The following is a 57671-nucleotide window of genomic DNA, read 5'->3' as shown; positions in this document are numbered from 1 at the left end:
ATAGTGACGTTGACCACTCCTTGGCCGAAAATGACATATTACCTCAATACTTTGCTTAAATCAAATATTAAGTCTTTCGGTGTTGCCGTTTTAGCAGCTTTCTTGTTTTTTATTATGATTGCCTGGTTTGGGGTATTTCTTGATACTTTACTCATTATTTCGGCAACTATATTAGTCAAAATAGACTTTCAAAAAGCAGGTCTTAGGCAAAAGCTAGCTTTTTTGACTACATCTATCTTTTCGTTGTCAGGTTTAGCTTTGGGTGCGCTAATCTACAATTTAGTATATTCCCAAATGCCGCTAAGATGATGAAGTATACTAAAAAAGCTAGTGATGCCTGCGGCAGGTTGCGCCAACATTTCATAACTGAATCTTGCTTACCTAAATATTTATTTTTACTTAAGATTCCCAACTTTTTCACGAGGTTGAGAATCTTGTTTTATACTTACTTAGATTTAAAATGCAGGCTGTTCAAATAGCAATAGAGAAAGGAAAAAATCCATAATAAAAATGGATACCCAACTAGTAACAACTGCTTTTGTTGCCGATTCTCCTACTTCCTTAGCTCCACCCTTAGTAGTTAAACCCCAACTACAACCAATCACAGCAACCAGCACTCCAAAAATAAATCCTTTTAGCAAAATAATAAACAAATCTGATGGTTGTAAAAAATTTCTGACTGATTCTAAAAATGTTTCCGGAATAATTTTGTAAAACTGGAATGCAGCAAAAATTCCGCCGAAGATACCAGTTACTAAAGCCAAAATCGTCATCAAAGGCACCATCAAACTACAAGCAATTACTCTAGGAAGTACTAGATAATCAATTGGATCGGTTTTCAGCATATAAAGTGCATCGATTTGCTCTGTCACCCGCATTGCACCTATTTCTGCTGCAAAAGCAGAACCGACTTGTCCCGCCATAATACTAGCGGTTAAAATTGGAGCCAATTCTCTACAAAAAGCTAAAGCAAAAGCGCCTCCCACAGCATTTTCAGCCCCAAATCGGACTAATTCTCTCGCTGTCTGAATAGTAAAAATCATTCCTGCAAAACCGCTAACAAGGAGAACTGGAGAGATAGAACCGGGCCCAGCAGTCACCAGATGTTGCAGAATTTTGCGGTAGTAAGTTTTTCCCTGGAGTAAATGTAGCCACACTTGACCGAAAAGCAGCACTGCTGCACAACAGCGTGCAATCTCAGATTGCTCAAAATTTGTTTTTAGTCGCAATTTTATCGTCCTTAAGACTGGCTTTTTTTTTGCAAATATTGTTATTTATATCAATTCTCCAAAATAAGACTACAGATACAAATGGTGGAAACCCAGCCAGATGTAATCTGACTTTCTCAATTACGTAGACGCACGAAGTGCGGCTTCCCGCAGGATATTACGAATTGGTATTAGGGTATGGTACATGAACACAATCAAGTTTGAGACTTTTCTGCTAAATACAAAGTGTCTAACTAGTATTTTATTTTTACGTGAGTCTCGAAATTTTGTTAAATAATTTTTTATGAACAGGATAAAAACAGTAGCATTAGTGTTATTTTTAATACTTAACTTATCCGCAGCATATCCAGCTTTTGCATCTGTATGCCGCAATTACGATGTTGATGACAGACTACACCAACGCCACCAGATTTGCATTATCAGTATAAACCGAAGTGCTAAAAATTATTGGGAATACAGAGCAGCCGTTAGTGTCGATGGGGTAAAAAGACCGACTGAGGTTTACAATTGTCGCGAACGAGTTAAGGTTCTAGATAATGGGACTATTTTGCCCTTTGAGCAAAAAGATCCTGGTGAGATGATATGTAGCTTTTTTAATTCTTCTCGACGGTAAACACGCGCCAGATAATAAAGACGGTGAAACCTAGATAGGCGAATACTGTTAGCCATTCTTGCCAGCTACCAAATGCATTATTCATCAGCAAAAGCCAGAAAATTAATATTTTTCAATCCTATACCTGAAGGTACAGAGAAATAATAGTTTGAGATAGTTTTGCGTAATTTATCAGTTGTAGTTGAGCAATTTAGCAGCACTTGCTCGGACTGTCTGCGTATTAAATAAAACTATTGTTCAGAAACTTTTAAGAGATTTTATCGGTCTGGTTGTGCAAATTCTGCAAAAATCAGCCAATGTCATCTTCTGCTCAAGGTATTCCCGGATTACCCGATTTGACGCATCCGATTGAGCTTGTTCAATTTGGAACCCAGGCGCTCAAAGCTTCACTGTTATTGGTATTTTTGATCGTAGCTTTGGGAATTGCGATCGCACTAATAAGTTTTTCTCTCCGTCGCAGCCAGCCGGAACAACTTATATTCATTGGTGAATGGGCTGTTGGTTATTCCCAACTGTTGCGGGGATTACAGCATTTAACTCTAGTATTAGTTTTGTTAGTACCAGGATTTTTTCTCTGTTCAACTTTGAGCAATCGCTATCACTACTGGGAACAAGCAAGGGTAGCTCAAGTGACTGAAAGTGTTGCAGGTGAAAAGCTCGAACAACTTGCCCCGCAAGTGCGCTACACTATCCAGGAGCCATACTCATATAACACTCAAGTCGGTAACAAAATAGTCAAGGTAAATGAGACACGAAACATTAACCGCTTCTTGACCTTGGCTGGTTCGCAAATTCAAGTCAAGCTTGACCAAAGTGTAGATGTTCCAGGTCGTAGCTCAATTTATCGGGCAGATTATACTGCCGATTATAAAGTAATTAACCAACTCAAGGATATTAATAATTTTTTCTTTGAAGCACCGCCACCCAATGGCTACACATTGCTTTCTAGCTACAAAATCGAGCGTGACGGGACAAGGTTGCAACAAACCAATCCAGGAGACTATGGTTTTCCCTTCCGGCTGCAACCAGGGGAAGAAACTACCTTTCGAGTCACCTATCAGGCTAGAGGTGGGCCTCGCTGGGTTTATAGTGCAGCAGGACAGATACTATCTAACTTCCGTCTCATAGCAAATGCTAACTTTGCTCCGGCTAATTTTGCCAGTGGTATTGAACCTGATGAGATTAAATCTGACGGACGCAGTACGCGATTTACTTGGAAATTTGACGAGAATGTTTCAGTCAAAAATCCATTTGGAGTCTTTACCAACACCGAACCGATTCGGAATACGGGGGTAATTCCGCGTCTTTTATTACTAGCACCAGCAATATTTTTGTGGTGGATATTGTTGTTGTATTTATCACTACCAATGAGTTTCAAAAATGTTGCGATCGCTGCTAGTATTTTCTTTGCTTGTCTATTGATTTTGACCTATCTGGCTCGTGTCATCAATGCTCAGTTGGCTTGGACTTTAATTTCCATCATCTTACTAATTTTGACATGGGGATTGGGAGCTAGTCGCAGTGCTTCCCTGGCTGCAATTATCTGCACTATTGCTGGAGCAGTATTACCCGTATTTGGATTGTTAGTACCCTACAGCGGCCTCACCCTTAGCCTAGCGGGTTTACTTTCAGCCGTTTGGCTAGCAGTTCGTCACTGGTATGGGTGGTACACTTTGCATCCAGAAGACCGAAGATTGCAGACTCAAAAAAATGCTCAAGATTAGTTGATTTCGCTATGATTAGCAAAGTTTTAGCAAATAGCATTTATGGATAACGATTTACTGGCTTTCTTGACGGGTGCTGGATTACTTGTCCTCTATCTCATCTTTTCTGCATTGACTGAAATGGGAACTAAATTGCCTTGGAAGAAATAAGCTCATGGGGCGATGAAGTTGGTAAAGGTAGCACTTTTACCTTACTCTGCTGTTATTTGAGACTTTCCAAAATCCTAATTTAGAAATTGCTCATTACGTAAGTATGACTTTAGTCATGCTTAAATTATGACTTTATTACCATTTATCTTTCTATTTAGTGTTTTAAACTCAAAGTGACACATCAATCTTAATTGAGTCGTAAGACAAATAAGATTTCCTCCAAATTTAGGTTCACTTTTCTTAATGGGAAATTCCTGATGACAAAGGGATTTTTAAATATCATTTGTTTAGGTAAAAAGTAGAACCTAAATCATTTAGGAATGTTGTAGTCAACTAAACCAAAAATGACTGATAGGAGATTAAATAATGAAGCGGATTTTTGTTGGCACTTTACTTGCTTTACCACTTATAATTGGTTCCTTGCCATCACAGGCATCGGCAGCAGAGATAATTGTCAGACCTGGGGTTCAGAGACATAATGTGGTTAGCCGTTATGTTGTTCACAAAAAGTTAATTCGTGGTCATTGGGAAAGAACAAGATCCGGTCGTCGTTGGGTTCCTGCTCACTACGTAAGAGTTTAATATATCTGCTGCATTTAGCAGTGATGTTGTAATCGACTTCTTGCAAAATACCAATTCTCTAAGAAGCTGCATTTAACTCCCCTTGGTCAAACTTGGGGCAAAATTACCTTGTTCGATGCAGCCTCACAAATAATCGGTATAAGCCTGATTACTTTTAGCTGATTAGCATGATTAAAACTAACACTTTAGAAAGAGTGTTAGTTTTAATTTTATCCTACTTCAGATAATAGACAAAATACACTAATTATAGTAAAAATATTCTTATCAAATTATTGAACGAACATGAATATATATCATAGCTATCAATACTTTAAGAAAATTATTACTTCCTTACTTGTAATTAGTTTAGTAACAGCCTGCAATTCAATCAAAGCGGATGAAATACATACCTCTCAACCAAAAATATTGAGTGGTGATAGTTATGGACAGATAAATAATCAAGGACGATTACGCACTTACTATCTTTATACTCCAAAATCTTACGATCCAAACCACCCAATGCCATTAGTTTTAGTATTTCATGGAGATGCTGGTAGTGGTCATTCGATTAGTGATGTTACGCGCTTTAATAATTTAGCAGAGCAAAAAGGATTTATTGTTGTTTATCCAGATGGAATTAATCAAAAATGGAGCCTTAGAGGTAATTCTCAAGGAAAGATAGATGATGTTTTATTTGTCAGTGCTTTAATCGATAATCTGAAGCAAGAAAGAAATATTGATAGTCATAAAATCTATGCCACTGGTTTTTCTAGAGGCGGAATACTTACCCAAGCTTTAGCATGTAAGCTATCTGATAAAATTGCCGCTTTTGCATCAGTAGCTGGCTCTCTTCCAGTTCGGCTCAAACCTAATTGCCAACCTCAGACTCCGATCTCAATGATGATCGTTAACGGTACAAACGATCGAGATGTTCGTTATGAAGGTGATGACCACACTCAACGAGGAGCGCTTGTTTCTATTTCAGACATGGTAAGCTTTTGGCGATCGCACGATCGATGTATTTCACCCAGCCCATCGCCACTGCTTTCTGACACGAACTCTAGCAAAAGCTCAAAAGTGAAAGCTACTCAGTACTTAAATTGTAGTGGCAACTCAGAGGTCTTACAGTTAGCTGTAGTAGATGGGGGACATTTTTGGCCTGGTGGTGCTTCAACCGATCCGAACCTAAATAAATTCAATGCTAAACTTGGCTTGAATGCCAGTCAGACAATTTGGGACTTTTTTCAACGCCACAGTTTATCTTAAGCTGATGAAAGAAAATTCCCCATCGAAGCTTTTGCCTGATTGGACTAATCGTGTAACTTGTCAAATAGCCATGCCAAAACACCATCAACATCAGCAACCTGCTCTCCTGGCGGTATGGCTGGACGGTTTATCATAACGACCTTCACACCCAGTTCTCGCGCTGCAACAATTTTGGGCTTTGTGGCATCGCCGCCGCTATTTTTGCTCGCGATGGTATCAATATTATTATCAATCAGGATTTGCCTTTCATTATTGAGGGTAAAGGGCCCGCGATCGCACAATATCCTTCCTGCGGGTACTAAAGCATCATCAGTGGGAGGGTCAATCATCCGCATCAGAAACCAAATTTTCTCTAGGTGAGCAAAGGCGGCTAGTTCTTGCCTCCCAACTGTCAAAAATACTCGCTGTGCCTGGTTTTGCAGAGATGTGGCGGCGGCTTCAACGCTGTCAACTTCAATCCAGCGATCGCCACTTTCTTTTTCCCAAGGCGGGCGAATTAACATTAGATGGGGTACTCCAACTTCAGTTGCAGCATCTGCCGCATTGAAGGAAATCTGACTTGCAAAAGGATGGGTTGCATCAATTAATAAGTCGATTTGCATTTGACGCAAATAGCTAGCCAATCCCACCACACCACCAAAGCCTCCAACCCGGAAATCGCCCAACGGAATTGATGGTTCACGGGTACGACCAGCTAGAGACGTGATTGCTTCTAAGCCTTTAATAGTCGCCACTTTAGCAGCTAGTTCTGCGGCATCTCCCGTCCCACCCAGAATCAAAACGCGCATCATTGAGATAAAGGTGGAATCTTTGCCAAAATGCCCTTTTTCAGCGCTTCTGGGCGTTCTGACCAAGGTAGTAAACCATCTGCTTTGCCATAGTATTGACTAGCGCATTCTAGTACCGCAGATGCACTACCATCAACGGCTAAATCGCCAAACAAATATGTTAATTTACCTTTGGCAGCAAAGGCAACTACACAAGAACGATTGCAAGCACTCATGCATTCAACTTCTTGAATTGGGAATTCATCTCGTAAGTTCCAATCTTGTGCAAGCTGCTGAAGTTGGTTTAGAAGTTTTTGACCGCCACTTTCACCTAAGCGTTTTCCCTCTTGCCAAACGCTAGCACAAGTTTTGCAAACAAATAAAGTATGGTCAGCAACACCCAAGGGATTCGTTGGGGAAATATTTACAGTAGTAGTCATCTGTACCTCGCAGAGATGTGGAACTGTTAAATCTATTTCGGTGGGCATCCTGACTCACTGAATTTGGAATTTTAGATTACATCTCAAATTGGTTCACAGTTGCTCCCAAGCGCCGGATTTGCACCGAACTTTCCCCGTTACCTCTGGTAGCTGCTCCCCACCAGAACCGAATGACCTTATCGATCATACACTAGGGTCATCTGAGAAAATTTTAATCAATTGCGATCGACTCGGTTTTTGCTACAGATGAGAAATGACTCCTGAACTCTGTTTGATAATAAACTTCGCCTGATTTGGGTCTTTTTCTTGCTCGATTCAAGAAGTATATGCTAATATTGATAATCGTGTGGTTAAGGACGTATAGCTCAGTTGGTTAGAGCGCTACGTTGACATCGTAGAGGTCACTGGTTCGAATCCAGTTACGTCCATTCTAAATTTGTACAGTGACTAATTATTTGTCGTAGGTGACAAATAAGTGTCGTTATGACTAATTATCTGTCTTTGTGACAAGTTAATGTTATTTAAGCGCATTATAAAAAGTTGAGTCCATTTGTTGCCTGCCACCAAAAGACTTTAGATGACTTTTTAGAAAAATTCTGGATATATTACCGAAAATTATTAGCTTACCGAGATTCCCCTAGTCCAGATAAAGCCTAAGAGCTTCTAGCGCCGCTTCTCGATCGAATTTTGCTAATGTTAAATATTAAGCTCTTGTTCAAAGAGGTAGTCCGGGAATTAGAAAACTTGCTAGAGTGAACAGAGTTAGCCTTAATGTCTAATCGCCAAAACCTATACATATCATGGATTTTGCTAATATTGCATCCCAGTTGAACGCTGGAACGATTTTACCAGAGGGGATTGTTATTCTCACCCTCTTGGGGGTTTTGATTGTTGATTTGATTTTGGGGCGTACATCCGCACGCTGGATTGGATATCTAGCGATCGCAGGTTTATTTGCTTCCATTGTCGCCCTATATTTTCAATGGGACAATCCTAATCCCATCTCTTTTACCGGTGGCTTTAATGGTGATGACCTGAGTATCGTCTTTCGCGGCATCATTGCCTTGTCTGCGGCTATTACCATACTGATGTCAATTCGCTACGTCGAGCAGAGCGGCACCCCATTAGCAGAGTTCATCGCTATTTTGCTGAGTGCTACTCTTGGAGGGATGTTTTTATCCGGGGCTAGTGAGTTGGTGATGATTTTCATCTCCCTAGAAACCCTGAGTATTTCCTCTTACTTGTTGACAGGTTATACCAAGCGTGACCCACGCTCCAATGAAGCGGCGCTGAAATACTTGTTAATTGGAGCTTCCAGTACAGCAATATTCTTGTACGGTGTATCACTGCTGTATGGGCTATCTGGAGGACAAACTGAACTAAGTGCGATCGCAAATGGCATTGCCACAGCAAAAGTGGGACAATCTTTAGGTTTAGTGATTGCCTTAGTTTTTGCGATCGCAGGTATTGGCTTTAAAATCTCTGCCGCACCTTTCCACCAGTGGACACCAGATGTTTACGAAGGCGCTCCCACCCCAGTCATCGCCTTTTTATCTGTCGGTTCCAAAGCAGCTGGGTTTGCCCTAGCCATCCGCTTACTGACAACAGCCTTCCCCCTTGTTGCTGATGAGTGGAGGTTTGTCTTCACTGCTCTAGCCGTTCTGAGCATGATTTTGGGTAACGTAGTCGCCCTAGCTCAAACCAGCATGAAACGAATGCTAGCTTATTCATCCATTGCCCAAGCTGGGTTTGTGATGATTGGCTTGATTGCTGGGACACAAGCAGGGTATGCCAGTATGATATTTTACCTACTGGTTTACTTGTTCATGAACCTGTGTGGCTTTACCTGCATCATCCTGTTCTCACTGCGGACAGGAACCGACCAGATTGCCGAATACTCTGGTTTATATCAAAAAGACCCACTCCTAACACTGGCGTTGAGTATTGCCCTGCTTTCCTTGGGTGGTATTCCACCATTGGCTGGGTTTTTCGGCAAGATTTACCTATTCTGGGCTGGTTGGCAAGCAGGACTTTATTGGTTAGTCTTGCTGGGCTTAGTTACCAGCGTCGTTTCCATCTACTACTATATTCGCGTAGTTAAGATGATGGTAGTCAAAGAACCCCATGAAATGTCCGACGCGGTGAAGAATTATCCACAAGTGCGTTGGGATTTGCCTGGGCTAAGACCCTTGCAAGTCGGGTTGGTGGTAACATTAATTGCTACTTCCATAGCAGGAATTTTGTCGAATCCACTGTTTACATTGGCGAACAATTCCATCTCCCATACCCCATTTTTGCAAGCAACAATCAACAGTAATGTCAAAGCACAAAATCTACTGCTTTTGCCAAAGTTAGATTCGGTTAGTCAGTCTCAACCTTCAGTTGATTCTACCGCTAAGATTTAACCGAGTCTCAGTACAACTTTGTTATCAAAGACACGCCTGTTTGCTAATTAGCAGACAGGCGTTTGTCATACAGCAGTTTTTTTGCCTGAAGTACAAAGCTACAGGTTGGGAGACAGGAGATAGAAATTATTTATATCTGATTTTGAGTCCTACGTTTTGTAACTCAGTTAATCACAAGCCATTGTATTTTTTTAATCTTCTTACTGGATGAAGATGTGCCTATAGAACTCTACCCAAATAAAGCGCAAGATGATATAAGATTGCCATAATTTAAACTTTATGAGGCTGAGTTAATAGGTATCTTGATAACAAATTCTGCGCCTTTGCCTGGAACAGAAAAACAGCTAAGTTGTCCGCCATGTTTTTCAACTATAATCTGATAGCTTACAGATAGCCCTAGTCCCGTGCCTTTACCCACGGGTTTAGTAGTGAAAAACGGATCGAATACTTTTGAGTGAACTTGTTCATTTATTCCCAAACCATTATCAGCAATACTAATCGCTATCCATTTTTCATCGATTACCTCAGTTTTGATTTTAATTTGGGGATGATTATTTATCTGCTTTTGATTGTCAGTTATTTGTGAATTGGCTGCCAACGCCTCCAGTGCATCAATAGCATTAGCAAGAATATTCAGAAATACTTGGTTAAGTTGACCAGGATAGCAAATTACATTGGGTAATTGACTATATTTTTTGATGACTTGAATTTCTGGATACTCATGCCTAGCTTGCAGTCGATGCTCCAAAATCATTAAAGCACTATCAATTCCTTCATGAATATTAACTTTCTTAAGTTCGGCTTCATCTAGTCTGGAAAAGTTACGTAGTGATTTAACAATTTCCTGAATTCGCTCTGTTCCCACTGTCATTGACTGGAAGAGTTTAGCAATATCTTGAATCAGAAACTCTAAGTCTATTTCTTCTAGCTCCTGTTGAATTTCGGGAGTATTTGGACAAACTTGTTGATAAATTTCCACCAATTTCAGTAAATCATGAGTGTATTTCTGGGCGTGGTGAAGGTTCCCATGAATAAAACTCACGGGGTTATTAATTTCATGAGCAATACCAGCGATCATCTGTCCTAAACTAGACATTTTCTCGGCTTGGATAAGCTGAGTTTGGGTAAGTTGTAGTTCCTTTAGTGTTTCTTGTAAAGCATTTGTACGCTCCTCAACCCGAATTTCTAGCTCTTGATTAGCTTCCTTGAGTGCTTCCTCTGCTTCTTTACGTCTTTGCACTTCCTTTGCTAACTCATCAATTTTCTGGTTTAGAAGAAGAAAATTATTGCTGGCTAAAGTTCTATTTTCTAAGCGTAAGAGAATTAAAGCTGAAGATTCAGGAGACCAAGGTTGAATAACGGCTCCTTGGCTACGACATATTAACGTTTGTCCATCATTATTTCGTAAAGTCAAAGAGCCAATAACCATTGCTCTACTACTTGAACAGGCTTGCAGGTACTTGACAACATCCTCAGTAGACTGAGTTACAAGTTCAAAGAGCATTCTTCCTGGCAGTTCTTGACGGCGTAACCCCAGGATCTCTGCTACTGGTTGATTGGTAGCTAACAACTGACCGTCTCCACTCACCAGGAGTAAAGGTTCTGGTAAAACTCTGGCAAATTCAAGAAATTGTTCAGGAGTCATAAGGCTTCCAATTTCATGGTTCGATTCTAATTTACATATCTGCACTCAAGCTTGTATATTGGGGTTGTTTTAGCGATGAAGAGTTTACACAGATTCTAGTCCTCTAAAGTATTCTCTACCTTCTGCATCCTCTGCCTCTTCTGTAAATTTTAAGTAAACAATAACTCTACATCCAGAAGCACCCTGTGCTATGGTCTCTTGCAATTCTACTTTCGCATATCCCAGATTATTAGCTGCGATCGTCCCAAAAACGTTTGAAGTCATCATACACATGGCAGGGCGATCTAGCACTTTTTCCCCAAAAGGGCAGACGCGGTTGCCAAAGACAATTTTTTCATCATCCTGCTCGATAATATAAAAATCGCCTTGAATTCGTTTTTTTAAATCAATCAAGACATCAGCGACCTGCTTACGGGAAAGTTTAGAGACTTCCAGGGCGGATTTGTAATCTTGGTTGATCTGCCTAGCCATCCTTTCACCAACTACGCTAATAAATCCAGCAGCTTCTTCTAAGCCAACTACATCCTGCAAAGTACCAGATAATTCTCTGATTAATGTACGTAAAAATATATCGCGTTCTAAAGAAAGATTAAGCGTAGCTATCGAATGATTAAGTGCATTAGTCATGAATTTTGAGGACACTATTTTGTAACTACAGTTATAGAGTTCCCCAAAAAGTCTATAAAATAACTGCTGGATATCTTTCTTTAGAGTATTTGGTGCTTGCTTTTGTTTCTAATGAATTGTGATGACGATCGCAAATTCGGAATCTTGTCGTTGCGATAGTTCCCGATTTTGCAAAGTCTCTTCTAGGTTAAATCCCATTGTCACCATGAAAATAAATCAGCTTGCTTACAATCAGGGGAAAAGTTTTCTGTTTTTCATAAATTAATTTTGGTTCTTTTAAAGCATAATAAATTATTATGTATGAACTGTAAAATCTTAATTTTCACTAAAATTAAATTTACTATTTTAATAAATGGGAATGCTAATGATAAATTCAGAACCTTTTCCTAGCACAGATTCTACTTCTAGAGTTCCTCTATGTTTTTGGACGATTATTTGATAGGCAATTGATAATCCTAATCCTGTTCCTTTTCCCACAGGTTTAGTTGTGAATAAATGGTCAAACATTTTTTGCTGAATATCAGGCGATATTCCTACACCATTATCTTTAATTCTAATCAATGCATGATTTTTATCTTGAATTTGGACAGTAGCAGTATGAATTGTAATTTGATTGGGATTTTTCTCAATTTCATCAAAACTCAATCCAGAAATAGATTCTTCTAAAGCATCAATAGCGTTTGCCAACAGATTCATAAATACCTGATTAAGTTGTCCTGGGAAGCATGTTAAAGGAGGAAGCTTACCGTAATTTTTAATTACTTGAATAGCTGGACGAATCTTACTATATTTCAATCGGTGTTTGAGAATTAAGAGAGTGTTATCAATACCTTCATGTAGGTTAAACATGACTTTTTTTTCTGTATCTGCTCTAGAGAAAGTTCGCAAGCTTTTGCTAATATTATAAATGCGATCGGTGCCTTCCTTCATTGATGAAATAAGCTTAGGTAAATCCTCACGTATATATTCTAGATCCATCAACTTGATTGTTTCTTGAATTTGTTGAGATGTTTGAGGATAGGTTTCCTGATAAAGATCGATCAGAGATAACAAATTTTGAATATACTCTTGAGCCGGAGTCAGATTACCTGCTATAAAACCAACTGGGTTGTTAATTTCATGAGCTACGTCGGCAACAAGACTTCCTAAACTAGACATTTTATTCTGCATTATCTGAAGATTAAAAAGCATCATTTCTAGTTCGTGACTTCTTTCTTGTAAATTGTTTTGATATTCTTTTAATTCAGCAATTACTTTCCTGAGCAAATATTCTTTTTTTTCATTTGTTTCTTCTAGTTTTACCCGATCTGCCTCAGAACGTTCTAATTGCTTTTGGATAATTCTATTCGCTTTTTTGAGTTCCTTAATTTCTTTTTGATAATCTACAATTTCCATCACCTTTTACCGAGTTCCCAAAATTAAAGTTACAAAAGTTTCATTGTGAAATTGTGTCTGACTATTTCGATCTATAGGAGCGATTTCTCCATAAGAATAAAATCCACAACCAGGTAAATGGTAAGTCAGACAGAGTTTTGTATTCTGATATTCTTCTTTTGCTCTCGTACCAAGTATTTGCCGACGAGCTACACATGAAAAAAATAAAGCAGCACTTGGTTCTATACCTGGATAATTATCTAAGGCATTCATAAATGATGCTTTGGAAGCTGCCAAAATATCTTCATAACCTGCTTCTGCAATTTGAATAACAGCTCGATCGGGAATATCTGCAAAAAATGTGATGCTACCAGATTCCTGATTGTAAGCAATAGGCGCTCTTATATAAAAATTTTCTCTATTCCGATCAAATACTGCTAGAGGATATTCCATTGAAGGAGGAAGTAACCCTAGATAATGATGATAAAAATCTAAAGCTGGCTTACCATCTATTTCATAGAGTATGTTCTTATCTACTTTAGTCACTTGGCTTATTTGACCGATGGGATGCCAACCACTTGCAACACCATGAGAAAACAATATTGTGCCCGAAAAAAGTAGAATTGGTACAGAATCACTTAATACTTCTGTTTGAAAGAATTGATATGTATTTTGATATCTGGACTGATCGCCTGCTAAACCACCGAATATTGGCACATGCTGGTCAAGGGCTAACTTTAAACCATTCAATATAGATACACCGCTAATTGTAAGACTCTCTGGATGAGTTAAACATAGCTTGGGAGTTGCAGTACTTTTTGCTTTGGCTTGCTCCACAGCTTGTTTAGTTACAGCAATTGGATCGCCTGAAACTTTGCGTCCAACTCCTGCATAAATTTCAACTTCGTCTGAGCAAAACAACATCAAGGTGATTGAGTCTTGCTGAAACTCTAAGACTGAAGAAATTTCTCCATCTGTTGTTCCACCAATCAACTCAATCCCCGGAAAAACCTGATGAATTTGCTGTAAAATAAGAGAATGTTCAAAGTCAATTGCAGAAAAAAGAATCCCAGCTTTTGGTATATCTGCTCCAAGGGAACTGATACATTGTTGAAGAACTTCTTCAACTGCTGATAGAGAATCGGGATCGTTACTGTGACCTACTACTGTTTTAAACATAAATTTATCTATATGGAGTGCTAATGATTTTTCTACAAGGTTATAGTTTTGAAATGACCAGAAATATTTTAATTATGTATTAGTTTTTGATGAAAATACTAGGATAGCTTACTGCTAATTTTAAGCAAGCTATGGACAAAAATAATTTCTAATATTTCCATAATACTACTTAGTATAATGATGTAATAGGAAGTTTAATGATAAACTCTGAACCTTCTCCTAGTGCTGAATTTACCTCCAGAGTTCCTTCATGTTTTTCAACAACAATTTGACGAGCAATTGATAATCCTAATCCTGTACCTTGACCCACAGGCTTGGTGGTGAATAAATATTCAAAGATTTTTTGCTGGACATCAGCCGACATTCCCACCCCATTATCTTTAATTCTAATTAAAATATGATTATTGTTTTCAGCGAGAGTGGTCTGAATCAAAATTTGATTAGGATTTGCTTCAATTTCAATATAAGTCCGTCCTATATTAGACTCCTCTAAAGCATCAATAGCATTTGCTAATAAATTCATAAATACCTGATTTAGTTGTCCAATAAAGCATTCTAAATCTGGCAAATTATCGTAATCTCTAATGATTTGAATTTCGGGTCGTTCCTCAGATGCTTTTAAGCGGTGTTTAAGAATCATGATTGTGCTATCGATGCCATCATGAATGTTGCAATAAACTTTGCGATCGCTATCTGCGCGAGAAAAGGTTCTCAGACTGGTACTAATATTACGAATGCGCTGAACACCCTCTTTCATTGAGGAAATTAAGTTAGGTAGATCGGAAAGCATATACTTCAAATCTATCGCTGCAATTTCCTCTTGAATTTCTGGAACTGGATTAGGATAGTGCTGCTGATAGAGATCGATGAGGTTAATCATGTCTTGGAAATATACTGAAGCGTGTCCGAGATTGCCATGAATAAAACCAACTGGATTATTAATTTCATGAGCAACTCCTGCTACTAATTGACCAAGGGCAGACATTTTTTCTGTCTGTACAAGCTGAAGTTGAGACTCTTGTAGGTCTTTTAATACCCTAGACAACGCTGCTGTCCTTTCTGCGACTCGTTTCTCTAAAGTTTTTGTGAGATTTCGTAATTGCAAATGGGTTTTAATTCTAGCTAATAATTCTTCTTCATGAAAGGGTTTAGTGATGTAATCAACTGCTCCTATATTTAGACCCTTTACTTTACTATCAGTATCCGAATTTGCTGTCATAAAAATTACTGGAATATCACAAGTAGCTAAGTTCTCTTTCAACCTTTGACAAGTTTCAAATCCATCTAATCCTGGCATCATTACATCTAATAAAATTAAGTCGGGCAATCTATTTTCAGCCTGCTTTATTGCCCTCGCTCCATCATTTTCTGTAGCAACTTTAAAGCCAAAATTCGTTAATATGTTAAAGACAATTTCTAAATTTGTAGTAGTATCATCAACTACTAAAATCAAACTATCTTCTGGGAGATTAAGTATTTGTAAGGATGACTTGTAATTCATATATTTAAATTAAGTTAATTCCTTATTTATTGTTTACTATTGCCCTGCGATCGCAGCTAAGTCACCTCTACTTTTTTTCGCAGACGGACTGACAATTTTATTCTCTGACAATCCTATAGTTCCCAAAAAGTCTGATAACAGCAACATTCTCACACCAAATTGCTCTATACGACCATAGGAGCGATCGCTACATCATCGACATCAATCCCAAATCTGCACTTTCACTAGAGTTGAAGATCCTCTTGAATGAAGGCGATCGCTCTAAGATTAGTTGTTATTACCCTTGTCTTTCGATAAAAATTGTGCTAATTAGAACAATATTATTGATGCCATAAGTGAACTTATTCAGTTAGTCAACAGTATGTATTATGTTCTTAATAAAACTATATCTATTTTTAAAAAAAATTTATAATTCAGGATAATCTCGGTTATTTTTAGCTAAAAAATATTGAACAATAAGCAGTAATCTTTGAAATATTCATATTAAGTTTACGTATCAGTTATAGAGATGTAAATTATATTTACACATTATAGAAAACGTGTAGTTATAGTGAATTTTTCAAAAATCTCCGTTAGAGACACTTAAAAAATATATCGCTTTTGTTCTCTTGTAATTCATCTTCTTTACTGCAAACTAATATATTTCTATGAAGGAACTACTTTCCTCTGATTTATATTGTCCATTTTCATCCCATATCAATAAGCACGTTGATGTTTTAGAAGAGTCTGCTCTGGAATGGGTAACTCGCTTTAACTTACTAGCAAATGAATCAGTTTATCAACGCTTTACCAAATCAAATTTTTTCAGGTTAGTAGCAGGTGCTTATCCTTACTGCGATCTGGAAAAAATCAAGATCGCTAGTGATTTGTTCAGTTGGCTGTTTATTTGGGATGACCAATGCGACATGTCAGATTTAGGCCAACAACCTGAAGTACTCAAGCTTTTTCACAAGAGATTTATTGAAATATTAAATGGAACGGAACTTGAAAGCAACGATATACACCTTAGCTATGCTTTAAGTGACCTCCGACAACGGATGCTCCAAATAGGGAGTATAAAATGGTTCCATCACTTTGTTTGTAGCTTTGAGGAATACTTCGCCGGATGTGTACAGGAAGCAAGTAACCGCGCACAGGAAATTATACCGGATATTGATACTTATATCAGAATCCGGAACTTAAGTTCAGCAGGGGATCTTACCGTAGTACTGATTGAATTTTGCGATCAATTGCTGATTCCTGATATTTTACGACAGCACGACATCTTCAAAAAACTTAAGGAGAAGATAATTAATATTCTTGCCTGGTGTAATGATATCTTCTCGTATGCTAGAGAAATGGCAAGTGGTGATGTTCACAATTTAGTATTGGTATTGCACTATCAACAGCAAATACCTTTAGAACTAGCGATTAAGCGTGCAATCGAAATCCACGATCGAGAGGTACGAGAACTGATTAAATTAGAAGCATCTCTACCCTCTTTTGGAGAAGAATTAGATGCGGAACTTGCAAAATATATATCAGGAATGTATGCCTGGATACGTGGGAATCTAGATTGGTACTTTAATTCCGATCGCTATCAAACTATAGAAAGGCTAGAGTTGGTAGAAACTTTGGAGCTAGATAAATCTCAAACTAATCCGAAAGTTTTACTACCATCCTGACAAAAATTATCCGATTTAAGCAAAGATTTACCACGATGCTCCAAACGGCTTTTTTCAAAAAGCTAGTTTTAAGTAGATTCAATTTTTCTGCTTCCAAGTTAATCGATATTACTCCATAACTAACGATATAAAATTAACGCCATTTCAGCATGAAAAATAAAACGCAACTACCTAATCCCCTAAAAGCTCCCTCTTTTATCCAGAAAATCCAGTGGGTTGCAGACCCTGTTAGTTTCATGGTAAATGCAGCCCAACAATATCCTGACATTTTTACTGCTGAGGTAATTGGTTTTGGGGAAACAGTGGTTTTCGTGAACCATCCTCAAGCAATCAAGGAAATTTTGACTAATGATAGGAAGAAGTTTCCATTCGTTGGTAGAGGAAACAAAATATTTGAACCCTTAGCTGGGGAATATTCACTCCTTATGCTGAACGGTGAACACCATAAACGGCGGCGACAACTTACAATGCCTTCCTTTCATGGCGATAGAATGCGAGCCTACGGTGCTTTGATTTCTAATCTCACCGAACAAGTCTTTAGTCAGCTACCACTCAATCAGCCCTTTTTAGCTCGTAGTGCAATGCAGGAGATTTCTCTGCAAATCATTTTACAAGCTATCTTTGGCTTGCATAAGGGGGCACGTTACGACAAAATCAAGCGCTTAGTGGCGTTACTTTTGGATCTCTTTAGCTCACCCCTTACTTCTAGCTTTCTGTTTTTTCCCTTCTTGCAACAAGATTTAGGAGCTTGGAGTCCTTGGGGATGGTTTCTGCGTCAACGGCAACAAATTTATGAATTGCTTTACGCTGAAATTGCCCAACGCCGGGAGGAACCCAATCCAAATCGCATTGATATCTTATCCTTGCTGATGTTAGCGCGGGATGAAGCAGGTAATCCGATGACAGATGAAGAGTTGCGCGATGATTTGATGACACTGATGGTAGCAGGACATGAGACAGTTGCAACAGCAATGGCTTGGGGATTGTATTGGATTCATCATTTACCGAAAGTCCGAGAGAAATTGCTTCAAGAACTTGATTCTCTCGGTGATTCTCCAGATCCCATAAGTATTTCCCAACTGCCTTATCTCACGGCTATTTGTAATGAAACTTTGCGAATTCACCCGATTGCGATGTTCGCGTTCCCCAGGCTAGGTCAAGAATCCTGTGAACTACTAGGACATCCTATACCTCCTGGAACGTTACTGGTTCCCTGTATTTACTTAGCTCATCAACGCGAGGATTTATATCCCCAACCTCAGCAATTTAAACCAGAACGCTTTTTAGAACAAGAATTTTCTGCCTATGAATTTTTACCCTTTGGTGGTGGAGTCCGTCGCTGTATGGGTGAAGCTTTGGCTGTGTTTGAAATGAAGTTAGTATTAGCAAAAGTCCTGTCAGGTTATCAACTCGATCTAGTTGGTAATCAGCCGGAGCGTCCTCAACGTCGAGGTTTTGCACTTGCGCCAGCTAATGGGGTCAAAATGGTAGCTACAGGACGACGTGTGCGTAAAGAGCCTCTAGAGAATATGACAACCACATCCGTCTTTTAGGAATCTATCAGAGCTATTTTAATAAATACTAGAAATCTATTTTTTGGAACAAATTAGGTTTTTAAAATTGTTAGGTTGAGTAGAGTGGAGTAAAACCCAATCTACAAAAAATAGATTTACGACCAGTTTTTCCGGTGGCGTGTAATTAAAAACCCAGGTTTTCAGAAAAGCTGGGTTTTTAACACTCTTATATTTGGGCTTGACAGATTACTAATCTAGCCCTCTAACTGTTGCATCGGTATCTCAATCGTAAACTTAGTTCCCTCTCCTGGCGTAGAATCACAGTTCAAACTACCTTTGTGTTTGTCTACAATAATCTGATAGCTAATGGACAACCCTAACCCTGTGCCACTTCCTACCGACTTGGTAGTGAAAAATGGGTCAAATATTTTATGCTGCACCGCTTTTGTCATACCACAACCGTTATCAGCAATCCGAATTATCGCTGTATTAGAATCTGTTAGTTCAGTCAAGATGTGAATTTGTCCTACCAAATGAGAATCTGCTGATGCGTCTATATTCTTGGTTATTTGTTCTTCGTGATTTACCAGTGATTGATGACCAATGATAAATGAATCTTCTAAAGCATCGATTGCATTACTCAGGATATTCATAAACACCTGATTCAATTGACCGGGGTAACACATAACTTCTGGTAAATTTCCATATTCTTTGATGACTTCAATTTCAGGAAAATTGCTCTTTTCTTGAAATCGGTGTTGTAAAATCATTAAAGTGCTGTCTATCCCCTGATGAATATCTACAGGCTTCATCTCAGATTCATCTAGACGAGAAAAGTTGCGTAGGCCCAAAACAATATTTCGGATACGCAAACTCCCAACCTTCATGGAATCTAAAATTTTTAGCAAGTCTGCTGCTAGAAAAGGTATGTCAATCTCCTCAGATTTCTCTTCAACTAAAGGCGAAGGATGGGGATATTCTTGCTGATAAATAACTATCAAATCTAGCAAATCTTGAACATATTCGCTGGCATGATTAATATTGCCATGAATAAAGTTGATGGGGTTATTGATTTCATGGGCAATTCCCGCCACCATTTGTCCCAAAGAGGACATTTTTTCACTTTGAATCAATTGGATCTGGGTACGTTGTAATTCTTGGAGAGCCTGTTGTAAACTGTGATTTTTGTCATTGATTTCCTGCGTTCTTTTCTGGACTTTATCCTCTAGGGTATGATTGTATTCCTCCAAGCTTTCTTTAGCTTGGGCCAAATTTTTGTAGAGGATAGCATTTTCTAGAGAGATTGCTGCTTGAGTGGTGAGGAGTTTGAGGACTTCTACGCGATCGCGTGTAAAGGCTCCTGTGGTAAGCTGATTTTCTAGGTAAAGAATCCCAATCAATTTACCTTGATTTAGAAGAGGTATAGACAATAAACTCTTAGGCTCTTCGCTAATAATATAGTTGTCACCTGCGAGAAAAGAAACAGCCATTGCATCATCAATAACTAAGATTTCTCTGGAGCGCTTAACATAGTTAATCAAAGTGATGGGAACATCGTAGCTTGACTCAAGGGAAGTGGATGGAAACTCAGTGTAGGTATGCTCAAAATTGGAACTTGAACAAATAGCCGTGACAGTTAATGCTAAGTTATTCCCTTCGCTCAAAACTAAAGCGCATTTCGAGGCTCCTGCATTCTCCATAACAACTTCCATCAAAGTAGAAAGTAGTCGCTCAAGCTCGATTTCCCCAGAGAGTGCTTGAGAAGCTTTAATGAATGCGGCTAAATCCAGAGAATCAGAAATACTTGTCTTCGATGAGCCAATAACAGTTTGATAATTACTCAAAGTAGACAGAGATGATATAGATGTGTTGATTAAAGAACTGCTTTCCTCCCTAGTAGGGATGCTAAGTTTTTCTTGCTGGAATATAGGAGTAAGTAATTGGGGATAACGTTTTACCAAATCGTCAACTTTGGCTTTTGCTCCCCAGTTAACGTATCCATAGTAGGCATCAATTAAGTAGGTTTGGGCAATTTTTTGCTTGCCCCATTTGAGATAAAATTTAGCTGCCAGTTCCTGAGCTAAAGCTACTTCATTCTTGTAGTCATGTTCTTGAGCTAGGGAGATAGCACAATCGTATGCTTCCATTGCCTCAAGATATTTCTCTCCAACCCGATGTCTTTCTGCCTCCACCAAATAAAATTTATGCAAATTATTCATTGGGGCGTGATATGCCCAATATTGTATCTTTTCCTGATTAGCTTGCACCTTATCGAGAATGCACTTTTGTTCTGAATCAGATGCGTCATTGTACACCGCCAGTTTAGCCAGAGAATCGTAAAAATAGAAAAAAGGAACAACCAGTTGTCCTGTACCACTATCTAAATATTTTTCTGCTAGGGTAGCATTTTCAGTTGCTTGAGGGAACTGCTGAAACAAATAGCATAAATGTAGTTTATGAAAATATAAATATAAAAGTCCGATTCCATCCTTGGCTTCCAAGTGAAGTGGCAGCATTTTTTCCTCATCATAGGCTTCACCAATTAAACGACAAGGATCTTCTGCAACGCCTAGTAAATTTAAGACACTCTGTTGATAGATGCAATTCCAGTTAAACGCTCTTTCTTGCTTGATTTGATTCAGGACATTACTGTAGTTTGCCATCTCGCGTTCCAGCCCTGTTAGTTCTCTACCTATGGAATAAGAACTGAAGCAATAAGACTGAATATCTAAGGCTGCAAATTCTAAACATCCTGTTTCCATCGCCAGAGAGTAAGCCTCTAGTAAAGGATTTAATGTTTCCTTCGGATGCTCCTTCCAATGCCGGATACCTGCATGAAATACCTCCATGACTTTTGCTTCAACTTCTTTGGCATTGTACTTAGCCACCAAACTTAAAGCCAGTTTGCCAAAATGATAGCCAGACTGAATATCTCCCTTTTCGCTACAGAGGATCGTTCCGTAAAGAACGTATGCAAAGGCGGACAAGGGAGCGTTACCATATTTGAGTGATAAGTTGATTTGTTTAAGAACAATCAGTAGAAAAAGTTCAGGAGTGACTGCATAGGCGAAAAAAAGTGCATTGGATAGAATCTGCATAACTACCAATGTTTGTTCTGCCACCATTTCTGGTAGATCAATTAAATCTTCAATACACTTTCCATTTAAATTTGATGTTAATTCAGCTAGCGATCGCTGAATATCTAACTGGCTAGGATTTTCAGGTAACTCAACTTCTAACAACTTTAGAACACTTAGCGCAGTCCTGACAGATTCTAGTGCTTGATTCTGCGCTCCATAGGCTTTAATTTTGACTTCATAAACTTTTACTTTCTCTAGTAGTGTTTTTGCTCGTGCCAACACTACCTCTACTAATTGCTCCATTTGCTTAAAGTCGCCAGCTAGATACGCTGCCTCTGCTGCTGTCTCATACAAAGCTAGAATTAGCTTATATTTAGTCTCCCAGCCATTATCTGTCAGCAGTTGGATGCCGATAGTTAAATACTTCACAGCCGATGGATAAGCTGTTGATGCTAAAGCTTTACGTCCAGCAGTCAGATTCATCTGGGCTAGTTCATCTCGTTTAGCTTGAGGGGAGATGAATTCTACTGCGATATTAAACTGATTGACAAGCTCAAAAATCTTTTCTTCCTGTTCTGCAACCGGAATATTGTTCAATAACAGTAGCCCAATTTTTAAGTGAATTGGCTTTTTTTGTTCTTCAGGAATCAAAGAATAAGCGGCTTGCTGAACTCGATCGTGTACGAATTTATATTTAGGTAGCTGTAAATTAGAACTTGAAAATTGGGTAGATTCTATTCCATGAACAATAAATTCTTGATTAGTATTTTCTTTTGCAAAAATATTGTAATTCTCAGCCTGTGGTAAAACTAATCCATCAAGTAATGCTTGCCATAAGTCTGATGCTGTATCTACTACAGATTTTTCATTGACGATCGCTAGACTTTTTAAGTCAAATTGATTACCAATACAGGCAGCTAGTTTCAGAACCTTTTGGGTATATATTGGCAATTTCTCTATTTGGAGGGCAATAAATTCTACTACATCATCTGTGAGAGCTAACTCTTTGACTTTGGAAATATCATACTGCCAATGACCGACATCAAAGTTTAATAATATTAGCCCATCATCATGTAAAGACTTGAGGAATTGGACGGAAAAGAATGGGTTGCCTTTCGTTTTTGCAAACACCATTTGCGTGAGAGGAACTGCAACGACTTCAGGACAATGTAGAGTATCAGCAATTAGATGATTTAAATCACCCTGATTTAAGGGTGCTAGAGTGATTGTATTAATGGTTGCTCCCGATCTTTCAATCTCTTGTAATGTAAAATAAAGGGGATCTACCTTGAAAACTTCATTATCTCGATAAGAACCAATTAACAATAAGCCTCCCTGATTTTCATGTCTCTGTTCTGCCTTTTCTGAAACAGAACACAATAGGCTTTCACATATTAATAACTGAATTAACTTTAAAGAGGCTGTATCTGCCCATTGTAAGTCATCAAGAAAGATAACTAGGGGATGTTCTTTAGTTGTGAAAATTTGAATAAATTTTTTAAACAATAAATTGAAACGATTTTTGGCAGCACTGCCAGAGAGTTCTGTAACAGCAGGTTGCTTACCAATAATTTGTTCGAGTTCAGGAATTACATCGATAATTACCTGGGTCTGTGTACCCAATTCCAGCAGAATTTTGGCTTTCCATTGTTGAATTTGGGCATCAGTCTCTGAGAGTAGTTGCCCGATTAAGTCCCGAAAAGCTTGCACCAATCCTGATAAGGGAATGTCACGTTGAAACTGGTCAAATTTTCCTTTGATGAAGTAACTACGCTGCCGGACAATAGGTTTATGGACTTCATTGACCACAGCAGTTTTACCAATGCCAGAGAAACCCGCAACTAATATCATTTCTGTTGCCCCTTCTGTCACACGCTTAAAAGCAGCGAGTAGGGTTTCAACTTCAGCTTGGCGACCATAGAGTTTTTCAGGGATTACAAAACGGTCTGAGATGTCCCTCACACCTAGTTTAAAAGGGGCAATATTTCCTGTATCTTGCCACTGGTTTTGGCACACCTCCAAGTCATGCTTTAACCCCAAAGCACTCTGATAGCGGTCTTCGGCATTTTTTGCCATCAGTTTACTAATAATCTCAGACAAAATTGCCGGAATCTTAGAGTTAATCCGGCTGGCTTTTAGCGATTGTTTGGCGATATGAGAGTAAACCAACTCCATCGGATCTTTAGTGGTGAAGGGTAACTGTCCAGTGAGGAGGTGAAAGAAGGTAACACCAAGGGAATAAAAATCAGTCCGATAGTCGATACCTCGGTTCATCCTTCCAGTTTGTTCTGGAGAAATGTAAGCCAAAGTCCCTTCTAAGATGTTGGGATTAGTGAGAAATTTAATTTCTCTTGGTAGGAGAGTAGCTATACTAAAATCGATGATTTTTATTTCATCTGTGGTAGGATTTATTAGAATATTGGCAGGCTTGATATCTTTGTGAATGATGCGATCGCTATGCAATCCTTCAAGGGTAGAAGTAATTTTAATAGCAATGGGGAAAAACTCATTGAGGGAAAGAAAATTTTCCTCCTTCTCCTTATTCTCTAGTCGCCAATCTTGTAGAGAAATGCCACCAAAATCTTCCATCACTAGGGCGTAGGTATTACGGTAGCTTTCTAAGCTATAGGTTTTGACTATCCCAGGAAGATCGAGGTTTTTGGTAATGATATATTGATTGCGGAACTGGGCGATTTCTGCGAACGTAGGATATTCGTTCCGCATTAACTTGAGAATGACTAGTTTTTGGTCTTGTTCTCTAATGCCCCGATAAACTAGGGTTTTACTGCCGGAGTAAATTTGCTCAGTGATGCGATAGCCAGGAAACGCATATAATGTATCTAATACTACTAACATCGCAGACTATGCTCATAATTCTTGTTTCTATGGTTTAGTATTCCCGTGTGAAGGCTATCATTATCATGAAATAAGAATTTCATTTGTTTAGTTTGGATTAAGAAAAATATTTTTTACCTAAATATCTGCTCTTGAACTATGTAATTATGAACAGGATAATTTGGGTATAAAGACATAAGCTTACCAACCATATTGTTACTAAATTTATCTGGTAAATATTTGCTATTGGTGCTTTTTTCTGTGGGACAGCTATCGAGTTGTGATGTAGATTTTGGAGATAGCAAATTAAACAACAAAAAAGCCTGCCGTTCTTCTTAGGTTAAGAGCAAACTGCGGCAGGTTTAGTGGGTTTAAGACTGCTTTTTTAGAGTGTAAACATCTTCTCCTTCGAAGACGCTGCACGAATAGAGAATTCAAAATTCAAAAATTATAAAGGCGCAGATAATTGCTAGTTATTTTTTCCTGTTTTTGAATTTTGTTGTCAACGATGATTTGTCAACATAAGTGTTTTTGAACTAACTATTTTTACCCGCTTTTAATCGGACACCCGTTATGAAAAACGGGGTGTTTTCGACTGCGATAATAATAATGAGGACAAATGCTACTTGATTTTTTGTTTAATAAAAGTCACAACCTGAGTTAGCTGTTTCTTCAAGCCATCGATTTCAGCTTGCATTTTGACAATTTTCTCGTTCAAGGCATTAATTTCTGCCTCAGAGACTCCTCCGGTAGTAGGGGTTGCGTTGCTTGCCGCCGTAGGCATCGCAGTATTTGCAGCAGTTGGAGTTGCTAACGTCGCAGTGTTTGCGACGCTAGGGGCTGCCACTGTAGCAGTTGCAACACTAGAGGTTGTAACTGTGCTATTTTTAACAGCAACCCCCGCTCCCACTGCAACTAATTCTGGGCGTGGCTGTTTCGCCTTGGTCATCGCTAACTTAATTGCGTTAATTAGTTGCTTTTGATCGAAAGGTTTGCCCAGAAATTCAAAGTATTCAAAGGGTTCTGTGATTTTCTCAGTTACTTCTTCCTTGCGACCAGACATGATCACCAAAGGAATTTTCCTTAATTCCGGATCGGCTTGAACTTTCTGGAAAACCTCCCAGCCACTCATTTTAGGCAACAGGAAATCCAGCATAATCAGGCTGAGTTTTTCCTGAAGGATAAAATTTAGTCCTTCTAAACCGTCTTTTGCTTCCAGTACCTCAAAATTGCCCGGAGGCAACATTTCTCGTACTTTTACCCTGACAACTGTAGTGTCATCGATAACTAAAATCTTGTTGCTTGCCACGACTGTTTGCTCTAACAGAAACTTTAAGTGTAAATAGCGGCTTTGCCGATTGTCCTTGAGAATCCTCCCACTATATACAAAATTTCTAGCAATTGGGGGATAGTATATTTCGGTATAAATGACATTGTTATAGGTGTTTTACAAAACCCTTGCTTACTGTTTTTTCGATTTATGTCATGGTGATATTTAAGGCTTTAGCTTTGATTTGAGGCATAAAGGACACGGAGACATGGTGATTTCATTCAGAGTGTTCCCGTATTTCCCGTTTGCTGCGTCTATTGTTATCTATCATTTGTTAATTGACACAACACTCCTCTAGTATCCGTATCTTGCTTGGATGTCTATGATTTCGCCACAACAAGCTGAACTAAAGTCTGAAATTGCAGCAATGCCTAGCTGGTTACGTCGCCCTATCGGTAAGGCCAGTGAAATATCTACCGTACAACGCATTATTAAACAGCGCCAAATTCACACAATTTGTGAAGAAGGGCGCTGTCCTAACCGGGGAGAGTGCTATGCCCAAAAAACTGCAACTTTCTTGCTAATGGGGCCTACTTGCACGCGCTCTTGTGCTTTTTGTCAAGTAGATAAAGGTCATTCACCGATGCCTCTTGATTTAGAGGAACCCCAAAAGGTAGCAGAGGCTGTACAGCTTTTGGGATTGCGTTATGTGGTGCTGACTTCTGTTGCCCGTGATGACTTGCCCGATCAAGGCGCAGGGCATTTTGTGGAGACGATCGCTACTATCCGCCAGTTGAACCCAGAAACTCAAATTGAAGTGCTGACTCCAGATTTTTGGGGTGGTGCTGGTGTTGGGGAATTAGGTCAACGCCAACGAATAGCGATGGTTGTGAAAGCTAAACCAGCGTGTTTCAATCACAATATCGAGACAGTGCGGCGGTTAACTGGGCCAGTGCGTCGGGGAGCCAAATACGATCGCTCACTTTCAGTACTAGCTACGATCAAAGAAATCGATTCGACAATTCCCACCAAATCAGGTTTGATGCTGGGACACGGCGAAACACTTGATGAAGTTATTGAAGCAATGGCTGATTTAAGGGCTGTGGAGTGCGATCGCTTGACTCTCGGACAGTATATGCGTCCTTCCTTAGAACATCTCCCAGTCCAAAAATATTGGACTCCAGAGGAATTCGATCAACTCGGCAGATTAGCATGGGAAATGGGATTCAACCATGTCCGGTCTGGGCCTCTGGTTCGCAGTTCCTATCATGCTGGAGAGAAGGGAGGAGGGAGTGGGGAGTAGGGAGCAGGGGAAAAACCAATGCCCAATGCCCAATGCCCAATGCCCCATTCCCAAATTTACACAAATATTCTTAAAGAATTTGGGTATTTGGTACGCCAGTTTGGTATTTCTTAGAAAGTCATGACATTAGGAGAATCGGATTATGACCGCTAAAACAACAAAGAATCCTGCAAATTCCCCAGTTGCCGACAGTGGAGCTAAACCTCCCTACCCCTATCGCACAGGCTGGGCAATATTCTTATTAGCTATCAATTTCCTGGTAGCAGCCTGGTATTTCCACATTATTGAATAGTTAGAAGTGGAATGGTGCTGCTCAAATCGTTCCTTTGAATAAACCTTTGGGACGAATGAGCAGCACCAAAATCATGATTAACAGTGCTACACCCTGTTTATACTGTGAACCCAGCCAGGGCGTGCTGATTTCCTGGACGATGCCAATGATAAAAGCTGCTGCGATCGCACCGTAAGGGTTGCCAATCCCCCCAAGAATCACTGAGGCAAATAACGGTAGAATTAAGAACCACCCCATATTGGGACGCACGGCTGTAATTAAACCATACATACTGCCGCCTAATGACGTAAGAGTGCCAGCAATTAGCCAAGTCCAGAAAATTACTCGGTCAACATTGATACCTGAAACCCTGGCTAAGTCCAGATCGTCAGCAACTGCTCGCATCGCCTTACCAATTTTGGTATTTTGCAGCAAGTAATGCAGCCCCAAAATTGCTAGCACAGCTAACCCCAATACCAATAATTGATTTTGCGGTACCTTTAAGCCAAAGATGTCTAAAGCTGTGGTAACAGGCAAATTATAATTTTGGTTCTTGCCACCCCAGATCAAAATAATGCCATTGCGAAGAAATAAGGCAAGTCCGATAGAAATAATAATTAGCGTAGTGGAAGTAGCACGGATAGAGCGCATCCTAGACCACAATAACTTTTCCGATAAGAGCATTGCTGCTACTGTTCCTATTGCCGCCAGGATCATTGACAGCCAAATATTAACTCCAATACTATTGATCAGCCAAGTGAGATAGGCTCCTAAAGTCAGAAAGTCACCATGAGCAAAGTTCGATAACCGTAAAATTCCATAAGTAAGAGTGAGTCCGACTGCGGCTAGAGCAATAATGCTTCCTACCGCAATTCCATTGACGATTAGTTGGGCGAATTGTGTATCCATAATTCTTAAGTTGCGTTTTAAAAATTTTAAGTCAGTGGTTCATATAATAATTTTTTTGGACTAGCTGCTAAACTCGACATCATAAGTTATGGTTTATAACAACATAAGTTATGGTTTATAAATAAAAAAGAATTGTCCGCTAATATACATAAAAATCCAAAGAGGATTTTTATGTGAAGCTAAATTTGCTCAGCTGTCTAGTTGACCATGCAGCAGTACTCAAGCTTACCAGACCACAACTCACAGATAGATGCAACGCCAAAACTTTTGACAACCATTCAGCAACTTCGCGCCAAGTTGTGGCTGGAGAGCAGCTTGAACCAGTTGCAAAGTCGCCTTAATCATTACCTGCTTTCTGCTTGTAACACCGTCCTACAGGCAGGAGCCGCAGAAGCAGAAATTCTCCAAACTGTGGTTAACGAAATTGACACTGCTGTGAACAGCAGCAATCTGGTGCTTACAGTTTATGCCGTAGGCATTGCTCTGTTTCAACCACAAGAAACTGTTGCCACAGTTTGTTATGTTTCTCGTTCTCCATCCCCAAACTCACAACCTTTATTTCTGGAAGTGCTGACAGCAGAAAAAAAGCTGCTGTTAAGATTGCAAGAGATTATAGAAATCGAAGATTTGCAACAGCTTGAGAATCAACAGCCACCGAGTGCTTGGCGGTTAGCTGATGATTCTGGTAGGGTTATGGGCTGGCTAATTATCGCCGCAGCGCCCCTAAGCTCTAATTGCGATCCACTCATAGAATCACAAGCTCAACTCAGATCGGAATTAATGGCCAGGTCTGCCAACTACTGTACAACAGCCTTGTTACAACTTAGATATATCCAATCTTGGCAGCAACAATATCAACAGTTAAGTAACTCTAATCAAGAATTGGAGCGCACCAATCAACTCAAAAATCAGTTTTTGGCAAACACCAGCCACGAAATTCGCACACCACTTGGTTCCATTATTGGGTTTACCCATCTGCTTTTAGCTCCAGGGTATGAACCACCTAAAGAACGTCAGCAAGAGTATTTAAATATTATTCAGTCTAGCGGCAAGCACTTGCTAGCTCTGATTAATGATATTTTGGATCTCTCTAAAATTGAAGCAAATCAGCTAGAGGTACAATGCGAGATAGTAGATGTGCCATTGCTGTGTAGCAATGTTTTGGCAATGGTGAAAGAGAAAGCCGCTAATAAGGGTTTAAAACTCCGTCTAGAAATTGACCCCGATATTACAACCCTAGTAGCTGACTCTTTGCGACTCAAGCAAATGCTGTTGAATTTACTCTTCAATGCCCTAAAGTTCACCAGCAAAGGAAGTGTTGGCTTACAGGTTGTCCCCGAAGGTGTATCTGTACATTTTACAGTTTGGGATACTGGCACTGGCATTTCTCAAGAAGACCAGACTCAACTATTTGAACCCTATTTCCAAATTGCCAAGGCTGTCGCTGGTGGTGCTGAAGGTACTGGTTTAGGTTTAGCAGTAACTCGGAAACTCGCCCAAATTCACGGTGGTTCTGTGGAAGTGAAATCTGAAGTAGGTGCCGGCTCCCGTTTTACCCTCATACTTCCCTTTAAACAAGAGGCGGGAGTGGTAAAAGATGAGGGAGATGAGGCAGGTAAGGAGGCAAAATCTTCTTCATCTCCTCTGCCTTCGAGCCTTAGTTCCTCCATAGATATTTTACTGGTAGAAAATGACTTACCCAACGCTGATTTGATGCAAATTTATCTACAAAAATTGGGATATCGGGTCACTTGGGTCAAGAATGCTGCCGAAATGTGGGAAGCTCTAACACAGCTAGAGCCAGCAGTGATTTTAATGGATGTTTTTCTGGCAGATGAAAATGGTCTTAACTTGGTGCAACAACTGCGAGAAAATCAGCAATATCGCACGATTCCGGTAATTGTTCAAACAGCAATGGCGATGAAAGGCGATCGCGAAACCTGTCTAGCAGCTGGAGCAAATGACTATATTTCTAAACCGATTGATTTACCACTTTTAGCCAGTCTGGTAGCCAAGTACAGCAACCCGCCAATATGAAGGGAGAGAAGAGGCGGGGAGCAGGGAGCAGGGAGACAAGGGGAATAAGCAATGACCAATGACCAATGACTACAATAGAAATTGTTGGGTGCTATAGGGTTTAGGCAGGATTGGGAAATGATGCTGACAGAAAAATTTGAGCAATTAAAAGCCTTATTTCAAGAGATGGAGCAGGCGTTGATTGCCTACTCTGGAGGCGTTGATAGCACCTTGGTTGCCAAAATTGCTTATGATGCCTTGGGCGATCGCGCTCTGGCTGTTACGGCTGTTTCTCCTTCGCTGTTGCCAGAAGAGTTGGAAGATGCCAAAATTCAAGCTGCAACTATTGGGATTCCTCATAAAATCGTCCAGACTCACGAGATGGAAAATCCCAATTACACTTCTAACCCGGTTAATCGCTGTTATTTTTGCAAAAGTGAGTTGCACGACACTCTCAAACCTTTAGCTTTGCAGTTGGGTTATCCCTACGTAGTAGATGGGGTAAATGCCGATGATTTGCATGATTATCGCCCAGGAATTCAAGCAGCAAAAGAAAGAGGGGCGCGATCGCCTTTAGCAGAAGTGGGTATCACCAAAGTTGAAGTCCGCCAACTTTCGCAACAACTCGGTTTACCTTGGTGGGATAAACCCGCTCAACCTTGCCTAAGTTCTCGGTTTCCTTATGGTGAGGAGATTACTGTCGCTAAGTTACAACGAGTTGGTAGAGGAGAAATTTTCTTAAGAAAGCTGGGTTGGCAGAATTTGCGCGTGCGATCGGAAGGGGATACAGCACGCATTGAATTATCACCAGAACAAATTAAAGATTTTGTGTTAAAGACAGATTTGCAGAAAGTCGTTTCTGCATTTCAGGATTTCGGATTTCTTTACGTAACCCTGGATTTAGAAGGTTATCGCAGTGGTAAGTTAAATCAGATTTTAAATCGGGAAGCTTTGGGGGTTAAAGCATAAAATTTTTCCTGTATGGAAATAGAATTTATATTTCTTTACCTTCTATAGAAACTAGAAAGCAACCGTTAATCTTCCAGGTATTATCCGGCTGTTTTTCCATAAAATATAAAGCTCTTAAAGGAACTCCATTAGGAGAAAGTAGTAGCACTTGCTGAGTTATGTTTCCCTGGATGGCTGTTATCTTCTCAAAAAAGACAGAACGAGGACGGTATACTGTTGGGTAGCCGATCTTCACCATCTGCATAAAATTTTCTGGTGTGCCAAATTGCGCCTGAATTCCCGGACTGGCGAAGGCAAAAGCGCCTTCGCCATCATCCTTTTTAAAGGCTGCCAATTGGTGTTCAATTAGAGAACGGATGGTGATGGCATCGTTATCGGTAACTTCCATAGGTATAAAAAATTGCGTAGGCGCAGCCCGTCGTAGACATCACCTCAAACATAGAGCGATCGCTCAATCTTCATGCTGAGTCAACTTGTATTCTATCTGTTGTAGTGCCGAGCGCCAGACATCATAACCCTCTTGGGACAGATGTAAACCGTCTGTGGTCAACTCTGGGCGCATACTGCCTTCCATATCCGTAAACCAGCTATAAATATTTAAATAATTAGCGCCTTCTTGTTTGGCAATCTGGGCAAGTTGGGTGTTTATGTGACGAATGCGGCTATTGGAAAGTTTTGGTAGGCGAGTAGGCAAAATTGATTGGACAATGATTTGAGCCTTCGGGTGAGCCTCCCGTAAACGACGGACAATCCGGCGATAATTACGCAAAATTGTGTCATCACTAGCGCCTTTTCGTAAGTCGTTAATCCCAGCCATGACATAAATCACATCCGGTCGGTTTGCCGAAAATGCCCCCAATCTTTTTAAAACTCCACTAGAAGTATCTCCAGAAATGCCTTGATTGAGCCACAATTTCCCCGTGGGCAATTTTTCTCTAGGAAACCACATGCTCAAAGAATCACCAACTAAGATACTTAGATGATTTGCACCTTGACCTTGAGCGATCGCTCTCGCTTCTAAAGTTAGTAAACTTTTCCAGTCATCATAAGTTAGTTGACGCTTCCCGATCGACTCCCACAAAGATTGCAAATTATCATTATCTACACGCGTATAAATCTGACCTGTTTTCAGAGCCGCCAATCTTTGGTAGTAAAGTTGATTACCAGATGTCAATGAAATACCAGCTGCTTGAGCGCTGGGTTTGACTAATGATTCCGTTGGGGCTGGTAATCCCTCACTACTGAGTTCGGGTACGCTAGTGACGTTTTTCTCACCTGCTATTGGCTGCGAATTTTTTAGGGGTTGAAACGTTTGCCCACTGAGTTCTAGTAAGGAGAGATCAACGCTGGGGATGATTTGTCTACTTACTATTGTCTGCGAGCCTTGTTTTAAATCCCACAGGAATCTAGAACTTTCTGGTAGGACAATTGACAAATGTGGAAGAGCCGATGCTGGTATTGCTAATCCTGTTAACAAGCCTGCTGCCAACAGATAAGGATCCCTCATCGCTTTGTCTCTCCTCTACTCACTGCTTTTCCCTATCACATGATTAGTTGTCTGTATTCAGGAAAATTTTACTTAGGTTAAGTTATTATTCTTATTTACACTGTATAGTTCTGTAAAGCGTGTTGAGGAGATTATCTTAGACAATTTACGATCTCTTTAAAGTAGGGTTTTCTCGGTGCTATACAAGTCTTATTTGTGAGAATACTTCTACTGAAAGTACTATTTTCAAAAGTAGACCATTTTTTATAACTCAGTGGTAACAAATATTGAAAGTGAGTGTAAACTTGGCGATTAGTTGATATCATACGATAATGTGCCCTTAATCAGCAAGCAAAAGGTTAGTTATAGTGAGATTTTGAGAATTTGCCCAAAAAAAGGTTAGACGCTCAAATTGATTGGGGATAACTCTGGAGTAATCTACAGCGCGGTAAAACAGTATACACGTTACGCTGATATGACAAAAGTTAAATTTATTTTCATCCAAAAGTTAGCTCCTAACTTTGATGGGATGATTAAAAGAGTTTGATACAGATAGTCCAAAAGTAGAATAAGTTTCTGTACTTCTGTTGTAGTTCTGTATATATAATTTCAAGTTTATGTTTACTCATAGAAGTATGAGTTGAAATACATTTAAATTAAGTTTTAACTATAGAAAATAACTTCATTAGAAGTGCTAAGATTTAGGCTTAATCATTAGTGCTTTCCTTTTATTCCGTGGCTAGAGCTAGTACAGCGATTGGTGTCAGTCCGATTATTAAGGAGATTGTGCAGAAACAGGCACATTCGACACGTTTAACACTGAAAGAAGTGATTCTTATGGGAATGTTAGCTATTGATAAACTAGACGAACGAGGTCGTCAAGAGCTAGCAGATCGAGTTCACCAAATGCAGGTAAATGGAGAAATTTAAGTAAGTAGTTATGAGTTATAAGTTATCAATTTTAACTCCTCAGTGCTGACTCTCGACTTAATTTGGTTATTGGCTAAATCGATAACGACTTCTCATTACATAATTTTCATTAATTTCAAAAGATATCCATCGACATTGCAGAGTTTCAGCAACAAAGCCAGTTGTATTAGAACCTGCAAATGGATCTAATACCATATCACCTTCAGACTTTTAATTAGCCTGGTAATTAGATTGTGCTAAATATTTTCTACACTGAAATTGATTTTTTCATAATACAGGCAACCTCACCATAACCAGGATTTCCAGTTAGCCCTTGTAAATTATTATGCTCTATATCTTCTAGCGATCCAAGCTTACTTGTCCATTTACCAGTAGGTAGTTGTCTAGCAACGTGAGTTGGTACTTTATTGGAATTAGTATATATAGCTATTTTTTGAAATCCCTCTTCTAAAACATCACCTTGGCAGACTTCATAGCCAAGCATTTTATATACTTCTTGAAAAGCTTCAAGGGTTTCTTCTCTAGGAACATTTGGTGGCCAGTAGTATTGATGTTGAATATCTGGCCACCACCATGTTTCATCATCTTCTGCTGCCCAAGCAATACAGTTGTAATCAATTGTATCTGGACTGGTAAGTTTGTATCCATAGACAGTGAGGTTAGGATAATCACGCTCGATTTTTTCTGTGACAAACTTAACCCAAGCGTTATTACCTACCACCTATAGCCTCTTTGCTTACCCCACTCTAGCCAAGCTTTAATCATCTCCTTTACCTTTCCCCTAGATTCTAGAGGAACAGGATCTTCTCTGCTGATGGATTTTAATGCCCAGAACCATTGTCCAGATTTCTTTTCAAGCTCCCTAAGTAAAAGTGGGATTACAGCTTTTCCCATACCAATAATTTGCTGGTATGCAGGGTGCATCGACATTTGATTAGTAGATGACACACTACAATTTTCTTCACGCCATTGGTTAACAAGGGACGTAAAGGTGGCTTCTAAGTCTACATCTCTAGAAGTAGTACGATATCGATAGCAATCTTTGTGTCCATATTTACGGACTTTAGGACTTTTGAAGAAGAGTAAATTGTCAAGATTATTTTCATCACGTATTCTTCGTTTATCCTCTGAATAATTCCAGTCTTCACTTTTTAATTTGAGTTTACTCACTTTATAATCAGGCTGAGAGTGCTTTAAACTCTTATGATTACTAGTAAGCCAAGAATTAGCCTTTTCTGCGACTACCATTTTTCTAACCTTTACTCTACGTCCCGATAATTTAAGAATGTAATATTTGCTTGATTTAGCATTAACTCGATAGCTTTTGCTTTTCTATCTGCTCTATCTAATTGTTCACGTAATTGCTCTAAATCTATTGAATCTAAGGCTACAAAAAACTCGTGTTTCCTGTCTGAATCTGCATACTCAATTTTGAGCATATGAACTATTGCTATACCGGCTGGCCCTTTTTCTAAGTCTGATTCAAAGATGGGACGCATATCAGTAAGAACACGAGAACGTGTAAATACACGTTCATGATCCCGTATAACTTCGATTGCTTTAGAGGTAACACTAAGTACCCCGTCAAACTCTAAAAAAGTAGTCAATCGCTGCTCAAGTTCTTGTTTTTGTTTGTCAGAAATATCTGGAAGTTCTTCATCATCCTGAACAGCTTGACTGATGCTCTTTACTAAATCATCTATAGATGTACCAGTGTAATCTCGGAAGTTGTATAAGGAAATTAAGGCTTCTATGATATCTACTACTTCTTCTACAGTCAAAACCTGAACCTGCGAAGCCACTGCTGATGCTAAATCCTCAATAAGTAGCGAGGGCGAGGCTTGCCTCAAAGCATTAATTAATTTTTCTACAGTTTTGCTGTCGATGCTTAAGAGTTGCTTGAACCCAGGCTTATATCTGTCTGGGATTTGCTGTTCTTCCATATTGCCCCTATCGCACTACAACAACCTAATACAGAAAATAACTAGAAAACTGTGCAGGACTGGTAAATGGTTTGCTTAAAAACTCATACCCCTTTTTAACATAACTTTATTCTAGTAAATCAATAATAATTTTACCAAATACATTAATTCCTACTCCAGAGAGTATACACCAGTCAACAATAGCCAATTTTATGTAAAAATCCCCCACCTTGCGGCAGGGGATTTTTATTACTTATCTACAAAACTAGCAGCCGAATTAACCGAACTTACCAGCCGTAGAAGCAATCAAGAACGCGGCGTAAGTTACGATGTAGCCAACAGTGAAGTGAGCTAGACCAACTACACGAGCTTGAACAATAGACAGAGCCACGGGCTTGTCTTTCCAGCGAACTAGGTTAGCTAGAGGAGTGCGTTCGTGTGCCCAAACAAGGGTTTCAATCAACTCTTGCCAGTAACCTCTCCAGGAGATTAAGAACATGAAGCCAGTAGCCCAAACTAGGTGTCCAAATAAGAACATCCAAGCCCAGACAGACAGGTTATTCACGCCGTAAGGGTTGTAACCGTTAATCAACTGAGCGGAGTTAGCCCAGAGGTAATCGCGGAACCAGCCCATGAGATATGTAGAGTTCTCATTGAACTGAGCTACGTTGCCTTGCCAAATACCTAGATGTTTCCAATGCCAGTAGAACGTAACCCAACCAAGCGTGTTGAGCATCCAGAATGTAGCTAGGTAGAAGGAATCCCAAGCTGAGATATCGCAAGTACCGCCACGACCGGGGCCGTCGCAAGGGAAGGCATAGCCGAAGTCCTTTTTATCGGGCATCAGCTTAGAACCACGGGCATCCAAAGCACCTTTGACCAAGATCAAGGTGGTGGTGTGCAGACCTAAAGCGATCGCATGGTGTACCAAGAAGTCGCCAGGGCCAATTGTCAAGAACAGGGAGTTAGTACCAGCATTGATGGCATCTAACCAGCCTGGAAGCCAAACGTTAGCGTAGTTAGGCCATGCTGTGTAAGCAATACTATCTGGGTTAGATAGCAAAGCATCTAAACCGTAAAGTACTTTACCGTTTGCAGCTTGGACGAATTGAGCAAATACTGGCTCAATCAAGATTTGCTTTTCAGGAGTACCGAAAGCAACTACTACGTCGTTGTGTACGTACAGACCAAGGGTGTGGAAGCCTAAGAAAAGTGATACCCAGCTGAGGTGGGAAATAATCGCTTCTTTGTGCTTCAGCACGCGGTCAAGAACGTTACCTTTATTTTGCTCTGGGTCGTAGTCACGTACCCAGAAGATTGCACCGTGAGCAAAAGCACCAAGCATCAGGAATCCAGCAATATACTGGTGATGCGTGTACAATGCTGCCTGGGTTGTGTAGTCCTTCGCAATAAATGCGTAGGAAGGCATGGAGTACATGTGTTGCGCTACCAGGGAGGTTACAACACCTAGCGCTGCTAAGTGCCAACCCAATTGGAAGTGCAAGGAGTTGTTGTAGGTGTCGTAGATACCTTGGTGAGGTAAGTTGAACGGGCCTTCAACAGGAATGCCGAAGAAACTCTTGGCATTTAATGCTTCTTTGAGACTGTGACCAATCCCAAAGTTTGTCCGGTACATGTGACCGGCAACGATGAATAAAACTGCGATCGCTAAGTGGTGATGAGCGATGTCAGTCAACCACAAAGCTTCTGTCTGAGGATGGAAGCCACCCAAGAAACTTAGAATTGCAGTTCCTGCACCTTGAGATGTCCCAAATACATGTCCAAGAGTGTCAGGGTTTTCAGAGTAAACACCCCAGTTGCCTGTAAAGAATGGTGTCAAACCAGCTGGGTGAGGTGGGGTGTTGAGGAAGTTATCCCAACCTACGTGCTGACCGCGAGATTCGGGGACAGCAACGTGAATTAAGTGACCAGCCCAAGCCAATGAACTAACACCAAACAAACCTGCTAAGTGGTGGTTAAGGCGATGTTCAGCGCTCTTAAACCATGCCAAGCTAGGACGGTACTTGGGTTGCAAGTGCAACCAACCAGCAAACAGTAGTACAGCAGCGAATACCAGCAAGAAAACTGAACCGTTGTACAGTTCGCCGTTATTCCGCATACCGATGGTATACCACCAATGGTAGAGACCAGAGTAGGTAATGTTTACCGGATTACTAGCGCCCGCTTGGGTAAAAGCTTCGATCGCTGGTTTACCAAAGTGGGGATCCCAAATCGCATGGGCGATGGGACGGATGTGAAGGGGATCTTTAATCCACTGTTCGAAGTTACCTTGCCAGGCTACGTGGAACAGGAGGCTGGATGCCCACAGGAAGATGATTGCCAAGTGACCGAAGTGAGTTGCGAAAATCTTTTGGTAAAGATTTTCTTCCGTCATGCCATCATGGGTTTCAAAATCGTTGCCTGTAGCGATCGCATACCATATCCGACGAGTCGTCGGGTCCTGTGCGAGATCCTGGCTAAATTTCGGAAATTTTGTCGCCATAGGTTTAATAAATCCTCTGACCTTTAGCCATCAAATATCAGCGTCTAGAGTCCTGAGTTCTGAGTCCTGAGTTCTGAGTTTTGACTCAGCACTCAGTCCTCAGTACTCAATAACTGATTGCTACCCTACTGAAAGGATGTGTGCATGGAAGAATGCCCAAGTGGTGGCAATTCCTCCTAAGAGGTAGTGAGCTACCCCTACAGCCCGACCCTGAATAATGCTCAGAGCGCGAGGCTGAATTGCTGGAGCTACCTTCAGTTTGTTATGCGCCCAAACTATGGACTCAATTAGTTCTTGCCAGTAGCCGCGACCACTGAACAGGAACATCAAGCTGAATGCCCAGACAAAGTGAGCGCCTAAGAAGAGTAGACCATAGGCAGATAGCGCGCTGCCATAGGAATTGATGACTTGTGTAGCTTGTGCCCACAAGAAGTCCCGCAACCAACCGTTGATGGTAATAGCACTTTGGGCAAAGTTACCACCAGTGATGTGAGTCACAGTACCATCTGCATCTACGGTTCCCCAGACATCTGATTGCATCTTCCAGCTGAAGTGGAAAATTACAATTGATATGGAGTTGTACATCCAGAAGAGTCCGAGGAATACGTGATCCCAACCAGACACTTGACAAGTACCGCCACGACCAGGCCCGTCGCAGGGGAAGCGGAAGCCCAAGTTTGCTTTGTCTGGAATCAGACGAGAGCTACGGGCGTACAGCACACCTTTGAGCAGAATTAGGACGGTGACGTGAATTGTGAAGGCGTGAATGTGGTGAATTAGGAAGTCGGCTGTGCCCAAAACAATGGGTGCAGCTGCCACTTTTCCGCCAACAGCCAAAATACCGCCGCCAAAGACATAACTAACTGGTTCTAGGGCATTAGGTGCAGTTGTACCAGGAGCCAAGGCGTGGATATTTTGTATCCACTGGGCAAATACTGGCTGCAATTGAATCCCTGTATCAGAGAACAAGTCTTGAGGACGACCCAATGCGCGCATTGTGTCGTTGTGGATGTAAAGTCCAAAGCTATGGAAGCCGAGGAAAATACATACCCAGTTCAGGTGAGAAATAATCGCGTCGCGGTGACGAATCACCCGATCCAGTACGTTGTTTTGGTTCACAACAGGATCGTAATCCCGCACCATGAAGATAGCAGCGTGAGCCGCTCCACCAACAATCAAGAAGCCACCGATCCACATATGGTGTGTGAATATGCACAACTGCGTAGCGTAATCAGTTGCCAAGTATGGATAGGGGGGCATCGCGTACATGTGATGCGCGATGATGATGGTCAGTGAACCCAAGAAGGCTAGGTTAGTAGCCAATTGAGCGTGCCAAGATGTGGTCAGGTTTTCGTAGAGACCTTTGTGACCTTCACCAGTGAAAGGACCTTTGTGGTTTTCGAGGATCTCTTTAATGCTGTGACCAATACCCCAGTTGGTACGGTACTGATGACCAGCAACGATAAAGAGAACTGCGATCGCTAAGTGGTGATGAGCAATGTCACTCATCCACAAGCCACCAGTTACTGGGTTCAGACCGCCCTTGAAGGTAAGGATGTCAGCATACTGACCCCAATTCAAGGTGAAGAAAGGTGCTAAACCAGCAGCAAAGCTGGGATACAACTCGGTCAACAAGTCTTTGTTCAAGATGAACTCGTGGGGCAAGGGGATGTCTTTGAGAGCAACACCTGCATCCAAAAGCTTGTTGGTCGGATTGGACACGTGGATTAAGTGACCTGCCCATCCCAAGGAACCACAACCTAGCAATACTTGCAAGTGGTGATTCAGCATCGACTCCACATTCTGGAACCATTCCAGTTTAGGAGCGCGTTTGTGGTAGTGGAACCAGCCGGCAAATAGGAATAAGCCTGCTAATACCAAGCCACCGATCGCAGTGCAGTAAAGCTGGAAGGAGTTTGTAATCCCCCAACCACGCCATACTTGGAACAAACCGGAGGTGATTTGAATGCCGTGGAAACCACCGCCAACATCACCGTTTAAAATGTCTTGCCCAACAATAGGCCAAACGACTTGAGCGCTAGGCTTAACGTTTAACGGGTCACTTAGCCAAGCTTCGTAGTTAGAAAACTTCGCGCCGTGGAAAATCATCCCGCTCAACCAAACCATCACTACAGCCAGGTGGCCGAAGTGGGCTGAGAATATCTTGCGGGATATGTCTTCTAAATCGCTTGTATGTGTATCGAAATCATGGGCGAGTGCGTGCAGGTTCCAAATCCATGTGGTGGTTTTGGGACCTCTGGCTAAGGATCTGTCAAAGTGTCCAGGTTGCGCCCATCTCTCGAATGAGGTTGGAACCGGATCGTTATCGACGATTACTCTTGCCTTCTTTTCCTCTCGCTCCGGAGGACTTATTGTCATTTGACCTCCTCTCTTGATAAGGAATGAGGAATCATGAATACCACAAAGTGAACCATTACCGCATACTCAGAATTTCACTGAAGCCGCGATGAAGACCCTATGTGGATAGTTGTTTCTCGTTGAATTATAGAGTCTTCACCTACACTTTGTTGGAGATATTTTAACAATAATTCAAACTTCGTGGAATATTGCTGAAATTACCGTCTAATCTGCCTTTTAACTTCAAAGTGTTTGCCTAAAAGTCAAGAGATTAACCATTTTAATTTACAAAGAATAACAATTGGGAAGTTTTATGATTTTGCTGTATGCACTTGGCTTACAGCTTTTACTGCTATTACTTATGAACATTTGTGTCATATTTCCATTGTTGTAAGTAAAAAGCTGTAAAAGGTATGACTTGTTTTAAAATTTACTGAAATAGATAGAGGAAAACTTAGGGGATGTGAGGTAGATTTCACCTTTTGGGCTATAGTGCCAGATGGACAGTTTGAGCGAAAATAATCTGTCAATTGTCGAAGACTATCACTGGGTGCAACGCATGAACTCGTGGCAGAAAAGGGTGTTAGAGAAGTTCCTCGCTGAGAGGTTCCCGATTCTTAGGTGGATTATGACATTGGTGCTGGTATTAAGCTTGACCAGTTGTGGTGAGAAAGCCGATAGCCAGGAAGTATCTACTGTATATAGAGAAGACACTCCACAGATTTCTCAAGTTTCAAAGCAATTTTCGGAAGTCTCCCCACCATCTGTTATCCAAGCACTGCGTCCAAGTTTGGAAGTTTATCAGCCACAAGTGGCAATTGTGACTCCTAAACCAGATGAAGTTTTCCAAAATAACAAAGTTACAGCTAGTTTTCAGGTTAAGGATCTACCAATATTTAAAGATCCACAATTACAACTGGGGCCGCATCTCCATGTAATTCTGGATAATCAACCTTATATTCCTGTTTACGACCTGAATCAACCCTTGGTTTTGCCAGAGTTGTCTCCAGGTACTCATACTCTGCGTGTCTTTGCTTCTCGTCCTTGGAATGAAAGCTTTAAGAATGAAGGCGCTTATGCCCAGACAACATTTCACGTCTTTACCAAAACCGACGACAATAACCCAGATCCCAAGTTACCCCTGCTAACTTACAGCCGTCCTCAAAGTAGCTACGGGGAAGAGCCAATTTTATTGGACTTTTATCTAACTAATGCTCCCCTGCACCTCGCCCTGAAGGAAAACACTAACGAGGGATTTAGTGATTGGCGCATCCGCGTCACAATTAATGGTGAAAGCTTTGTTTTCGATCGCTGGCAAGCAGTTTATCTGAAAGGCTTCCAAGCTGGTAAAAACTGGATAAAGCTAGAATTTCTCGATAATCAGGGAAATCCTCTCAAAAATGCCTTTAATACCACAGTCAGAGTCATTGACTATGAACCAAAGGGTAAAGATACTTTGTCGAAAATTGTGAGAGGAGAACTCACAGCAAATGAAGTGCGCGGCATTGTAGACCAGAATTATAAACTCACACCTACGCCTTCTGTTGAAAAAACACCCCAAATACAACCGAAGGTAGAAAAACAGCCCATTCCTGAAACTGAAGTTCCGAAAGAATCCAAAACACAACCAGAACAACCAAAATTGGAAGTTCCAACGGCTGTACCATCTCCTACCTTATCCCCGACACTACCAGAAATAATTACGCCAACTCCTGAATCAACGCCGCTACCTGAAAAAGTTAACCCTCAGCCAACTAAACCTAAAGTTGACGGATTTTTTAACCGTCAGGCTGGTAAGAAACCTACTCCACCAGTCACAGTTGAGCCATCTCCGAGTTTGCCACCCACGCTACCAGAGATTATTGAGTCTCCTGTACCAGAAATAATTACGCCAATACCAGAGGTACAGCCAGAGGTAAAACCAACTCTTGAATCAACGCCACTACCTGAAAAAGTTCCGCCTCAGCCAACAAAATCTAGATTTGGCGGATTTTTCCAGCGTCGAACGAGCAAGACACCTACTCCAGAAGTAACGGTTGCGCCATCTCCGAGTTTGCCACCCACGCTGCCAGAGATTATTGAGTCTCCTGCACTAGAACGACAGCCAGAGGTAACACCAACTGCTGAAGAATCAACGCCGTTACTTAAATAACATCTTGTAGGGCAATTCATGAATTGCCCCTACTTTAAATCAGGGTTTTGGCTAAATTGTTGTATAAGTAACGCGATGTGCAACTTATCTTTAGAACCCCACTTCCATTCCTCTCCCCCACAGGGAGAGAGGCTTTGATTCTTGCTCCCCTTCCCTTGTAGGGAAGGGGTTGGGGGTTAGGTCTGAGAGAAAGTTGCAGACGGCGTTAAGTACTACTAAAATAAACGCTCTGAAGCAGAAAAACCGGAATTAACCAAAGACACTCAACTGTAATTCTTGTGCCAAAACCTCGACAAATGCGATCGCACCTACAGGATTTCCGATATTATCCAAACTAGGACTGTAACAAGCGATCGCTCCCTCACCTGGTACTATTGCTATAAGTCCACCACCAATCCCTGATTTCATCGGTAAACCAACTCTGACTGCAAACTGAGCAGAAGCTTCATAAAGTCCACAAATTGACATCACAGCATTGACAATTCGGCGATTTTGTGGTGATATACAGCCATTGTCAAAAGCTAAGAGTTTTCCTAACAGAGCTAAATCTTCAACTTGCCCAGAAATACAGCATATTTGCTCGTAAGTGTCAAGTGGTGTTTCAATATTTTCTAGATGACCGACTTGGGCGAGATAATTAGCGATCGCTTCATTGGCTGTTGAACGGGTTAATCTTACTGAAGCCAGCATCACCTCATCTAACCATAGTTGGCAACCTGCTAATTGGTTGAGCCATTGACAAAATAAAAAAGTGCGTTGGCTAGCGTCCTTTCCTGGTAACTTATCAGCAAGAGTAATTGCCCCACTATTAATCATCGGGTTGCGGGGGCGGCCGCGATCGCTAACTAATTGTTCTAAAGAATTGAAGGGTGCATCCGATGGTTGCACCCCAACCCAGCCAAAAACTGTTTCTGCACCAAAATGTTCTAGCAGATAAAGTAGGGAAAATGTCTTAATAACGCTCATTAGCGGGAAAATACAAGCTCTATCCCCAAAGCTGATACTTTTCCCCGATTTACAGCAGATTTGAACTGCAAACAAACCAGGATCGGCTAAAGATAATTGGGGAATGCGATCGATAACTCGTCCCTGTTTAGCCTGAATTTTAGCTTGTTCTACCCAAGCTAATAACTCCGTAGTAGTTAATTTTTCAAGTCCTTTCACAACAGATACACCCAGATTCAATTATTAATTACGAATTACGAACTACGAATTACGAATTATTATGCTTCCCCGTGTTAGAGCGCCTCAATTACCGCAAGATTACTCTTGGCTCAATACCGATAAACCTTTGTCTCTTAAACAGTTCAAGGGTAGAGTCATAATTTTAGATTTTTGGACATACTGCTGTATCAACTGTTTACATATTCTGCCAAACCTGAAATATTTAGAACATAAATATAAAGATAGCCTTACCGTTATCGGTGTCCACTCTGCCAAATTTGAAAATGAAAAAGAAACAGAAAATATCCGCCAAGCTATTCTGCGCTACGACATTGAACACCCAGTTATAGTTGACAGCAATTTTCGACTTTGGGAAGAATATGCTGTCCGTGCTTGGCCTACTTTAATAATTATCGATCCAGAAGGTTACGTAATTGGTCAAATTGCTGGAGAAGGAAACCGTGACACTTTAGAGGAGTTGATTCAAAAGTTAATTCAGCAACACCAAAATAAAGGCACGATTAATTTTCAAGAACTTAGCTTGACTTTAGAAAAACAGCGTCAACCATTAATTACACCTCTAGCTTTTCCTGGTAAAGTCTTAGCTACCCAAGCGGGTTTATTCATCGCTGATTCTGGACATCATCGCCTGATTATGAGTAGCTTCGATGGTGAAATTCTGCACTTGATTGGTACTGGAAAATCTGGCTTAACCGATGGTGCTTTTAATGAAGCGCAGTTTTTTGCACCACAGGGAATGGCTTATGATGTAGAAAATCAAATTCTTTATGTGGCTGATACAGAAAATCATACCCTGCGGCGAGTTGATTTAAAGCGTCAAGTTGTGGAAGCGATCGCAGGAACTGGTGAACAAAGCCACAATATCAATCCTCATGGCGGTGCTGGTTTAGAAACCGCGCTGAATTCCCCTTGGGATTTAGTAAAAGTGGGAAATACTCTGTTTATTGCAATGGCTGGGCCGCATCAAATTTGGCAAATGGATTTAGAAACCGGCATCATCAAAACTTATGCTGGTATTGGTGCAGAAGCGTGTATTGATGGTTCGCTTGGTGAATCTGCTTTTGCTCAACCTAGCGGTATTACTAATAATGGGCAAGAATTATATATTGCTGACAGTGAAGTTAGTTCAATTCGTGGTGTGAGAATTGTACAACCGTACCAAGTGCGAACTGTTTGCGGTAGTGGCGGTTTATTTGGTTTTGGCGATGTCGATGGACAAGGTGAAGATGTTCGTTTACAACACTGTTTAGGAGTGGAATATGCTGATAATTTTCTGTGGGTGGCGGATACATATAATCATAAAATTAAATTAGTTAGTCCCAGTGGCAATTGTCAAACAGTTTTGGGAGATGGTTTTGCTGGTTTACAAAATGGTCAAGGTAAGAATAGCCGCTTTTTTGAACCTTCGGGATTGAGTATTATAGATTCATATCTATATATTGCTGATACTAATAACCACGCCATCCGCCGTGTAGATTTGAATACGTTTGAGGTAACAACCCTAGAGTTTATTGGGTTATGTGCGCCAGATGTATGTATTCCAACAAATTCATAGTATTTAGGTATTTTCACTAGCTTGATATCAATAAAATTACAGAATAAGCTGGGAGTAAGCTTATATTATCAAGCTGGTATTGTCCAGTCTAAAATTGATATGAATAATAAACTAATTACTCTAGACTGTGATGATGATGTTTTGCTCTTGCAGAAAGATACTTTTAAAGTTAGCAGATTAAAGGAATTAGTTCTGCAACAGATTTGCAGCAAGTGGGAAAATCATGGTGTTCATGATTACTCGACTCAAAAAGCTATCACTTCAATTCCTGCATTTTTCCAGCAACTATCTTTTAGTCAAGAGACTATCAAAATAGATGAAATTAAATTTAATTTGGTTACAGATTGCCAGATACTTAAAATTAACGGTCAAGGGTGGCAGAAAGGTAAACTAAAAATTCAAATATACATATCAAATGCAACCAAAGATAAATATAAATTATGTCTTGATTTTTGTTCTGATGAACCAGATGAACCTGAATCGCCTTTAGATGATATTCGTAAAATGATACAAGCAGAAGCAACATGAACACCATCCTCCACATCACCAAACGCCAACAATGGGAAGACGCGAAAATACTCGGTAGCTATCGCGCTGATTCGCTAGAGAGTGAAGGTTTTATACATTGTTCCAAGTCAACGCAAATACTCAAGGTTGCAAAGAGATTTTTTGATAACCAAAAAGAATTGGTAATACTTTTTATTGATTCTGATAAAGCACAAGCTGAAATTCGCTATGAACCTGCTGAAATAGGCGAATTATTTCCTCATATTTATGGTGAGTTAAATATTGATGCTGTGTATCAGGTGATTTATTTTGAAGCTGGAGGAGATGGTTTATTTGAGTTACCGCAAGAAGTTATAAATTTAGATTGACGAACCGCAGAGGCGCGGAGGACACGGAGGAGGAGAGAATTGGGGTAATACAGTTCAGATAAGACCAAAACACTTGTAGAGACGGCGATTTATCACGTCTCGAAAACCGGCAATTTTGTACAATTAGCCCTTAAATACATCGAATTTGAAAAAATTCCCTTTTCGCTCATTTCAAATTTGAGTAAAAATAAAGTTATTTAACAACTAACATCTTATGGTTACTCTTCAACTCAGACAAATTCGAGTTCCACCAGGGCAAAGAATAATCCTGGAAGATGTGAGTTGGCAAGTATTTGAAGCAATTCTCAACGAGTTAGGAGAACATCGCGGGAGTCGAGTAGCATACAGCGAAGGAACGCTAGAAATTATGGCTCCATTACCAGAACATGAACGAGTTAAGGTAATCATCGGAGACTTAGTGAAAGCCTTGCTAGATGAACTCGATTTGAATTGGGAATCTTTAGGTTCAACTACTTTTAAGCGAAAAGATATAAGTGCAGGTATTGAACCTGATGATTGTTTTTATATTCAAAACTATAAGCTAATGATAGGGAAAGACAGGATTGACTTAACAGTTGATCCTCCTCCTGATTTGGCGATTGAAATTGATGTCACCTCGAAAACCCAAATTAGCGCATATCAGGCGTTAAAAGTACCTGAAATTTGGCGATATGAAAACAAAAATTTAGAAATTAGCTTGCTGCAATGTGAGCAATATGTAAAGTCTCTCACAAGCGCCACATTTCCTAATTTTCCTATCATTGAACTAATTCCCCGATTTGTGGAAATGGCGCGAACGACAGGAATGAGTTCAGCACTTAAAGGGTTTCGACAATGGGTAAGAGAACAGATAGAAGATAGTCAGGGTGAATAAAATTCGCGGCTATATAAACAAGTCTAAGGGATTCCGCGCTTTACTTAAAGAACGGGGAATTAATAATCTAGAGCAATTGTGACCGAATTTAATTTACAAATCCAAGAAAATAGCGATCGCAGCACCAATACCAAGGGCGATCGCTTCTCTTCTGATATAGAGGATGCAGCACTTAGCCTACTTCCCTCCAGTAATACGATACACTGCACCGACACTAAAGGCGATCGCATTGACCGTTTCCTTTCCCAAGAATTACCAGATTTATCCCGTTCGCGTATCCAACAGTTAATCGAACAGGGTAATGTCCAACTTAATGATAAAGTTTGCACTTCTAAGAAAATCAATGTCAAGCTAGGCGATCGCATCACTCTGGAAATACCAGAAGCACAACCCCTAGAACTGCTAGCAGAAGATATCCCTTTAGATATTCTCTACGAAGATGACCAATTACTCATTCTCAACAAACCCGCAGGTTTAGTTGTCCATCCCGCACCCGGACATCCAGATGGCACGCTGGTAAATGCTTTGTTGGCTCATTGTCCCAATTTACCAGGAATTGGCGGAGTCCAACGTCCGGGAATCGTCCATCGATTGGATAAGGATACAACGGGAGCGATCGCGATCGCAAAAACAGAAGTTGCCCATCATCATTTACAAGCCCAACTCAAAGCTAAAACCGCACGCAGAGAATACTTGGGTGTGGTTTACGGTGCGCCAAAAGGTGAAAATGGCACAATAGACTTACCCATTGGTCGCCATCCACAAGACCGCAAGAAAATGGCTATTATGTCTATTGAACAAGGCGGACGATCTGCCGTCACTCATTGGCAAGTACTAGAACGCCTCGGTAACTTCACCTTAATCCGCTTCCAACTAGAAACTGGACGCACCCATCAAATCCGCGTCCACAGTGCTAAAATGGGTCATCCCATCGTTGGCGACCCAGTTTATAGTTCTGGTCATTCAGTGGGCGTAAATTTGACCGGTCAAGCACTCCACGCTTGGCGACTAAGATTGCAGCATCCCACCTCTGGGGAAATGATTGAGGTGACAGCTACCCTTCCCACCCAATTTACAAAACTTTTGGAGATGTTAAAAAAACGAACTACACTTTAGCCTCATCCCGCGCCTAAAAATAACGCTATTTTACAGACATTGGGTATTAACAAAAAACCATTCCCAATTCCCAATTCCCAATTCCCAATTCCCAATAACAACTAGCGTGCATTAGAAATGGGATAGAGTCTGTTTCATTAGTTAAATCTAAATGAAACTCCTACATAACCCAAGACTTATGCACGCTATAAAACGATCAAAGCGATTAGCTTAGACAGCCGCCGACCAAAAAATTGTTACTTAATTCCAGCTAACTGGCGATAAGGTACAGACTTTTCGATATCGATGTTGAATGACGAGATTCTTTGTGGTGTATTGCCAGTTGCATTGACACTTTGTGCCATAGACAAAAACAGAGCTGGATCGCCAGCTTTTGGCTTTTGCTCTTGTGGAAGGAATCTGCGTACTTCGACCTGCCAAATGATTTGGGGGAAGCCCAGTTTAGCACGGTGGTAATCTTCGTATCGCGGAGATTTGATGTTAAATGGCAACTCACCCGCAGATTGAGATGGTAGTATCCGACGGCGTTGATAGGGCACTGTGGAGTATCCAAAATTGCTCAGGTACTCTTCAGTGTTGAGAACTTCATCAACAAAGCCTCTAATACCTTTGGTAGCGACCACAATTGACCAAGCAATTTTTTCGCGCTCGTTGTATGGGTCGCGTCCTAGAACGCGCTGAATTACCTGCTCAACAAAGCGATAATTATTGTTGAGGTCGTAGAAACTTCTCTTAAAGGTATCGGAAAGCACTAATCCACGAACAAAGTCCCGTACTGTAATTTGTCCATTACGGAGTTGAGACTCTAAATATGTTTCGCGATCGGCAGCAAAAGCATAAAAGAAAAGTTGACGATATGCTGCTTCGATCAAATCGCCTAAATCTGATGGAGACAGGATATTGTCTGTAGTAAAAATCCTCGGCTGTTCATCACCCGGTACTTCATATCCAGCGACACGCTGGTTTTGACTTGAAGGTTCATATTCTAACAGAGGAATTGCCATTCTAAAGCCTCCATGTTCTTAATTAAAGTTAACAACTTTAAATCACATATTAAGGGAGTAGTTGTATCAGAACCTCAGATTCTGATAAAATTTCACGAAACTTAACTAAGGGTGATTTAAGTATTTGGTATGAAAAACGATTAGCGCACTGGATTTAACCCATAACTAATCAATAAAATGTAGTGCAACTTCCAGCTTAATAGTTACCGTAAATTACTAAAAAATTTTATTCACATATTTCAGATTAGAAGATTGAGTTTCACTTTTTTTAACTGAAGCAATAAAATTTAACATTCAGCAAAAGAAATTAATGAAGGATTGGGAATTGGGAATTGGGCATTGGGCATTGGGCATTGATTATTCCTTCTGCTCCTCTGCCCCCTTCCTCCTCAAAGACCTATCCAAAATTGCAGGGGATCTATGGTTGACTTACAGTAAGGCCAACTACGCAAAGTTGCTTCCATTCCTGCCTCCCAGTAGGGTGGTTGTAATCCTAGTCCTAAACATAGATGAGATAGGATGTTAGCAAACTGCTGATTGTGACCAAAGTCTCCTACATGAGCATGGGCGTATTCGTGGACGACTACACCAAACCAGTCTTTAGGTGCAACTCGGCCAACATCTACCAAAATAGTGATCGGATTTGTAAGAATATTACACAGCCCGTCTATACCAAAAGATTGAGCTATGGGGACTGCAAAAATCTGGATGTGGCGACGCTCTTGCGGATGAAAGCACTCATGACAAACTTCTAGATAGGCGTTGATCTGAGCGTTAACGGTGTTAATATTTTCGCCAATCCAAGTACAAATGGGGATGCGATCGCGCAGGTTATCAAACACATTCACCATCCCCGGCTCTAGGGCAAGTCCCTGCACCCGATGCAGGTAATCTTGCCCACGAATAAAAGCATTGCTCTGCTTGAGATAATTCACCAGCCCAAAACTGAATAAAACTGTCTTTTTTCCAGAACATCCTGCCCAACTCTTTCTGTTACCTGTTCTGTGTTGGAAACCTCAACAGAATTCTCAATGCGGCTTTCAGTACAAAACGATGCTGTACTGAAACCACCAAACCGTTTTACCGTACTGGTTCGCATTCGCATATTTGGGCTGGCGAACCAGAATCTCTCAATGGAACTCATTGTTTCGTATTCGGTTGTCAACACTAGTCCATCTTCATCATCCATGTGAAAAAGACCGACTACAGGCACAATCTCGGCATAGCCTCTTTCGCGGAGTAATTTGCCGGACCTTGGGTTATCGCCATCAGGCACGATCGCAAATATGGTTTTTCCCTGATGGTTATCTTCACCCTCTCTATCCCAAGCCATTGTGCCTAGCCAACGCACACGCGACCCTCCTACTGAAAGGCTGGGGTCAATTTCATGATACTGACACAGTTCAATGATTTCTGGATGATTGGCTTCCAGAGTTTCTACCTGTATATCCGATTCTCCCGTTTCTGAGCGCTTGAATGCCAAATGATGAGTTGCCCGTTGCGATCGCCACTTACCAGCACTTAGCTGGAAAAATTCCATTGCGTCTATCAATCTTCTGACTCCTACTTATGACTCCTGCGGATGATGTTGACCTTGTTTTTTCTTTTTACAGTTATTGGTATACAAACATTCTAAACATTACAGCGATTAGCGATCGGCTTCAACAAACTCCTTACAAAGGGTGAGATGGAGATGTTACTATGTAATTGTAAATTTTTATGAGTCTTGTTCTTCATAGCTTGACAATGTAGACAGTTTAATATCTCAGTGCTAAACTAGTAGAAAGCGATCGTCTTCACATTAGCAGTAACAACAAATACCTTCGATCCAGTCAATCAGAGGAGTGAATGATGGATTTTCCAGTCGAACTAACCTTAGAACAACAGTTTCGCTTAAAGAACTTGAAAGACCAGGTAAAGAACTTGACTCAACAAGAAGCTCAGGAATTTTTATTAGAAGTTTTACGGCAGATGATGGTAAAAGATAATTTGGTCAAACATCTCCTAAAGCAAGCTTGATCGAGTAAAAAAAAAGAATATCTTTTCCTTAAGACTTACGCAGTGAGAGAGTTTCATTGAAGTGCGTAGGTCTTAGTTTTTTGAGTACTTATACTGAGCTTTACCCTTGATGCAGTATTTTGTGGAGAAGTATTAGGCACAATAGCTAGAGGTTCAGAGAAGGCAGAGGAGATGAGGAAGAATAACTAATGCAATACCCCATATCCAATCTCCAATCCCCAAATTAAATATTACAGATTATTACTTTGTCTCTCATAGTAAAGACTAGGGTACTACCGATCCCCTATGTTTTTGTTTGGCTACTCACAGTTAATCTGATCGAGAACACGCCAAAAATAATATCCGCCATTTGTGAATATTAAGGAGAACTCATGGTTCTTGATGCTTTTTCTAGAGCTGTAATTGCGGCTGATGCCAAAACCGCTCCTATCGGTGGTAATGACTTGGCAGCCCTTAAGTCTTTCATTTCTGAAGGCAACAAGCGCCTTGATGCAGTGAATGCGATCGCCAGCAACGCTAGCTGTGCGGTTTCTGATGCGATCGCTGGGATTGCTTGTGAAAACACAGGTTTGCTTCAAGCTGGTGGTAACTTATACCCCACTCGCCGCATGGCTGCTTGCCTACGTGATGCTGAAATCGTTCTGCGCTACGTAACTTATGCACTATTGGCTGGTGATTCTTCCGTATTAGACGATCGCGCTTTGAACGGTCTGAAAGAAACCTACACAGCTTTGGGCGTACCAACCGGATCGTCTGTACGCGCTTTCCAAATCTTGAAGGCTATCAGCGTCGCTCACATCACAAACACCAACACTGAAGCTAACGCTGGCAAGAGATTCCGTAAATTGGACACTCCTCAAGGCGACTGCTCTGCTCTAGCTGCTGAAGCTGCTAGCTACTTCGATCGCGTTATTTCTGCTCTGAGCTAATAGCTCATGGCTAAAGGCTATTAGCCAAGCAAACTGAAATTAGAACTCGATCAAATCTAATCTGGAGTATAAAAAGCAATGAAATCAGTTATCACTACGGTTATTGGCTCTGCTGATGCAGCAGGTCGTTTTCCAACCACCTCCGATCTAGAATCCGTTCAAGGTAGCATTCAACGTGCTACTGCTCGTCTAGAAGCTGCTGAAAAGCTAGCTACTGGTATCGATAACGTAGCGAAGGAAGCTTATGATGCTGCCTTCAAGAAATATCCTTACCTCACCCAAGAAGGCGAAGCTGGCGCTACCCAAGTCAAGAAAGACAAGTGCCTCCGCGACATCAAGCACTACCTACGCTTGATCAACTACAGCTTAGTTGTGGGCGGTACTGGCCCTCTAGATGAGTGGGGTATTGCAGGTGCTCGTGAAGTTTATCGCTCTTTGGGTCTGCCCACAGCTCCTTACGTTACCGCGTTGACTTACACTCGCGATCGCGCTTGCTCTCCTCGTGACTTGTCTCCTCAAGCGTTGGTTGAGTTCCGCGCTCTTCTCGACTACGTAATCAACTCCCTTTCATAGTAATAGGAATTGACTAGACGTAGACGAGCGATCGTCATCCTCTAAAACTCAGGGACTCTCAGTCTGTTGCTTTGCCTGTATCTGGTTGAGTAATTGACCAAGAGTCCCTCAGTTGTTACTAATTCGTAATTCGTAATTCGTAATTCGTAATTGAATTTGGGTGATTTCAACCGGGAAATTTTATTTTATGACAATAGATTCTCTATTTGAACAGTTGAAACACCCCAACCCCAATCTGCGGGAACGAGCTATGTGGGAACTGGCTGAGGTTCGGGATGAAAATACCATTCCTCGCCTGATGGGTATTTTGGATGAAGAAGATGTGACTTACCGTCGAGCTGCGGTGAAGGCACTGGGTGCTATTGGTGTAGATGCTGTCCCGTCACTGGTAGAGTCATTAGTAAATAGCGAGAATGCGACTATTCGGGGTAGTTGTGCTAAGGCTCTGGCACAGATTGCTGCTAACCATCCAGATGTTCCTTTTCCAGATGAAGGCTTACAGGGATTGAAAACAGCGCTCAACGATCCAAATGCCGTTGTCTATATTGCATCAGTAATGGCGCTAGGTGAAATTGGTTCTCCTGCCTTTGAGATTTTAGCTGAAGCTTTAAAAACAATAGATAATGTTGCAGTGGCTGTGGCGATCGTCAATGCATTCGGTTCGATGGGTGATATCCGAGGTGTGGAAGTGCTGACGGCATTGACAAATGATGAATCTGTTGATCCATACATTCGTGAATCAGCAGTGAGTGCTTTGCCCCGATTAGATCAGGTGATTAAATATAAAAGATAAAAGAGCGATCGCTCTTAAATAATTCGTAATTCGTAATTCGTAATTCGTAATTATGTTTTGTGATAGGGAAGCGTTAGGCGTAAGGGTCATTACCAAGAATCTTCTTCTGACTGTTTCTCAATTTGAGAAATCGCTAACTCAATCACTGCCTTAACTCCTACTTCCTCTTCATCGGTTAGTGCGGCTTGCAGGGGTTCTAAGGCAGTGCGATCGCCAATTTTCATCAATGCCAGAGCCGCCGCTTTTCGGGTTTCCCAATCGGGATGATGCAGTAACTCCACCAGATTCGGAATCGCTGGTTGATAAGCTAGGCTGCCCAAAGCAGATGCCGCTTCACACCGCACCATTGGGGATGAATCCGTGAGGGCGTTTACCAGGATTTGAAATGCTCCCTCTTCAGTGCCTTCTTCAGCGATTTTAGCGATCGCACCTACCACCGCAGCCCGAACATCAGCCGAGTCTGAGTTAATTTCTCGATATAAATGCTCCTTCGCTTCTGCCCCAATAAATCCCAGCGCCCATACTGCATGACCTTTGGCACTTTCTGGATACTCTGTTGATGCTAAGATTTGCAGCAATGCTGGCACAGCTGCCTCACCGATTTTGGCAAGTCCTCCCACCGCCGAGGTTTTAACCACCGTATCTTCATCATTTAAGAGGGCATTAACCAAGGTGGGAACTGCGATCGGATCGGCAATGAGTGTCAGGGTTTTGGCGCTGGCTCTGCGGACAACTGGGTTTGGGTGATTTGCTACAGCTTCCATCAACAAAGGGGTTGCCGGTTTCCCAACTTTACCCAACGCCTCTGCAAAACTCAACCGAATCATCCCCCGTGAGTCTCCCATACTCTCAATCATCTGCTTGAGTAGCTGTTGATCGTCAGGGTTGAAGGAGTTTAAGCCTAATTGCTCATTGACTGCTGCTAGTATTGCATCAGTTTCTGCCTGAGAGAGATTTAACGAATCCTCCCCGGATTGAGTTTTGGAGTTGAGCATGTGACTTTTAGCTAAATTATCAAGATGATTACTAGTTATTGGCGCTCAGAGCAGCTTGCTGATTGCGGAGTTCTTGGAGGGCAGAATCAATCTTGGCAAGCTCAGGCTCCAGTTGTGCCATAACATTTACTCTCATCAACTTAGCCCGTTTTGCTGTTTCTGTAGTTTCTTGAACTAGACGTTCCCGATATAGCTCAAGTTCTGCAATCACTTCTGCAACATCTTGAGGGGTTATGTTATCGGTTTTTGTGAATTCTGAGGTTTCATCCATAACTTTTGTTTCCTAAATGCGTGTTTATATAAATGATGTGTAGTCAGTGTTCGACTATCGTTTGTATTTGTTTGGTCGCTAAAGATCGGCACTTAGCAAATGCATAAAATTGAACTATTGGCAAGAGGCAACTAACTAATATAGGACTAGTATTTGATTTCTGAAAAGATAGGTAGGGTGTGTTAACGACAGCGTAACGCATTAAACCCTTGATGANGGTGCGTTACGAACTGCGTTCTAACACACCCTACAATACCTAATTTTGTTCAAAAATCAAATATGATTCCTATAGCTGACACATACATATATTCCGATCTTCTCAGATCGCGTTACCACTGGTAAAGCTTTTTGATAGAAATCTTCAAAATTAATTACCAATTCCCAATTCCCAATTATTTTAAGATGTTTCCTCTAGTGGGAAAGTATCTCCTCGTAAGTAAGATTCAAAATTTTTCTTAAAGTATTGAATACTTGTTATATTCGGCTCATCACTTTCTGGTGGCGTGAACTCATAAATTGGTACTTTTTCTCTTACCAACGTGACCAAGCTAGGATGAAGCTGCTCAAAAGAATCTACTCTAAATATTGTTGTTTCAAATCTTAATTTAGCTGGATGAGCATATCCTAATTTCATCCAGGGCATCCAAGGACAGTCTCTCGCCCACTTTGCAGGAGGAACATCAGTTGCATCGGGGCGGCAAGTATTTGATATAAAGTACTCAACTCCCTTAAACTTTTCTCCAGGGCAATAATCTAAATATTTACTATCTCCTGCTAAGGGATGCGGGTATTCTAAAGGAATTTCCATAACAGAGGTAATATATCCCTTGCCTTTGGGTATAACAAATTTCTTTGGTTTGACTGACCCTTGGACAATGCGGTTAGCAATGTGAACTACTGGTACTGGTTGACTTACTGTTGGTGATTTCCAAAAGTGCAGAATCTCTTGGGTGTCAGGGTGACAAAATAAACCCAATTCTCTATTGATGCGATACCCGACTTCGCCGTGTTCAGGATCGGTTTTGAGAAATACTTTGGTAGCATTCATCCCAATAATAGAAAACAATTTTTCTTTTTCCTTGTCTGGTGTTTCTTGCCATAAAATTTCCCCAGACCAATTGTAATAAAGCTGTAACCCATGATTTTTTCTGTAAAAATCGAGGTTATTAAATTCGTAGTCATCTAAATAATTATTCATACTCTGTTTTTATCATTCTCAAATGGCTGCGTAGACGCGAAGTAGCTATTTTGGTCATCCAAGGTTCAATGCCCAATACCCAATCCCTAGTACGATAGTAAACATAAACTCTGAGCAATTATCCAAAAGCCATTTATAGATCAATGGATAAACGTTTTTTTAAAATGTTTGGGCTAACAGAAGATCAAGCGATCGCAATTATCGATACACCATTAGAACAACTAGAAGACGCTTCTGATAAGTATATTGCTGTTTCCCATCTAATTAACTTCCCCACTGAGCAATCGATCGCAGCTTTGGTACGGGCGATTGAAACCAGTAACCCTGACGAGTTAGACCACCGCATTGTCCGCCGCAAGGCTGTGGAAAGTCTAGGACGATTGCAGGCTGAATCAGCTTTACCTGTAATTCGGCAATGCCTTAAAGATGATGATATTTATACTGTTGAAAATACCGTGTGGGCGATCGGGGAAATAGGGACTAAAGATCCAGAAATTCTTGAAGAAGTAGCGCAACTACTCGATAAACCAGGTCAAATTTATCGAGTAATTATTCACACCTTAGCTAATGCTGATTATCAGTCGTCTTTAGAACGGGTAAATAAATTTACTCAGGTGGAAGATGAACCTACGCGTAGTGCGGCGATCGCTACGGTTTGTCGTTTTACCGGTGACTACTCTCAAATCACTGAAGTGATGGCGCTGTTGCAAAGTACCAGCGTCAATGCACGGCGCGGTTGTATTCAAGACTTGATTGATGCACGCTACTACAAAGCCATCCCAGAAATTGCTCGTTGTCCTGTCTCTCTGGTGTTTAGGTTGCGAGGTTTGCGGATGCTTTTAGATGCAGGCGTTCCCAGTGGTGAAATTACCTTTACAGAAATTCAACCTTACTTAGAACAAGTACTTTACGATCGTCCCAACGACCTCGATCTAGTCCATGAGTATGACGCAACCCCTGTATTAGATTTTGTGATTAACGAACTCTACGAAACCGATTTTGGCCGCTGCTATTTAGCAACAAAAACCTTATTAGATATCTATGCAGAAGAAGCATCCCAAGCGCTCCTAACAACTTATGGGGACAAAGCATATAACGATTATGGCGCTCATTATCATGTGATGAAACTTTTCGGCTGGCTAAAATACGCTCCCGCTTACGATTTGTTAATAGAAAACCTACACAACCGCGAACCCCAGTTTCAGAAATCTCGCGCAGCGTGTGCGATCGCTCTTGGTGAATTGGGTGATTCGCGAGCAATTCATGAACTCAAGATTTGTCTCAATACGCCGATTTGGGATTTGAAATATGCTTGTTTATTAGCACTAGACCGCTTAGGCGACTCATCCGGTCGGGAAATTTGCGCTAGCGATCGCGATTGGTTAATTAGGGCGAAAGCGACGAGTATTCAATAGTTAGGGTTTAGTTAAAAGGGCGGTTAGAAACCGCGTCTACACACACAAAACCCGCCTGCGCGGGTTAAAAACAATAAGCTTAAGCCTATTGTTAATTTTCTATTAGCCCAGGTCGCTGGGCTTTGTCTGTGTAGCTGCGAATTCCATTCGCTGGGCTATAGCGGTTCTCAGTTGAGTGAGGTACAAGAACCCCACCCCCAACCCCC

At 40.9% G+C, this 57671-nt stretch carries 49 protein-coding genes, 1 tRNA gene, 1 pseudogene and 1 riboswitch (1 of these 52 running past the window's edge); of the genes and pseudogenes, 25 read left to right on the top strand and 26 right to left on the bottom strand.

Features of this window, described 5'->3' with window-relative positions:
• Positions 1-309, top strand: partial view of a hypothetical protein gene (locus tag CDG77_RS05010; protein ID WP_094328307.1) — the 3' portion only. Its footprint begins 138 nt before the window's first position; the window shows 309 of its 447 coding nt (coding positions 139-447); its start codon lies beyond the left edge, outside the window; the stop codon is at positions 307-309.
• A 146-nt stretch (positions 310-455) separates the two neighbouring features.
• Here CDG77_RS05010 and CDG77_RS05005 read toward each other — a convergent pair whose 3' ends face one another.
• Positions 456-1229, bottom strand: a complete 774-nt coding sequence (locus CDG77_RS05005) for an MlaE family ABC transporter permease (protein WP_094328306.1) — start codon at positions 1227-1229, stop codon at positions 456-458.
• Between the two features lie 283 nt (positions 1230-1512).
• On the opposite strand from CDG77_RS05005, the gene CDG77_RS05000 reads away from it, so the two are divergent.
• From CDG77_RS05000 to CDG77_RS04985, 4 genes are all read left to right on the top strand, one after another.
• Positions 1513-1842, top strand: coding sequence for a hypothetical protein (locus CDG77_RS05000; protein ID WP_094328305.1), 330 nt, complete (start codon positions 1513-1515; stop codon positions 1840-1842).
• A gap of 296 nt (positions 1843-2138) precedes the next feature.
• Entirely contained in the window at positions 2139-3566 is a 1428-nt protein-coding gene (locus CDG77_RS04995; protein WP_094328304.1) for a DUF456 domain-containing protein, read from the top strand.
• A gap of 516 nt (positions 3567-4082) precedes the next feature.
• The gene (locus CDG77_RS04990; protein ID WP_094328303.1) at positions 4083-4298 is read left to right on the top strand and encodes a hypothetical protein; all 216 of its coding nucleotides are present in this window, start codon (positions 4083-4085) and stop codon (positions 4296-4298) included.
• A 282-nt stretch (positions 4299-4580) separates the two neighbouring features.
• The gene (locus tag CDG77_RS04985; protein WP_094328302.1) at positions 4581-5543 is read left to right on the top strand and encodes an extracellular catalytic domain type 1 short-chain-length polyhydroxyalkanoate depolymerase; all 963 of its coding nucleotides are present in this window, start codon (positions 4581-4583) and stop codon (positions 5541-5543) included.
• A 44-nt stretch (positions 5544-5587) separates the two neighbouring features.
• On the opposite strand, the gene CDG77_RS04980 is transcribed toward CDG77_RS04985, so the two are convergent.
• The gene (locus tag CDG77_RS04980) at positions 5588-6331 is read right to left on the bottom strand and encodes a cobalt-precorrin-6A reductase (RefSeq protein ID WP_094328333.1); all 744 of its coding nucleotides are present in this window, start codon (positions 6329-6331) and stop codon (positions 5588-5590) included.
• Positions 6331-6750, bottom strand: coding sequence for a DUF1636 family protein (locus CDG77_RS04975; protein ID WP_094328301.1), 420 nt, complete (start codon positions 6748-6750; stop codon positions 6331-6333). The genes CDG77_RS04980 and CDG77_RS04975 overlap by 1 nt, the downstream gene beginning before the upstream one ends.
• Before the next feature lie 22 nt (positions 6751-6772).
• Positions 6773-6936: riboswitch (cobalamin riboswitch) on the bottom strand.
• Positions 6937-7104: 168 nt separating this feature from the next.
• Here CDG77_RS04975 and CDG77_RS04970 point away from each other — a divergent pair.
• Positions 7105-7178, top strand: a tRNA-Val gene (locus tag CDG77_RS04970).
• Between the two features lie 372 nt (positions 7179-7550).
• Positions 7551-9155, top strand: coding sequence for an NAD(P)H-quinone oxidoreductase subunit N (locus CDG77_RS04965; RefSeq protein WP_094328300.1), 1605 nt, complete (start codon positions 7551-7553; stop codon positions 9153-9155).
• A gap of 277 nt (positions 9156-9432) precedes the next feature.
• On the opposite strand, the gene CDG77_RS04960 is transcribed toward CDG77_RS04965, so the two are convergent.
• The 5 genes from CDG77_RS04960 to CDG77_RS04940 form a co-directional block, all read right to left on the bottom strand.
• Positions 9433-10800 (bottom strand): ATP-binding protein, encoded by a 1368-nt coding sequence (locus tag CDG77_RS04960; RefSeq protein ID WP_094328299.1) that lies wholly within the window; start codon positions 10798-10800, stop codon positions 9433-9435.
• Positions 10801-10884: 84 nt separating this feature from the next.
• On the bottom strand, positions 10885-11427 hold the full coding sequence (locus CDG77_RS04955; RefSeq protein ID WP_094328298.1) for a methanogen output domain 1-containing protein: 543 nt from the start codon (positions 11425-11427) through the stop codon (positions 10885-10887).
• Between the two features lie 345 nt (positions 11428-11772).
• Positions 11773-12822: a sensor histidine kinase gene (locus CDG77_RS04950; protein WP_094328297.1), complete on the bottom strand. Its 1050-nt coding sequence runs from the start codon at positions 12820-12822 to the stop codon at positions 11773-11775.
• Between the two features lie 6 nt (positions 12823-12828).
• Positions 12829-13980: an FIST signal transduction protein gene (locus CDG77_RS04945; protein WP_094328296.1), complete on the bottom strand. Its 1152-nt coding sequence runs from the start codon at positions 13978-13980 to the stop codon at positions 12829-12831.
• A gap of 169 nt (positions 13981-14149) precedes the next feature.
• Positions 14150-15481 carry a hybrid sensor histidine kinase/response regulator gene (locus tag CDG77_RS04940; protein ID WP_094328295.1) on the bottom strand — a complete coding sequence of 444 codons (1332 nt, stop codon included), beginning with the start codon at positions 15479-15481 and terminating at the stop codon, positions 14150-14152.
• A gap of 647 nt (positions 15482-16128) precedes the next feature.
• On the opposite strand from CDG77_RS04940, the gene CDG77_RS04935 reads away from it, so the two are divergent.
• Both CDG77_RS04935 and CDG77_RS04930 read left to right on the top strand, forming a co-directional pair.
• Positions 16129-17145, top strand: coding sequence for a terpene synthase family protein (locus CDG77_RS04935; RefSeq protein ID WP_094328294.1), 1017 nt, complete (start codon positions 16129-16131; stop codon positions 17143-17145).
• A 149-nt stretch (positions 17146-17294) separates the two neighbouring features.
• Entirely contained in the window at positions 17295-18698 is a 1404-nt protein-coding gene (locus CDG77_RS04930; RefSeq protein ID WP_094328293.1) for a cytochrome P450, read from the top strand.
• A 215-nt stretch (positions 18699-18913) separates the two neighbouring features.
• On the opposite strand, the gene CDG77_RS04925 is transcribed toward CDG77_RS04930, so the two are convergent.
• Positions 18914-24595: a trifunctional serine/threonine-protein kinase/ATP-binding protein/sensor histidine kinase gene (locus tag CDG77_RS04925; RefSeq protein WP_094328292.1), complete on the bottom strand. Its 5682-nt coding sequence runs from the start codon at positions 24593-24595 to the stop codon at positions 18914-18916.
• A 601-nt stretch (positions 24596-25196) separates the two neighbouring features.
• A complete protein-coding gene (locus CDG77_RS04920; protein ID WP_094328291.1) occupies positions 25197-25883 on the bottom strand; it encodes a response regulator in 687 nt (228 codons plus the stop codon).
• 343 nt (positions 25884-26226) lie between these two features.
• On the opposite strand from CDG77_RS04920, the gene lipA reads away from it, so the two are divergent.
• Positions 26227-27147: a lipoyl synthase gene (lipA, locus tag CDG77_RS04915; protein ID WP_094328290.1), complete on the top strand. Its 921-nt coding sequence runs from the start codon at positions 26227-26229 to the stop codon at positions 27145-27147.
• Between the two features lie 142 nt (positions 27148-27289).
• On the top strand, positions 27290-27439 hold the full coding sequence (locus CDG77_RS04910; protein ID WP_094328289.1) for a photosystem I protein PsaX: 150 nt from the start codon (positions 27290-27292) through the stop codon (positions 27437-27439).
• Positions 27440-27460: 21 nt separating this feature from the next.
• Here CDG77_RS04910 and CDG77_RS04905 read toward each other — a convergent pair whose 3' ends face one another.
• The gene (locus tag CDG77_RS04905) at positions 27461-28327 is read right to left on the bottom strand and encodes a branched-chain amino acid ABC transporter permease (RefSeq protein ID WP_094328288.1); all 867 of its coding nucleotides are present in this window, start codon (positions 28325-28327) and stop codon (positions 27461-27463) included.
• Positions 28328-28534: 207 nt separating this feature from the next.
• Between CDG77_RS04905 and hrmK the strand changes: the two genes are divergently transcribed.
• Positions 28535-30364, top strand: coding sequence for a hybrid histidine kinase/response regulator HrmK (gene hrmK / locus CDG77_RS04900; protein WP_094328287.1), 1830 nt, complete (start codon positions 28535-28537; stop codon positions 30362-30364).
• A gap of 120 nt (positions 30365-30484) precedes the next feature.
• The gene (larE, locus tag CDG77_RS04895) at positions 30485-31312 is read left to right on the top strand and encodes an ATP-dependent sacrificial sulfur transferase LarE (protein WP_181154541.1); all 828 of its coding nucleotides are present in this window, start codon (positions 30485-30487) and stop codon (positions 31310-31312) included.
• Between the two features lie 25 nt (positions 31313-31337).
• Here the strand turns inward: larE and CDG77_RS04890 are convergent, their stop codons facing one another.
• Positions 31338-31700 carry a DUF4864 domain-containing protein gene (locus CDG77_RS04890; RefSeq protein WP_094328285.1) on the bottom strand — a complete coding sequence of 121 codons (363 nt, stop codon included), beginning with the start codon at positions 31698-31700 and terminating at the stop codon, positions 31338-31340.
• A gap of 63 nt (positions 31701-31763) precedes the next feature.
• On the bottom strand, positions 31764-32819 hold the full coding sequence (locus CDG77_RS04885) for an SGNH/GDSL hydrolase family protein (protein ID WP_094328284.1): 1056 nt from the start codon (positions 32817-32819) through the stop codon (positions 31764-31766).
• A 714-nt stretch (positions 32820-33533) separates the two neighbouring features.
• Between CDG77_RS04885 and CDG77_RS04880 the strand changes: the two genes are divergently transcribed.
• Positions 33534-33728, top strand: a complete 195-nt coding sequence (locus CDG77_RS04880) for a hypothetical protein (protein WP_094328283.1) — start codon at positions 33534-33536, stop codon at positions 33726-33728.
• Between the two features lie 66 nt (positions 33729-33794).
• On the opposite strand, the pseudogene CDG77_RS04875 reads toward CDG77_RS04880, so the two are convergent.
• The 6 genes and pseudogenes from CDG77_RS04875 to psaA form a co-directional block, all read right to left on the bottom strand.
• Positions 33795-33932, bottom strand: a pseudogene (locus CDG77_RS04875) (DNA methyltransferase); the annotation flags it as partial.
• Positions 33933-33975: 43 nt separating this feature from the next.
• Positions 33976-34449, bottom strand: a complete 474-nt coding sequence (locus CDG77_RS04870; RefSeq protein WP_094328282.1) for a DUF7689 domain-containing protein — start codon at positions 34447-34449, stop codon at positions 33976-33978.
• The gene (locus CDG77_RS37360) at positions 34443-34976 is read right to left on the bottom strand and encodes a hypothetical protein (protein ID WP_223269710.1); all 534 of its coding nucleotides are present in this window, start codon (positions 34974-34976) and stop codon (positions 34443-34445) included. Before CDG77_RS37360 ends, CDG77_RS04870 begins: the two co-directional genes overlap by 7 nt.
• An 11-nt stretch (positions 34977-34987) precedes the next feature.
• A complete protein-coding gene (locus CDG77_RS04860) occupies positions 34988-35671 on the bottom strand; it encodes a hypothetical protein (protein WP_094328281.1) in 684 nt (227 codons plus the stop codon).
• 256 nt (positions 35672-35927) lie between these two features.
• Complete coding sequence (gene psaB, locus CDG77_RS04855) at positions 35928-38153, bottom strand: photosystem I core protein PsaB (protein WP_094328280.1); 2226 nt, start codon at positions 38151-38153, stop codon at positions 35928-35930.
• A gap of 120 nt (positions 38154-38273) precedes the next feature.
• Positions 38274-40532: a photosystem I core protein PsaA gene (gene psaA, locus CDG77_RS04850; protein WP_094328279.1), complete on the bottom strand. Its 2259-nt coding sequence runs from the start codon at positions 40530-40532 to the stop codon at positions 38274-38276.
• A gap of 538 nt (positions 40533-41070) precedes the next feature.
• Between psaA and CDG77_RS04845 the strand changes: the two genes are divergently transcribed.
• Entirely contained in the window at positions 41071-42663 is a 1593-nt protein-coding gene (locus tag CDG77_RS04845; RefSeq protein ID WP_094328332.1) for a hypothetical protein, read from the top strand.
• A 249-nt stretch (positions 42664-42912) separates the two neighbouring features.
• Here CDG77_RS04845 and CDG77_RS04840 read toward each other — a convergent pair whose 3' ends face one another.
• The gene (locus CDG77_RS04840) at positions 42913-43827 is read right to left on the bottom strand and encodes a glutaminase (protein WP_094328331.1); all 915 of its coding nucleotides are present in this window, start codon (positions 43825-43827) and stop codon (positions 42913-42915) included.
• 61 nt (positions 43828-43888) lie between these two features.
• Here CDG77_RS04840 and CDG77_RS04835 point away from each other — a divergent pair, with 61 nt between their 5' ends.
• The 5 genes from CDG77_RS04835 to CDG77_RS04815 all read left to right on the top strand — a co-directional run bounded on the left by CDG77_RS04835 (position 43889) and on the right by CDG77_RS04815 (position 48268).
• Positions 43889-45403, top strand: a complete 1515-nt coding sequence (locus tag CDG77_RS04835) for a thioredoxin-like domain-containing protein (protein WP_094328278.1) — start codon at positions 43889-43891, stop codon at positions 45401-45403.
• Positions 45404-45502: 99 nt separating this feature from the next.
• The gene (locus CDG77_RS04830) at positions 45503-45931 is read left to right on the top strand and encodes a KGK domain-containing protein (protein WP_094328277.1); all 429 of its coding nucleotides are present in this window, start codon (positions 45503-45505) and stop codon (positions 45929-45931) included.
• Entirely contained in the window at positions 45928-46278 is a 351-nt protein-coding gene (locus CDG77_RS04825; RefSeq protein ID WP_094328276.1) for a DUF952 domain-containing protein, read from the top strand. The genes CDG77_RS04830 and CDG77_RS04825 overlap by 4 nt, the downstream gene beginning before the upstream one ends.
• 214 nt (positions 46279-46492) lie before the next feature.
• A complete protein-coding gene (locus tag CDG77_RS04820; protein ID WP_094328275.1) occupies positions 46493-47152 on the top strand; it encodes a Uma2 family endonuclease in 660 nt (219 codons plus the stop codon).
• 198 nt (positions 47153-47350) lie between these two features.
• Positions 47351-48268, top strand: coding sequence for an RluA family pseudouridine synthase (locus tag CDG77_RS04815; RefSeq protein ID WP_094328330.1), 918 nt, complete (start codon positions 47351-47353; stop codon positions 48266-48268).
• 236 nt (positions 48269-48504) lie between these two features.
• On the opposite strand, the gene CDG77_RS04810 is transcribed toward CDG77_RS04815, so the two are convergent.
• From CDG77_RS04810 to CDG77_RS04800, 3 genes are all read right to left on the bottom strand, one after another.
• Positions 48505-49272: a phycobilisome rod-core linker polypeptide gene (locus CDG77_RS04810; RefSeq protein ID WP_094328274.1), complete on the bottom strand. Its 768-nt coding sequence runs from the start codon at positions 49270-49272 to the stop codon at positions 48505-48507.
• A 389-nt stretch (positions 49273-49661) separates the two neighbouring features.
• The gene (locus tag CDG77_RS04805) at positions 49662-50207 is read right to left on the bottom strand and encodes a hypothetical protein (protein ID WP_094328273.1); all 546 of its coding nucleotides are present in this window, start codon (positions 50205-50207) and stop codon (positions 49662-49664) included.
• A complete protein-coding gene (locus CDG77_RS04800) occupies positions 50204-50821 on the bottom strand; it encodes a phycobiliprotein lyase (RefSeq protein ID WP_094328329.1) in 618 nt (205 codons plus the stop codon). The genes CDG77_RS04805 and CDG77_RS04800 overlap by 4 nt, the downstream gene beginning before the upstream one ends.
• A gap of 299 nt (positions 50822-51120) precedes the next feature.
• On the opposite strand from CDG77_RS04800, the gene CDG77_RS04795 reads away from it, so the two are divergent.
• The 4 genes from CDG77_RS04795 to CDG77_RS04780 all read left to right on the top strand — a co-directional run bounded on the left by CDG77_RS04795 (position 51121) and on the right by CDG77_RS04780 (position 53586).
• Entirely contained in the window at positions 51121-51291 is a 171-nt protein-coding gene (locus tag CDG77_RS04795; RefSeq protein ID WP_223269709.1) for an NblA/ycf18 family protein, read from the top strand.
• A gap of 371 nt (positions 51292-51662) precedes the next feature.
• Positions 51663-52220 (top strand): bleomycin hydrolase, encoded by a 558-nt coding sequence (locus CDG77_RS04790; RefSeq protein WP_094328271.1) that lies wholly within the window; start codon positions 51663-51665, stop codon positions 52218-52220.
• Positions 52221-52298: 78 nt separating this feature from the next.
• Complete coding sequence (locus CDG77_RS04785) at positions 52299-52793, top strand: bleomycin hydrolase (RefSeq protein ID WP_094328270.1); 495 nt, start codon at positions 52299-52301, stop codon at positions 52791-52793.
• Positions 52794-52980: 187 nt separating this feature from the next.
• Positions 52981-53586 (top strand): HEAT repeat domain-containing protein, encoded by a 606-nt coding sequence (locus CDG77_RS04780; RefSeq protein ID WP_094328269.1) that lies wholly within the window; start codon positions 52981-52983, stop codon positions 53584-53586.
• 89 nt (positions 53587-53675) lie between these two features.
• Here the strand turns inward: CDG77_RS04780 and CDG77_RS04775 are convergent, their stop codons facing one another.
• The 3 genes from CDG77_RS04775 to CDG77_RS04765 all read right to left on the bottom strand — a co-directional run bounded on the left by CDG77_RS04775 (position 53676) and on the right by CDG77_RS04765 (position 56050).
• Positions 53676-54581: a HEAT repeat domain-containing protein gene (locus tag CDG77_RS04775; protein WP_094328268.1), complete on the bottom strand. Its 906-nt coding sequence runs from the start codon at positions 54579-54581 to the stop codon at positions 53676-53678.
• A 31-nt stretch (positions 54582-54612) separates the two neighbouring features.
• Entirely contained in the window at positions 54613-54852 is a 240-nt protein-coding gene (locus CDG77_RS04770; RefSeq protein WP_094328267.1) for a hypothetical protein, read from the bottom strand.
• Positions 54853-55249: 397 nt separating this feature from the next.
• Positions 55250-56050: a DUF1838 family protein gene (locus tag CDG77_RS04765; protein ID WP_094328266.1), complete on the bottom strand. Its 801-nt coding sequence runs from the start codon at positions 56048-56050 to the stop codon at positions 55250-55252.
• Positions 56051-56193: 143 nt separating this feature from the next.
• Here CDG77_RS04765 and CDG77_RS04760 point away from each other — a divergent pair, with 143 nt between their 5' ends.
• On the top strand, positions 56194-57465 hold the full coding sequence (locus CDG77_RS04760) for a HEAT repeat domain-containing protein (RefSeq protein WP_094328265.1): 1272 nt from the start codon (positions 56194-56196) through the stop codon (positions 57463-57465).
• Positions 57466-57671 lie beyond the last annotated feature (206 nt).

Source organism: Nostoc sp. 'Peltigera membranacea cyanobiont' 213, from assembly GCF_002245975.1.
Taxonomy (GTDB): Bacteria; Cyanobacteriota; Cyanobacteriia; order Cyanobacteriales; family Nostocaceae; genus Nostoc.
This window is presented reverse-complemented; position numbering and strand designations above follow the sequence as displayed.

Excerpts from the sequence above, each read along its gene's own strand:
- psaA (WP_094328279.1), bottom strand. The coding sequence starts at position 40,532 with ATGACAATAAGTCCTCCGGAGCGAGAGGAAAAGAAGGCAAGAGTAATC.
- CDG77_RS04985 (WP_094328302.1), top strand. The coding sequence starts at position 4,581 with ATGAATATATATCATAGCTATCAATACTTTAAGAAAATTATTACTTCC.
- CDG77_RS04995 (WP_094328304.1), top strand. The coding sequence starts at position 2,139 with ATGTCATCTTCTGCTCAAGGTATTCCCGGATTACCCGATTTGACGCAT.
- CDG77_RS04775 (WP_094328268.1), bottom strand. The coding sequence starts at position 54,581 with ATGCTCAACTCCAAAACTCAATCCGGGGAGGATTCGTTAAATCTCTCT.
- CDG77_RS04790 (WP_094328271.1), top strand. The coding sequence starts at position 51,663 with ATGGTTCTTGATGCTTTTTCTAGAGCTGTAATTGCGGCTGATGCCAAA.
- CDG77_RS04890 (WP_094328285.1), bottom strand. The coding sequence starts at position 31,700 with ATGGAAGTTACCGATAACGATGCCATCACCATCCGTTCTCTAATTGAA.
- CDG77_RS04760 (WP_094328265.1), top strand. The coding sequence starts at position 56,194 with ATGGATAAACGTTTTTTTAAAATGTTTGGGCTAACAGAAGATCAAGCG.
- CDG77_RS04940 (WP_094328295.1), bottom strand. The coding sequence starts at position 15,481 with ATGAATTACAAGTCATCCTTACAAATACTTAATCTCCCAGAAGATAGT.
- CDG77_RS04930 (WP_094328293.1), top strand. The coding sequence starts at position 17,295 with ATGAAAAATAAAACGCAACTACCTAATCCCCTAAAAGCTCCCTCTTTT.
- psaB (WP_094328280.1), bottom strand. The coding sequence starts at position 38,153 with ATGGCGACAAAATTTCCGAAATTTAGCCAGGATCTCGCACAGGACCCG.
- CDG77_RS04910 (WP_094328289.1), top strand. The coding sequence starts at position 27,290 with ATGACCGCTAAAACAACAAAGAATCCTGCAAATTCCCCAGTTGCCGAC.
- CDG77_RS04935 (WP_094328294.1), top strand. The coding sequence starts at position 16,129 with ATGAAGGAACTACTTTCCTCTGATTTATATTGTCCATTTTCATCCCAT.
- CDG77_RS04990 (WP_094328303.1), top strand. The coding sequence starts at position 4,083 with ATGAAGCGGATTTTTGTTGGCACTTTACTTGCTTTACCACTTATAATT.
- CDG77_RS04885 (WP_094328284.1), bottom strand. The coding sequence starts at position 32,819 with ATGAGGGATCCTTATCTGTTGGCAGCAGGCTTGTTAACAGGATTAGCA.
- CDG77_RS04830 (WP_094328277.1), top strand. The coding sequence starts at position 45,503 with ATGAATAATAAACTAATTACTCTAGACTGTGATGATGATGTTTTGCTC.
- larE (WP_181154541.1), top strand. The coding sequence starts at position 30,485 with ATGCTGACAGAAAAATTTGAGCAATTAAAAGCCTTATTTCAAGAGATG.
- CDG77_RS37360 (WP_223269710.1), bottom strand. The coding sequence starts at position 34,976 with ATGGTAGTCGCAGAAAAGGCTAATTCTTGGCTTACTAGTAATCATAAG.
- CDG77_RS04960 (WP_094328299.1), bottom strand. The coding sequence starts at position 10,800 with ATGACTCCTGAACAATTTCTTGAATTTGCCAGAGTTTTACCAGAACCT.
- CDG77_RS04905 (WP_094328288.1), bottom strand. The coding sequence starts at position 28,327 with ATGGATACACAATTCGCCCAACTAATCGTCAATGGAATTGCGGTAGGA.
- CDG77_RS04955 (WP_094328298.1), bottom strand. The coding sequence starts at position 11,427 with ATGACTAATGCACTTAATCATTCGATAGCTACGCTTAATCTTTCTTTA.
- CDG77_RS04795 (WP_223269709.1), top strand. The coding sequence starts at position 51,121 with ATGATGGATTTTCCAGTCGAACTAACCTTAGAACAACAGTTTCGCTTA.
- hrmK (WP_094328287.1), top strand. The coding sequence starts at position 28,535 with ATGCAGCAGTACTCAAGCTTACCAGACCACAACTCACAGATAGATGCA.
- lipA (WP_094328290.1), top strand. The coding sequence starts at position 26,227 with ATGATTTCGCCACAACAAGCTGAACTAAAGTCTGAAATTGCAGCAATG.
- CDG77_RS04925 (WP_094328292.1), bottom strand. The coding sequence starts at position 24,595 with ATGTTAGTAGTATTAGATACATTATATGCGTTTCCTGGCTATCGCATC.
- CDG77_RS04980 (WP_094328333.1), bottom strand. The coding sequence starts at position 6,331 with ATGCGCGTTTTGATTCTGGGTGGGACGGGAGATGCCGCAGAACTAGCT.
- CDG77_RS04825 (WP_094328276.1), top strand. The coding sequence starts at position 45,928 with ATGAACACCATCCTCCACATCACCAAACGCCAACAATGGGAAGACGCG.
- CDG77_RS04770 (WP_094328267.1), bottom strand. The coding sequence starts at position 54,852 with ATGGATGAAACCTCAGAATTCACAAAAACCGATAACATAACCCCTCAA.
- CDG77_RS05000 (WP_094328305.1), top strand. The coding sequence starts at position 1,513 with ATGAACAGGATAAAAACAGTAGCATTAGTGTTATTTTTAATACTTAAC.
- CDG77_RS04950 (WP_094328297.1), bottom strand. The coding sequence starts at position 12,822 with ATGGAAATTGTAGATTATCAAAAAGAAATTAAGGAACTCAAAAAAGCG.
- CDG77_RS04860 (WP_094328281.1), bottom strand. The coding sequence starts at position 35,671 with ATGGAAGAACAGCAAATCCCAGACAGATATAAGCCTGGGTTCAAGCAA.
- CDG77_RS04780 (WP_094328269.1), top strand. The coding sequence starts at position 52,981 with ATGACAATAGATTCTCTATTTGAACAGTTGAAACACCCCAACCCCAAT.
- CDG77_RS04975 (WP_094328301.1), bottom strand. The coding sequence starts at position 6,750 with ATGACTACTACTGTAAATATTTCCCCAACGAATCCCTTGGGTGTTGCT.
- CDG77_RS04765 (WP_094328266.1), bottom strand. The coding sequence starts at position 56,050 with ATGAATAATTATTTAGATGACTACGAATTTAATAACCTCGATTTTTAC.
- CDG77_RS04835 (WP_094328278.1), top strand. The coding sequence starts at position 43,889 with ATGCTTCCCCGTGTTAGAGCGCCTCAATTACCGCAAGATTACTCTTGG.
- CDG77_RS04785 (WP_094328270.1), top strand. The coding sequence starts at position 52,299 with ATGAAATCAGTTATCACTACGGTTATTGGCTCTGCTGATGCAGCAGGT.
- CDG77_RS04820 (WP_094328275.1), top strand. The coding sequence starts at position 46,493 with ATGGTTACTCTTCAACTCAGACAAATTCGAGTTCCACCAGGGCAAAGA.
- CDG77_RS04945 (WP_094328296.1), bottom strand. The coding sequence starts at position 13,980 with ATGTTTAAAACAGTAGTAGGTCACAGTAACGATCCCGATTCTCTATCA.
- CDG77_RS04965 (WP_094328300.1), top strand. The coding sequence starts at position 7,551 with ATGGATTTTGCTAATATTGCATCCCAGTTGAACGCTGGAACGATTTTA.
- CDG77_RS04810 (WP_094328274.1), bottom strand. The coding sequence starts at position 49,272 with ATGGCAATTCCTCTGTTAGAATATGAACCTTCAAGTCAAAACCAGCGT.
- CDG77_RS04845 (WP_094328332.1), top strand. The coding sequence starts at position 41,071 with ATGAACTCGTGGCAGAAAAGGGTGTTAGAGAAGTTCCTCGCTGAGAGG.